This is a genomic window from Actinoplanes sp. NPDC051346 (assembly GCF_040682215.1).
In the GTDB taxonomy this organism is placed as follows: Bacteria; Actinomycetota; Actinomycetes; order Mycobacteriales; family Micromonosporaceae; genus Actinoplanes.
Genome location: NZ_JBFBAJ010000007.1, coordinates 323122 through 380570, shown reverse-complemented (window position 1 = coordinate 380570; position 57449 = coordinate 323122). Strand labels below are relative to the sequence as shown.

Here is a 57449-nt window from a genome sequence, read left to right as displayed (position 1 = left end):
GCGTCGCGCGCGCGGCCGGGCGGTCGCCGTCCTGCCCCGCGACGGCGAACTCCAGTTCCTCGACGACGGTGTGGCCGGAAGCATGAACCGGAAACGCTCGTGGTGGACCGAACCCGGAGCTTGGGCGGTGTACGCGGCCTGAGCCTCTGTGCGAGTCTGGGATAGCACGCAGGTACTAAACCGCACTACTGGAGGTCGCATCCGTGGAGGACGAGAACGCCGAACGCGTCTACGTCCCGGGCACGAACGGCTCGCCGCCCGACCGGGATGTCGAACCCTTCTGGCCGGCGGAAGAGCTGAGCGCCCCCGTGCACGGCGGCAGGCCGGTGCCGCACGACGCGCCCCCGGCTTTCCCGCTCCCCCAGGCCCCGACGCCGCCTCTCGTGTCGCAGCCGCCGCTGACCTCGGGCCCACCTCCTGCGTCGGTGCCGCCGCCTCTGGCCGCATCAGCGCCTCGGGCCTCCGAGCCACCTCTGAGCTCAACCGCGCCTCGGGCCTCCGAGCCACCTCCGAGCTCGACCGCGCCTCGGGCCTCCGAGCCACCTCTGACTTCTTCAGCGCCACCTGCTGCCTCGGTGCCACCTTTGGCGCGGACACACGCCGTGAACTCCCCCTGGGCTCAACCGCCACAGCGAACCTTTCCCCAGGCCACGGGAGACGACCCAGTTCCCACGCGGACGCCCTACCAGGCAACCTTTGGCACCGGACAGAGCGCACCCGCGACCGGGCTAAGCACACCCGCATCCGCACCGAGCACGCCCGTAACCGGACCAAGCACGCCCGTGTCCGCACCGAACGCATCCGCGACCGGGCCGACAACACCCGCGACCGGGCCGACCACACCCGCGACCGCGCCAGGCACACCTACGGCCGGGCCAAGCTCACCCATGGCCGGGCCGAGCACACCCCTATCCGCACCGAGCACACCCGCTGCCGGCCCGAGCACGCCCGTGTCCGGACCGAGCGCACCCGTGTCCGGACCGAGCGCACCCGTGTCCGCGGCGGGCACACCCGTGCCTGAGGCACGCATCTTCTATCCGACAGCCGCGCCACGGCAGAACGCCGAGGACGACGACGGCGCTGAGCCGAAGAGCATCGGAGTGGTCTACCGCCCTGGACCGGTGACCGCGGAACCCGGACGAAGCGACGCAGACCGACCGCGGGTCCCTCATCAGCCAGTTCCGCACGCTCCCGGCCCCCTGGCATCCCACCCAACCCAGGTGAGTCCGGCATTTCCGACTTCGCCTGGTCTTGCCTCGTCGGGCCCGGCGCCCGTGACCCCGCCTAGCCTCCCGTCGCCGGACTCCGGATCACACTTGGCCACCCCGCCGGCCTTCGGACCGCATCAGGGACCCCCGCCCGCGCCTTACCCAGGCACCCCGTCGCCCCACGCCCACCCCGGTCAGCCCCACACGCACCCGGCTCAGGCAAGCACGAACCCAGGTCAAGCCGGCGCGCACCCAGGTCCAGCGAGCACGCACCCCGGTCAACCCAACGCGCGCCCGGGTCAACCCAGCGCGCACCCAGGTCCAGCAAGCGCGCGCCCGGGTCAAGCAAGTACCCACCCTGGTCAAGCGAGCACGCACCCGGGTGAAGCCAGCACGCAACCCAGCAACCAGCCCGGCGCCCTCCACGGCCAGCCCACCGCACACCCAGGCCAGCCCACGGCACACCCCGGACAGCCCGGACACCCCGCACAGCCCGGACAGCCCGGACAGCCCGGACAGCCCGGACAGCCCGGACACCATCCCAACACCCCGACCTCATCGCACCCCGGATCACCCGCGCCCTGGCCCGCCGACGGCCAGCCGCCGATGGGTCCGTACCCGCCTGCCCTCGTACCCCCGCAGCGAAGCGCGCCGCCCCCACAAAGCCCGCCCCCGGTCGACCCGTACCAGCAGCTGCCGTGGGTTTCCGACGGCACACCGACCGCCGAGGAGTTCGCGCGGCGACGGTTGGCGAAGCCGGCCGAGCCGGTGGCGACCATGGGCGCGCGGGCGATGGTGCAGAAGGGCACGATGGGCCTGGTGCGGCTTGCGCCCGGCAAGCGTGAGCAGGAGTACAAGCAGGACGTCGAGATGGTCCGGCGCAACTTCGGCGGCCTGCGGCAGGTGACCGTCGTCAATCCGAAGGGCGGTGCCGGCAAGACCGTCGCCGTGCTGCTGCTGGCCATGACCTTCGGGCAGAAGCGCGGCGGCTACGTGCTGGCCTGGGACAACAACGAGACCCAGGGCACCCTCGGCATGCGGGCACAGCAGGACTTCCACGCCCGTACGGTGCGCGACATGATGCGGGATCTGCACATGTTCCGCGGGTCGCACGGCCGGGTCGGTGACCTGTCGCAGTATGTGCGGGCGCAGGGCGAGGGCATGTTCGACGTGCTGGCGTCCGACGAGTCCGCGACGGCGGGCGAGATGCTCACCGCCAGTGCGTTCGCGGAGATCCGGGAGATCGTCAGCCGGTTCTACAAGCTGATCTTCGTGGATACCGGTAACAACGTGCGCGCGCAGAACTGGCAGGCGGCGATGGACGCCACCGACCAGCTGGTGATCACGATGTCGGCCCGTAACGACTCGGCGGAGACCGCCGCGCGGATGCTCGATCATCTGGAGCAGAGTGGGCGGCAGCGGCTGGTCCGGCAGGCGGTGAGCGTGGTGACCATGCCGCCCACCCGCAAGGACATCGACCTGCCCGCGATTCAGCGCCACTTCGCGGCCCGGACGCGGGCGGTGCTGTTGGCGCCTTACGAGAAGCTGATCGACTCGGGTGAGCCGCTGCGTTACGGCCACCTGTCCAACGGCACCCGCGACTCGTGGCTGAAGATCGCCGCCGCGGTCGCGGAAGGGCTGTAAGCCCCGACAACCTAGGCGCGGACGTTAGGCCGAAACATTCGGCCTAACGTCCACACGGGAAATCAGGAGAGGGCGTCGGCGGCGGCCGGGTCGCTGTCGCGCAGGAACTCGGCGCACCGGGCAGCCTCATCCGCCTCGCCGATCTCCGCCGCCGCCAGCGACAGGCTGTGCAGACAGCGCAGAAACCCTTGGTTGGGCCCATGCGACCACGGCACCGGACCGTGCCCCTTCCAGCCGCTGCGACGCAGCGAGTCGAGACCTCGGTGATAACCGGTACGGGCATACGCATACGCGGTCACCGGCTGCTTGTCCGCCAGGGCGTTCTGGGCCAGCGCCGCCCATCCCCCGCTATACGCCGGGAACCGCGCCGCCACCTCCTTGTATGCCTCGTCGGTGCCGGTCTTCGCCGCGTTGGCCAGCGCCGCGTCGGCGGCTTCGTCGGCGGGCAGGCGCGTGGCCGGGGGCTCGGGAAGGAGATTCTGCATGGCCCTATTCAACACTCAGTCCCAGGCGTCGCCGAGCGCGCGTAGCCGGTCCGCGTATTCGATCCGGTGTTGCCATTCGTCCGGCCATGCCGCCATCCCGAGTGCCGCGCCCGCGAAGGCTCCCGCGAGGCAGGCGATCGAGTCCGAGTCGCCGGAGGAGGCGGCGCCCCGGCCGAGCACCGACACCGGTTCCTCCGGGGAGATCAGATAGCAGTACAAAGCCGTGGCCAGCGCTTCCTCGGCCACCCAGCCCTCGCCGGTCGCGAGGCACGGGTCTCCGCCGGTGTCGTCGCGCCGCAGGGCGGATTCCACCCGTTCGAGGGCGGCGTCCGTTTCGTCCCAGCCGCGAGCGATGAATTGCACCGGGTTGTCCACGGCCGGCCGCTGCCAGAGATCGCCGAGCCAATCCTCGCGATAGATCCCGCGCTGGGCGGTGCATCGGTCTCGCAGGGCGGAGACCAGCTCTCGTGGATCAAGACCGTCGGCAAGCCACCGTACGGTGAAAGCGGTCAGCTCACTCGCCGCCAGCCCGGTCGCATGCCCATGGGTGAGCCCGGCCTGCAGCTGCGCGGCGCCGGCCCGCTGGTCCTCGGTCAGCCCCGGCGCCAGGCCCAGCGGCGTGACCCGCATGTTCGCGCCGCATCCCTTCGAGTGAAGTTGGGAGGCGCGCTGCCACGGCCGGCCGTCGGACAGGTCGGCGCAGGCACGCAGGCAGGTCATTCCGGGCGCTCGGTTGTTGTCGGGGCTCGCCGCCCAGTCGAGGAAGGCGCGGCGCAGCACGGGTTCGTAGGCCTCGGGGGTGAGCGTGCCCGCCACGACCAGCGCTTCTCCCACCGCAAGCGCCATCTGCGTGTCGTCGGTCACCAGGGCCGGATCGCCCTCGAGGTCGCGGGGGCCGCCGGGGCCGTGGCGCGCGACGATCGACTCGTACCCCTGGAATTCGGTCGGTTTTCCCAGCGCGTCCCCGTAGGCCAGGCCGAACAATGATCCTGAGGCGTTTCGCACGGTGGCTACCCTACTGAAATGTTCGGGGATCTCTCTCACCCATTTGACGCCACCGAGTTCGAGGTGGAGTCGCGCGCCGAGTTCGACGTTCATGTCGCCAAGCGATCGCTGGCGGGGTTGATCGTTCTCGGGGTGCGGCTCGATCTCGACGTTCCGGACCTGACCGACGTCGACGTGTCCGGCACGCTGTTCGTGGGCTGCAAGCTGGCGTCCGCCGAGGTGGAGGTAGATCTGATCCGGCGGGGCGCGCATCTGATCCCGCCGTTCGATGCCCGGCCGTACCCGACGCATCCGGCGCTGCTCTACACGCCCGAGGATCTCTCCTTCGGGTTCGCCGAGGACGGGTTCGCCGGGATGTTCGATACCCGCGTCTACCAACACTTTCTCGATCACGGTGGCGCGGCGCCGGACCTGCGGGAGGCGATCTCGCAGCGGCTGCACGACGCCGGTGTCGACAACGCGCTCGGTAAGGCGCTCGCCGCGTGGATCGACGCGCATGGCGCCCGGGGCGCGGTCGGCATCATGGGCGGGCATGCGGAACCGCGCGGCTCCGCGGCGTACCGGATGGCCGCGACGCTGTCCCACCGCCTGGCCGCGGCGGGCCGCCTGATCGTGACCGGTGGCGGGCCGGGTGTGATGGAGGCGGCCAACCTGGGCGCGTACTTCGCGACCCGAACCGATGCCGACCTGTCCGTGGCGATCGACCGGCTCGCGCCCACCCCGGATTTCCGGGATCACGACCCGTTCACGGCGGCCGCCCTCGCCGTCCGGGCGGAGTTTCCCGCGCCGGCCGCCGTCGCGGGCGATGTGGTCGGGCGGCTCACCCACGGCGGTCTGGCGCTGCCCACCTGGCTGTACGGTCACGAGCCGGCGAACCTCTTCGCGGGCCAGATCGGCAAGTACTTCTCCAACGCCGTCCGCGAGGACTCCATCCTGCGGCTGTCCCGGGGTGGGATCGTGTTCGCGCCGGGCTGGGCGGGCACCGTGCAGGAGGTGTTCCAGGCCGCGACGAAGACCTTCTACCGTACGGATGGCCCGTCCGGCGCCTTCGTCTTCCTGGGCGTGGCGCACTGGGCGCAGCTGCCGGTGGAAGCCCTGCTGAGGCCGCTGCTGGCGAGGTCACCGCACGGCGATCAATCGCATCTGCTCGTGGTGACGGACTCGCTGGACGAGGCGATGGCCGCCCTCGAGGCGTAGCCGCAAGGCGCGGTGGCGCCGGTAACTCACACTGCGGCCATGGAGATTGTGTTCTTGCTTCTGGTGGGGCTGCTCCTGATGGGGAGCCTGGCTCTCATCTCGTCCCGGCGCGAGCGCAGGTCGAGGCGGTCCGTGCGCTCTGACGGCTGGAGCGGCAGCAGCCATGGCGGCGTCTGGCCCTATCCACCCAATGACGTCAGCTCGTCGGGCGACAGCGGCGGTTTTTGGGGCGGCAGCGACAGCGGGAGCTCCTGGGGCGACAGCGGAGGCGGAGGCGGAGGGGACGGCGGCGGAGGCGGAGGCGGCGGGAGCTGACGGTCAGGCGACGCGGACCCGACGCCAGCTGTGGACCGGCAGTTCCATCTCGGGTACGCCGGTCAGGCCGTTCTCGTCCATCGCGTTGTAGACCGCGAGCCGCGCGCCCTCGAAGAGGAACTCGACCGCGTGCAGAACGCGGGGCCGCCACTGCGCGACGGTGGTGCGCTCCACGATGTTGACCTCGCGGAGGATCCGACCCCTGGCGTGACGCAGGGCCGCGTGCGGGTCGGCCCGCCAGTCGAGCTGGATGCCGGTCGCGTACCAGTCGATGGGTGCGCTCATGTCCACCTGGTTCCAGGTGATGGCGCACTCGTCGAACTTGCGGTGGGTGATCTCCACATTGGTGCCGCCGAAGGCCAGGATCACCGGCCCGTCGGCGAACCAGCCCCGCTCCGAGAGGTCCCACATCAGCCACCCGTGCAGCAGTTTGCGGCCGATGAGCTGCGAAAACCGTCCTCGGTGGACGGCGGCGAGGGCACCGGCGTCGTAATGCCACTCCGGTTCGTACCCCTCGATGCCGAGCAAGATCACCGCCTCCGTGAGCCGAGGACGACGATCGTACCCACGCCCGCGCGGGACCCCGCAACACGACAGTGGCCGGCCCCACGTACGGGGACCGGCCACGGTGAGTCGTTACTTCGCGAGGGTGGTGCCCGTCGAACGCAGGTGCTCGCACGCCTCGACGACGCGCTTGGCGAGGCCGTTCTCGGCCAGCTTGCCCCAGGCGCGCGGGTCGTACTGCTTCTTGTTGCCGACCTCGCCGTCGACCTTGAGGACGCCCTCGTAGTTGCGCATCATGTGGTCGGCTACCGGACGGGTGAACGCGTACTGCGTGTCGGTGTCGATGTTCATCTTCACCACGCCGTAGTCGAGGGCGCCGTGGATCTCCGAGAGCAGCGAGCCGGAGCCGCCGTGGAAGACCAGGTCGAACGGCTTCTCCTTGCCGTACTTGGCGCCGACGGCCTCCTGGATCTCCTTGAGGATCTCCGGGCGGAGCTTGACGTTGCCCGGCTTGTAGACGCCGTGCACGTTGCCGAAGGTCAGGGCCGTCATGTAGCGGCCCTTCTCGCCGAGGCCGAGGGCGGCGGCGGTGGCCAGGCCGTCCTCGACGGTCGAGTAGAGCTTGTCGTCGATCGCGGCGGAGACGCCGTCCTCCTCGCCGCCGACCACGCCGACCTCGATCTCGAGGATGATGTGCGCGGCCGCCGACAGTGCCAGCAACTCCTCGGCGATCTGCAGGTTCTCGTCGAGCGGCACGGCCGAGCCGTCCCACATGTGCGACTGGAAGAGCGGGGCCTTGCCGTTGTCGACGCGCTCCTTGCTGATGGCCAGCAGCGGGCGTACGTATTTGTCGAGCTTGTCCTTGGGGCAGTGGTCGGTGTGCAGCGCGATGTTGACCGGGTAGTGCTTGGCCACCTCGGTCGCGAACTCGGCGAGGGCGACCGCACCCGTGACCATGTTCTTCACCGTGGGGCCCGAGACGTACTCGGCGCCACCGGTGGAGATCTGGATGATGCCGTCGCTGCCCGCCTCCGCGAAGCCCTGCAGGGCGGCGTTGAGGGTCTGCGAGGAAGTCACGTTGATCGCGGGGTACGCGAATGCGCCGGTCTTGGCGCGGTCGAGCATCTCGGCGTAGACCTCAGGGGAAGCGATGGGCATCGGGTGCGCTCCTTGATCTGCTGACGGGAGTGGGCCTCCAGCAGGCAGTATCGCGCAGCGGGGCAGGCGGAGGAAATCGCGTCCGGAGTTTACGTACCGTGGTCGCGGGGGACGCGGCACCATTGACAGTGCCGGGAACGCCGAATTGGGAGGCAAGGCGATGACGTACCCGAACGACGCGAGCCTGGAGACGCCGGAGGCGGATGCGGTGGAGCAGGCCACCGAGGCGGTGCCGGGCCGCTTCGACAGCGAGGACACCGAAGTGGCCGCCGGCGGCGAGTGGAACGGCAGTGAGCAGGACCGAATCGTCGAACTGGAGGACGACTACCGCTGAACCGGGCCATTCGGTACGAGTCGGGGCTCTAGTCTCCGATCATGCGCTTGTGCCGTCTTTCGTCCCTGGTGGTGGCGATGGTCCTCATCGTGCTCTCGACGGCGGCGTCTCCCGCCTCGGCGGCGGTGGCACACCGGCTCAACACGGTCCTCGACCCGATCACCATCGCTCCCGGCACCCCGGAAGACAGCTACTTGGCGAGCCTGTCCGGCGTGCTCGCCCAGCGCGACGTGCCGGCGCGGCCGCACCGGATCGCGTACACCATCGACCTGACCGAGGTCGCGGACCTGGTGGAGCTGGGATTCGAAGGCATCCAGGACGTCATCGTCGCTGCGGCCGCCGAGGAAGATCCCTGCCAGCTGCGGGGAACGATCTTCCATTGCCTGCGCACGGGCGTGCGTCCGGCAGCGGGCTGGGTCATCATGCTGGGCTCCTTCTCCGTGACGCCGACCTCGAACGCCCGGAGCGGTGACGGGGGACAGATCACGGTGACCGCCCGGGTCGACGAGGGCCCCATCACCACCAGCACCTCGCAGGTCCGCATCGGCGAGAGCGTCGACCTCGCCACCCTGAACAAGGAGAAGGTGTCCGCGGCCCCGGGTCGGGCCGTCCGGGTCTCGCCCCGGGTGCGCAACGTCGGAACCGCCCCGGTCAGGGGCGCGGTACTCGGGATCTGGGCCGACCGCAAGCTCATCGACACCGATGCCAGCAACTGCTTCTACAGCTACCAGATCTTCTGCGTCTTCGACACCGCGTTGGCGCCGGGACGCACCTACGCCCTCGCCACCCCGCTCGTGCTCCGCACTCCTGCCGACGCGGCCGCCGGGAGCCGAGCCGACGTGGGGCTGAGTTGGCTGACTCCCGCGTTGTGGGAGGACCAGAAGAAGATTCTCCACGGCCTCCAGGGCAAGCCGGGGCGCGGGACAGCGCTCAGGCTGGTGCCCGCGGCCGGCGCCGCCGAGGTCCCCCAGGTGGACGTCGACGGCGACAACGATCAAGGCTTGGTGCAGCTGACCGTCGCGGGCTCGCGTCGACCCGCACTCGCCATCTCCGCACCCGCGGTGACCCTCGCGCCCGGCCGAACGGCGACGGTCCGGTTCGGCATCACCAACCGGGGACCGGGGACTCTTTACCCCACGCTGTTCGGCAACACCGCCTTGTCCACCTGGCTGACCCTGCCGAAGGGCGTCACCGTGGCCAAGGCCGACAAACGCTGCTACCCGGAGTTCGCCCGAAGTGAGTGGTCCTGTCATCAGGGTGACGCCGCGCTGCCCGCGGGCCACGCTACGACGTTCGTGTTCCGGCTGACAGCGGCGAAAGGCTTCACCGGTGCCTCGGCGCGGGTAGAGGTGCGGGACGCTTGGCTCGACGGAGCCCGGGTGCTCCGGATCGGCGTATCCGCCGGGGGTGCGGGCGGCGGCCTGCCGGTGAGCGGGCCGACGGCGTGGCCCGGCCTGCTGCTCGTCGTGCTCGGTGCCGTCCTCCTGCGGGTCGGTCGCCGGGCCCGCTGAACCGCAATTCGTTCGCCCGCAGCGAACCGGCGCTGCGATCATCGAGCGGTGCTGCTCACCGTGACAACCACGCACCGGCCGGCGACCGACCTCGGTTACCTGCTGGTCAAGCACCCTGACAAGGTGCATTCCTTCGACGTGCCCACCGGCACGGCCCACGTCCTGTTCCCGGACGCGGCCGAGGACCGGTGCACGGCGGCCCTGCTGCTCGATGTCGACCCGCAGCGGCTCGGTGCCGCGCGCGGCGGTCGCCGACAGCAGGCCGCTCCCGAGTCGTTCACGCTCGGTCAGTACGTCAACGACCGCCCCTACGCCGCCTCCAGCCTGCTGGCGAGCGCGCTCGCCAAGGTGTTCCGCAGCGCCCTGCGCGGCGAGTCGAGGGACCGCCCGGAACTGGCCGGCACGCCGCTCCCGCTCGAGATCCACGTCCCCGTGCTGAGGGGCACGGTCGAGCTGGCCACCTGCCTGTTCGAGCCGCTCGGCTGGGCCGTCACGGCGGAGCCGATCCCGCTGGAACCCGAGCTCGGTGGCGACAGCCGCTACGTCGACCTGCGGCTGGTCGGCGAGCTCACGGTCGCGGCCGCGCTCAACCATCTGTACGTCCTGCTGCCCGTCCTCGACGACGCCAAGCACTACTGGGTCGCGCCCGACGAGATCGACAAGCTGCTCCGCGCGGGCGAGGGCTGGCTGGCCGGGCATCCGGAGAGGGTATTGATCACCCGGCGCTATCTGGCGCACCGCCGGTCGCTGGCCGCGAGCGCGCTGGAGCAGCTCGATCGCGACGAACCGGACACCGTCGACGCCCCGGTGGACACGGCCGCCGACGAGGACGCCGAGCTGCCGGTGGCACGCCGGCAGTCGCTCGCGGAGCAGCGCCGGGAAGCCGTCCTGGCCGCGCTGGCCGAGTCCGGCGCCGCCCGCGTGCTCGACCTCGGCTGCGGTGGCGGCGCTCTGCTCGGCGCCCTGATGAAGGACAAGCGCTACACCGAGATCGTCGGTACGGACGTCTCCTCGCGCGCCCTGGATCTGGCCCACCGCCGGCTGCACCTGGATCGCGTTCCGGAACGGCAGCGCGACCGCGTCAGGCTCTGGCAGTCGGCGCTCACCTATCGCGACGACCGGCTGAAGGGGTACGACGCGGCGGTGCTGATGGAGGTGATCGAGCATCTCGACGCCTCCAGGCTGCCCGCGCTCCAGGCGTCGGTCTTCGGCCACGCGCGGCCGGCGACCGTGGTCGTGACGACGCCGAACGCCGAGTACAACGTCCTCTACGAGGGGCTGACCGGCATGCGGCACAGCGACCACCGCTTCGAGTGGACGCGAGCGGAGTTCGCCGCCTGGACCGCCGAGACGGCGGATGCGCACGGCTACGACGTGACGATCCGAGGCGTCGGAGAAGCCGACGAACGACACGGAAGCCCCACCCAAATGGCGATCCTCACCCGGAAGGAGGCGACATGACCGAGATCGACATCCCCGAACTGGCCCTCGTGGCGCTCGTCGGCATCTCCGGATCCGGCAAGTCCACCTTCGCCCGGCAGCACTTCGCGCCGACGCAGGTGCTCTCCTCCGACTACTTCCGCGGCCTGGTCGCCGACGACGAGAACGACCAGTCGGCCTCCGGCGACGCCTTCGACGTGCTGCACTACGTGGCCGGTAAGCGGCTCAAGGCGGGCCGGCTCACCGTCGTAGACGCCACGAACCTCCAGTCGCACGCGCGGGCCGGGCTGGTCAAGGTCGCCCGCGAGCACGACGTGCTGCCGGTCGCCGTGGTACTCGACGTGCCGGAAGGGCTGGCGTGGGAGCGCACGCAGGCCCGCGAGGACCGCACCTTCGGCCGTCAGGTCCTCACCCGGATGCACCGCGACCTGCGGCGTTCCCTCGGCCAGCTGGCCCGCGAGGGCTTCCGTAAGGTCCACGTGCTGCGCGGCGCCGACGAGATCGCCGGTGCGACGGTCCGCTACGAGAAGCTGTTCAACGACCGGCGTGAGCTCACCGGCCCGTTCGACATCATCGGTGACGTGCACGGCTGCCGCACCGAGCTGGACGCACTGCTGACCGAGCTCGGATACGCCGTCACCCGCGACAACGCGGTGCATCCGCAGGGGCGTACGGCGGTGTTCGTCGGCGACCTCGTGGACCGCGGCCCGGACTCGCCAGGGGTGCTGCGCCTGGTGATGGGCATGGTCAAGGCCGGCACGGCGATCTGCGTGCCGGGCAACCACGAGCAGAAGCTCGCGCGCAAGCTCAACGGCCGCAACGTCCAGCTCACCCACGGCCTCCCCGAGACGCTGGCACAGCTCGAGGCCGAAACCCCCGAGTTCGTCGCGGAGGTACGGGAATTCATCGACGGGCTGGTCAGCCACTACGTCCTCGACGGCGGCCGGCTGGTGGTCGCACACGCCGGGCTCAAGGAGGCCTACCACGGTCGCGCGTCCGGCCGCGTGCGCTCCTTCGCCCTGTACGGCGAGACGACCGGCGAGACCGACGAGTACGGCCTGCCGGTCCGCTACCCCTGGGCCCGCGACTACCGAGGCTCGGCGGCGGTCGTCTACGGCCACACCCCGACGCCCGAGGCCGAGTGGATCAACAACACGATCTGCCTCGACACCGGTTGCGTCTTCGGCGGCAAGCTCACCGCCCTGCGCTGGCCGTCCCGCGAGCTCGTCTCCGTGCCGGCGGCGCGGGAGTACTACGCCCCGGCCCGCCCCCTCGCCGGGGCCACCCGCCCGGACGAAGGCCTGGACCTCGCGGACGTGACGGGACGCCGGCACCTCGATTATGGGTACGGCCGCATCACGGTCGCCGCCGAGAACGCCGCCGCGGCGCTGGAGGTGATGAGCCGCTTCGCGCTGGCGCCCGAGACGCTGGTGTGGCTCCCGCCGACGATGGCGCCCTGCTCCACCGCGACGGTCGAGGGCTACCTCGAGCACCCGTCGACGGCGTTCGCCGATCTGCGGTCGGCCGGCGTCGGCAAGGTCGTGTGCGAGGAGAAGCACATGGGCTCGCGCGCGGTCGTACGGATCTCGAAGGACGGGGTGGGAGACGCGATCTGGACCCGCACCGGGCGGCCGTTCTTCGACCCGGAGCGCAACGAGGCGCTGCTGGCCAGGGTGCGTGCCGCGGCGATCGGCGCGGGACTGCTCGACGACGGCTGGCTGCTGCTCGACACGGAGTTGCTGCCGTGGTCGGCGAAGGCGGATGGCCTCATCCGCGAGCGTTACGCGGGCGTGGGTGCGGCGGGCCGCGCCGCGCTGCCGGCGGCGCTGACGGTGCTCGACCGCGTCGCGTCCCGAGGACTCGACGTGAGCGTCCTGCGCGGTCGGATCGAGCTGCGCGCGGCGGAGATCGCCGGCTACTCGGCCGCCTACCGGGCGTACGTGCGCCCCACGGACGGCCTGACCGGCGTGACCCTCGCGCCGTTCGCGGTCCTCGCCGGTTCCGGGGTCAGCCACAAGGACAAGGACCACGGCTGGCACCTGGCCATCGCGGACCGGCTCGTCGCGGCGGACCCGGTGCTGTTCACGCCCACCCGCCGGATGGTGGTGGACCTCGACGATCCCGAGGCGGAGAAGGCGGCCACCGACTGGTGGCTCGCGCTGACCGCGTCGGGCGGCGAGGGCATGGTCGTCAAGCCGTACGCCGGATTGGGCGCGACGGACGCCAAGGGACGCCTGGCGCAGCCTGGGGTGAAATGCCGTGGAAGGGAGTATTTGCGGATCATCTATGGCCCCGAGTACACCCGTCCCGAGCAGCTCGAGCGGCTCCGCCAGCGCCAGCTCGGCCGTAAGCGAGGCCTAGCGCTGCGTGAGCATGGCCTGGGCCTGGCCGCGCTGGACCGCCTCGCCGAGGGTGCGCCGCTGTGGCGGGTTCACGAGTTGGTGTTCGCCATCCTGGCAGCGGAGTCGGAGCCGGTCGATCCCCGGCTGTAATCCACAGCCCGCGTACAGGTACCGGCGTGGCAGCGGCCGGTACCCTTCCTTCTCGTGACTTACAGTGTGCTCGCCGAGCAGCTTGCTCTGAACCCGATGGACCCGAAGGCCCTGCTGCAAACCTTCGGGTTGATCGGGGTATGGGCGATCCTCTTCGCGGAGACCGGCCTCCTGGTCGGCTTCTTCTTTCCGGGGGACTCGCTGCTGTTCCTGGCGGGTATCGCCGCGTCGCCGGTGGCCGATTCGATCTTCGGCAGTGGCACCCGGATGTCCATCACGGGCCTGCTCATCGGCGCGCCCCTGGCCGCGATCATCGGCGCCCAGTTGGGCCACCTGCTCGGCGCCAGGTACGGCCGTCGCATGTTCGACCGCCCGGACAGCAAGCTGTTCAAGCGGGAGTATGTGGAGAAGGCGGAGTACTACTTCGAGAAGTTCGGCCCGGCCAAGGCCGTCGTTCTGGCCCGCTTCATCCCGATCGTCCGTACGTTCCTCAACCCGGTCGCCGGCACCCTCGGCATGCCGGCGCGGCAGTTCTTCCTCTGGAACGTGGTCGGCGCGATCCTGTGGTGCGACGGCATCATCCTGATCGGCTACCTGCTGGCCGACCGCATCTGGAAGGCCATCGGCGACAAGATCGACCGCTACATCCTGCCGGTCGTGGCGCTGATCATCCTGATCTCGATCCTGCCGATCATCATCGAGGTGATCCGCGAGCGGAAGGCGAAGAAGCGCGCCGCCGCGGCGGGCGTGGCCGAGGAGGTCGGCCCGGCGACCGCGATCGGCGTGGTGGCCGCGGCCACCGTCGCCGGGATCGCCGAGGAAGTGGCCCACCACGACGACCACGGCCCGGACAACCGCTACGGCTACCGGCACGGCAGCGACGACGAGGACGATCAGCGGCACCGCCGGCCGCGGCACTCGTCTTGAGGTCCCGTCCGGGCCGGATTCAACCGGCCCGGATCGCGTTTCCTAGACGGAGACCGGCGAGGTGCCGGCGAGCCGATCTAGAAACTCCTCCGGCACCTCGCGGAGGCTGTCCAGACGACCGAGGGTGAGCGCCCGGTAGGTGAGCTGGGCGGCTTCCTCGAGATTGCGCGCCCGCTTGTGGGCGAGCTCCACGCTGTCCGCCATGACGACACAGCCGTGCTGACTCAGGACCAGGCAGTTCGTGCCGTCGGCAGCCATCGCCGCGGTCAACGCCGCCACTTCCACACTCCCCGGCAGCCGGAACGGCACCGTCGACACCCGCGCCAGGTAGTACGCGTGGTCGGTGGTCACGATCCGGATGTGCTCGCCCAGGGCGTCCAGCAGCAAAGCCGTCTGTGGATGCAGATGAATGATCGCGTTGACGTCCGGGCGCGCCCGGAAGAGCGCCAGATGCAACGACAGCTCGCTGGTCGGCGTGAGCCGCGGCGCCGGCAGGCCGCCGTTGCCCAGCGTCGCGGGAGAACCGTCGGCGATGCGCACCGGCGCGAACGACGAACGGCTCAACCGGTCGAGCCAGGAGCCGCTCGCGGTCACCCAGCAGGCGTCCTCGTCGGGAATGCGGGCGGACAGATTGCCGCCCGAACCGCAGACCAGTCCGGCTTGGACCACGTCGTAGCCCACGTGCGCGAGCTGGTCGCGCAGATCACCGGGCACGTAGTTCACCCGTCAACTCCTCGGGTCCTCGGGGGTGGATCCTGATGGAGGTGTCCCGCCTGGCGTCACGCTCGTCGATCGGTGACGCCAGGCACCTTTGACGCCGGTGTCCGGCGGCCTAGCTTTCTGACGTTGTACCAGGGCTTGCCCGCCCTCTTTCGCGGACCGGCGTGCCTTTCCACCGGCCTGAACCGGCTTGGCACTCTTCCTGCCGGTTGCCGCGTGTTTTCTGCCGGTCGGCCCGCTCCCAGTGTGGGCTGTCTGGAAGTCGGTTGGTCGCACCCCGACGGGGGTGTGCGCCACCCGCCCTCCCTGAGCGAGCCATGGCTCGTCAGGTCGGAGCGGGCCTCTCCCGCGATGGCCCGGCGTCAGTACGGTCGCTTACCTGGTCCGGCCTGAAGAAACGGACCCTCTCGCCACCCTGCCGACGTCGGTAAGAAGTCCCTTCGCGATCCGCCGAACGGGCCTATGTGGGCAGCCCGCCCGGCTCCAAGCGTTTACTACCGACCCGGTGTCAGCGGGCCTTCTTCGTGGCCCGCTTACGCGGCGGGGTGAGCAGATCCGCGATCGTGGCGATCGCGGTCGGCACCAGGCGGTAGTAGGCCCACACGCCGCGCTTCTCGCGCTCGAGCAGCCCCGCCTCGGTCAGGATCCGCAGGTGGTGGCTCACGGTCGGCTGCGACAACCCCAGCGGGGCGGTGAGGTCGCAGACGCACGCTTCGCCATCCGAAGCGGACTGAATGAGGCTGAGCAGCCGGAGCCGGGCGGGGTCCGCGAGTGCCTTGAGCACCCCGGCCAACCGCTCCGCATCGGCACGTTCAATAGGCTCGCCGGCCAGCGGCGAGATCTGAGGCATTGTCATTTCCGCCAACGCAGTTCCCACGATCTCCATCCTTCCACCAACTGCATCGATTCTCCTGCATGTGTGCAGGAACGAACCGGCTGACTTTCAGGCCGTAAGGCCGAAGTCGATCGAACGGTAGGGCGATCGGTGCGCCTGTCCGGCACCCAGCACGGCGGCACCCGCACCCCGATCCACCATTTCCGCGACACCGACTTCGGTCTCTGCCTCCTGCAACGCCTCAGCCGCCGTCTGGTCGCTGTCCATCGCCGTCGAGCTCCTCGATCCCCACCCCGGGAGTGAGGGACCCCACATTTCGATTTCGCGATCAGTACGCCGACCGACCAGCGGCCGCCCGCTCACTGAACCCACCGTGTATGGCACGGTTACACGGCGGGGTTGTGCGCCACAGTCGCCTTCACGACCCGATGAAAGCACGGCACAACGCTGCGCGACGGGCAATTCAGTGATGAATTTACGCAGGTCGTGGTGGGCTTCCATGACATCGAGGGTACTGGCTGGACGAAAACCGGAACGATCTGCCCTGCCAGGGCGGAAAGGAACGATTGACGCACGTAGTTAACTTGCCGGTAACAGGAAATAATGTTAACAGAATCCTCTCCAGCGGCACCACGGCTATCGGCATAGATGCAGCTCAAAGCCCTTTTGGACGGCTCGGCTCCCGAGGACCGAGACAACGACGGTCATCAACCGAGTACGCACTGACACCGATGTCATCCACGTACATCTGTCCGTCCTCGGCGAAAGCCCGGCCGGACAGCGTCGGCAAAGAGACCCTTGTCGCATAACGCTACCCGTTCGGGTGACGCACAACCGTCAATATCATGTCCCTCTTCAGCTGGACCGGTGCTCCGGAGAGGACTCGTCTGGGTTATGCACAGTAGATCCGGGCTCAACGGCGCCGGTGGATTGATCCGATGGCGGTGAAACCTGCCCCTGCGCGTAACCGGACGGGGCGTCCGAGGGCACGGGCGCGATGGGCGTCGTAGGCCGCGGCGGCGCCCACGGGTTCGGAGTGTCCGGATCCTCCGCCGTCCCCAGCACCACCGAGGCCGGACCCGCCGGATACGGCGCCCCGTACACCGGGGGTGCCGGGTATCCGCCCAGCATGGCCCCGTAGCCCGCCGGGGGCATACCCGCGGGTGCGGCGAACGGGTCCGGCGGCAACGGCTTCGGCGCCCGCCCGAAGAACTCACCGTTCGCGATCAGCAGCAGCACGCCCACCAGCACGTAGCCGATCATCTGCGCGATACCCAGCCCGACGTTGAGCGCGATCCAGGCGTCCGGGTAGGACTCGGTCAGCGCCTCCCCGACGGATCCCGGCGTCGAGCGGCCGGCGCGCTGGAGTCCCACCGTCATCGTCGAGCCACAGCCTGCGACCAAGCCCAGCGCGCACACCACCAGGGTGGCGATCCGCATGCCGTTGCTGCCGCGGCGCAGTCCCAGCGCGAGCACGATGTAGAGCGCGAACAGGATGACCGCCAGGGCCGCGCCCACGGCGGCACCGATCCAGATCACGGCGACGAAACCGTCGACGTCCGCACTGTCGCCGGCGGCGTGACGGAACCGGTCGACCGTGCCGGGGGCGACCGCGAGCGTGGCGACCGCGTAGCCGAGTCCCACCACCGCCATCACGATCAGCAGGACGGACGCGATGCTGATCGAGGCAGGTCTGCGCCGCGTCGCGACGGGCCCGGGGGTAGGGGCGGCCGCGGCCGGAGGTTGCACTGCGTACGTCATGAAGGTCTCCCGGGTGATCCGTTGCGGACGAACCTACCCGGACACGACACGCGCCGCCGGGCTTGACCGGCGGCGCGTGAGCGATATGTCGAACCGGGACGATAAGCCGTTCCGGCGGCGTGGTCAGTCGTTGCGAGAGGACGAGTCCGAGGAACCGGAGGAGGAGTCCGAGGAACCGGAGGACGAGTCCGAGGTTCCCGAGGACGACTCCGAGGGGCCGGACTCCGCGGGGGGCGAAGGCGCACTCCACGGATCCGTCGCCGGGACGCTGCCCGTGTGCGGCGCGGAGTCCCCCGACTCGCTCGGCGGCGGCGTCGACGGATCGGTGCTGCCGGGGTAGGCCGGGAAGGCTCCCGAGGTCGGGAACGCCGACTGCTGCGGATAGCCGGTCTGCGGGTAACCGGGCTGCGGATACGCGGCGGTCTGCGGGTAACCGGCCGGCGGATACCCGGGGGCCTGCGGATGACCCGGCTGCGGATAACCCGGCTGGGGGTAGCCCGGCGGGGCGTAGCCCTGTTGCGGATATCCCGGCTGTCCCTGGTACGGATAGGGGTAGGGCATCGAGGGGTCCCAGGTCGCCAGCGGCTTGCGGAAGTAGGCGTGCGCCGGGGGCAGCATCAGCAGGATCAACGCCGCCAGCAGCGCCAGCACCAGCACCACGGACAGCGTCGTCGAAACCGGCCCATACCAGCCGGGCAACGCCTGTTCGATCTTCTGATCGATCTCCCGCTGGCTCGGCCCGCTGGTGCCGGCCCCATCGAGGTTCATCCCGCCGCTGACGGCGTTGCCGAGCAGGCCGAAGCCGCTGCAGCAGAGGAAGATCCCGCCGATCACCCAGGTGGTGATGCGGGAGCCCCGCCGCCCGCGGTTGTTGAAGACGCCGAGGATCACCAGGCCGGCGGCGATCAAGATGTTGATCACCACCGCGCCGATCATCGCGCCGACGACGATGCCTTCCATGCCCTCTTCGGCGCTGCCCGAGTACAGCTCCTTGTAGACCTGCGAGACCGTCGAGATGGTGGCCAGTCCCACGACCGAGCCGAGGATGGCCACGGCGGCACTGAAGTAGAGCAGGTATGACGACACGGTGACGACCGTGGGGCGTGCGATCGGTGCCGGTGCTCCGGGATACATCGGCGCTCCCTCCTAGATCCACTCACGGTATCGGGTTGACGCCAGATCCGCGGACCCGAGGACGCGAGGCGGTATGTGTGGCAACATCGCCCAACGTAGGACGAAATCGGATGAAATAGGTCGCTCGTTTGAGGGGCGACAGGAGTCGATCCCGCCCCATACACTTCCATCTCGTGGCGCGCCGTAGGCAACAAAGTCCCTCGGCGCCGTCCCGTGCCCGACCGAGTCGCCGCCCCCGCTCACCCATCGCCGGGGCCGAGACAGACCGGATCAGGGCACCCTAGATCGCGCGCACCGTGTGTCCATGCCGCGGTCGCCCCAAGACACTTAAGGACCGGTGAGTCCCATGCCCCACGCAGACAGCCTGACCGTCGTGCACCATGACGACACGAGAACCCGCTACACAGACGTCCGGTATCAGCTCCACCGCGACGGCATCAGGATCTGGTCCGAGGAAGGCGAGCACGCCTTCACGGACATTCTCATGACTCACGCCTACCGCCAGCGGGAGGCAAAGGCCAGCTAGGGACACGGAAAGGGCCCCGAGAGACCTCGGGGCCCTTTCTCGTGCTCAGGCACGCGTGACGCGCAGCCCGTCCTTCTGGTCGTTCAGCTCGACCAGGACCGTGTCCCCGTCGACGATCTCCCCGGCGAGCAGCGCCTTGGCCAGGGAGTCACCGATCGCCGACTGCACCAACCGGCGCAACGGCCGGGCGCCGTAGATCGGGTCGTACCCGTGCTCGCCCAGCCACAGCACGGCCGCCTCGGTGACGTCCAGGCTGAGCCGGCGGTCGGCGAGCCGGTTGCGCAGCCGGCCGAGCTGGATGTCGACGATGGCCGCCAAATCCTGCGCGGTCAGCGCGTGGAACACCACGATGTCGTCGAGCCGGTTGAGGAACTCCGGCTTGAAGTGCCCGCGGACGGTGGCCATGACCTCCTCGCGCCGCTCCTCCTCGCCCAGGGTGAAGTCGGAGATGACCGACGAGCCCAGGTTGGAGGTGAGCACCAGGATCGCGTTGCGGAAGTCGACCGTCCGGCCCTGGCCGTCGGTGAGCCGGCCGTCGTCGAGCACCTGCAACAGCACGTCGAAGACGTCCGGATGGGCCTTCTCCACCTCGTCCAGCAACACCACGCTGTAGGGCCGCCGCCGCACCGCCTCGGTGAGCTGGCCGCCCTCCTCGTAGCCGACGTACCCGGGCGGGGCGCCGACGAGGCGGGCGACGGAGTGCTTCTCGCCGTACTCGCTCATGTCGATGCGGACCATGGCCCGCTCGTCGTCGAAGAGGAAGCCCGCCAGGGCCTTGGCCAGCTCGGTCTTGCCGACGCCGGTGGGGCCGAGGAACAGGAAGCTGCCGGTCGGGCGGTCCGGGTCGGCGACGCCCGCGCGGGCCCGGCGCACGGCGCCGGAGACGGCCGCGACCGCCTCCGCCTGCCCGACCACCTTGGCCTGCAGCGACTCCTCCATGCGCAGCAGCTTGGCGGTCTCGCCCTCCATCATCCGGCCGGCCGGGATGCCGGTCCACGAGGCGATGACCTCGGCGATGTCGTCGGCGCCGACCTCTTCCTTGACCATCGGCGGCTCGGTCTTCTCGTCCTCCGCCGCGGACGCGCTCTCGATCTCCCGCTCCAGCGCGGGGATCTCCTGGTATTGCAGGCGTGACGCCCGCTCCCAGTCGGCCTGCCGCTGGGCGCGCTCCAGCTCGGCGCGGGTCTCGTCGAGCTTCTTCTTGAGCTCGCCGACCCGGTTGAGGCCGCCGCGCTCCCGCTCCCAGCGGGCGTTGAGGGCGGTCAGCTCCTCCTCGCGGTCGGCAAGGTCGCGCTCGAGCCGCTCGAGGCGGGCGATCGACGCCGGGTCGGTCTCCTTCTCCAGCGCCAGCTTCTCGATCCGCATCCGGTCGACCTGCCGTTGGAGCTGGTCGAGCTCGACCGGGCGGGAGTCGATCTCCATGCGCAGCCGGGAGGCGGCCTCGTCGATGAGGTCGATGGCCTTGTCCGGCAGGAACCGGTCGCTGATGTACCGGTCGGAGAGCGCCGCGGCGGCGACCAGGGCGGCGTCGGTGATCTGCACCCGGTGGTGTGCCTCGTAGCGGCCCTTGAGCCCGCGCAGGATGCCGATGGTGTCCTCGACCGTGGGTTCGCCGACGACGACCGGCTGGAAGCGGCGCTCCAGGGCCGGGTCCTTCTCGATGTGCTCGCGATACTCGTCGAGCGTGGTGGCGCCGACCATCCGCAGCTCACCGCGGGCCAGCATGGGCTTGAGCATGTTGCCGGCGTCCATCGAGCCCTCGCCCTTGCCGGCGCCGACGACGGTGTGCAGCTCGTCGAGGAACGTGACGACCTGGCCGTTGGAGCCGCGGATCTCCTCCAGCACGCTCTTGAGGCGCTCCTCGAACTGGCCGCGATACTGCGCGCCGGCGACCATCGCACCGAGGTCGAGCGAGACCAGCTTCTTGTCGCGCAGCGTCTCGGGCACGTCGCCGGCCACGATGCGCTGGGCCAGGCCCTCGACGATCGCGGTCTTGCCGACGCCGGGCTCACCGATCAGGACCGGATTGTTCTTCGTACGCCGGGACAGCACCTGCACCACCCGCCGGATCTCCGCGTCCCGCCCGATGACCGGGTCGATCTTGCCCTCGCGGGCCAGCGCGGTCAGATCGACGCTGTATTTCTCCAGCGCCTTGTAGGTCTGCTCGGGGTCCTGGTTGGTGACCCGGCGCTCGCCGCCGCGCACCGACGGGAAGGCGGTGACCAGGGCCTCCTCGGTCGCGCCCACGTCGTGCAGGGCCGTGCCGACCGCGCCGCCGACCCGGGCCAGGCCGGCGAGCAGGTGCTCGGTCGAGACGTATTCGTCGCCCAGCGGCTTGGCGATCAGCTCGGCCTCGCCGATGGCGTTGACGAACTCCCGCGAGAGGCTGGGCTCGGCGGTGCTCGATCCCCGGGCGGACGGTTGCTGCTCGACCGCGCGGGCGGCGGCTCGCCGCACGTCGGCGGGATTGGCACCGACCGCGCGCAGCAGCGCCGGAGCGGTGGATCCCCCGGTGTCGAGCAGCGAGAGGAGCAGGTGCCACGGCTCGACGGTGGCGTGCCCACGCTGGTTGGCGTCGGCGACCGCACCCGTGATGACGTCGCGGCTCTTGGTGGTTAGACGTTCGGCGTTCATGAGCTCCCCTGATCGGATCTTCCAAGAGATGCAGCATCCGCGTGGTACAGCGATCTGAGACTTGAGCCTATTCCACTCAACTCTAGGTCGGCGAGCCAATGGGACGGAAGGGCCGTAACCTGCGCCACATGTCCCTTCTCCCGGCGCAGCGCGCGCCCCGGTTGATGCGCGCGCTCCTCCCGTTGGGCCTCGTGTTCCTGGCAGTCGGCGTCTCGACCGCGCTCGTCATGCCGTTCCTGTCACTCTTCCTGAGCACCGAGGTCGAGGCCGGCCCGGTCCAGGTCACCGTCTTCCTGGTCCTCGCGCCGCTCTCCGGCGTGCTCGGCTCGACCCTGATCGGACGGCTGTCGGATCTACGGCCGATCCGACGCGTGCTGCTCATCGGCGGCGCCCTCGCCGGCATGATCGGCTGCGCGCTCACCGCGGTGGTCCGCGACTACTGGATCCTGCTCGGCCTGACCGTCACCGCCCTGGCCGTCGCCAACTCCCTCTTCCCACAGTCCTTCGCGTACGCCCGGCAGGTCCTCGAACGCAAGGCGCCGGACCGGGCGGCGATGGGCATCAGCGGGCTGCGTACGGTCTTCTCCCTGGCGTGGGTGGCCGGACCGCCGCTGGCCGCGTTTTTGCTCGACGCCGGCGGATTCGCACTCGTCTACGGCGGCGCGGCCGTCATGTACGCGCTGGCCGCACTGGTCGGCATCTGCTGGCTCGACGACTCCGGAGCGACCGCGGCCTCGCCGGTCACCGACGAGGCGCTGTCGGACGGTCCCGACGTGGCGAGGTGGACGCTGCTGCTCACGGCCGGTGCCTTCACTCTCCTGCAGACCCCGCTGACCCTGGCCGTGCAAGCGCTGCCCCTATTCATCCACACCGACCTGGGCGGTGATGTCGCCGACGCCGGACTGGTGCTCGGGCTCTGCGCCGCGCTGGAGATCCCGCTCATGCTGGGCCTGGGCCTGCTCTCCACCCGGCTACCGCTGCGTGCGCTGCTCTTCGCGGGAGCATTGTGCGGGGTGGCGTATTACGGGCTGGCCGCGATCGCGACGGGCGTGTGGCTGTTGTTCGTCGCGCAGGTGCTCAACGCGCTGTTCATCGCCGCGGTGTCCGGGCTCGGCATCTCCTACATGCAGAACATGCTGCCGCGACACCCCGGGCGGGCGACGACGTTGTTCACCAACTCGTTCCCCCTCGGCGCGATGCTCGCGGGGCCGCTGTTCGGCGTGTCCCAGCAGTTCGGCTACCGGCTCGCGTACGTGATCTGCGCCGGACTCTGCGGGGCCGGCCTGGTGGTGCTGACCGTGGTCCGGGCCGACACCCGTTACCGTTGACCGTGTGCGTGTACGGGTAGAGCAGACTCCCCTTCCTGGCATCGGCGTCCGCCACGATCTGGTGACGTCGTCGGGGCGTACGGTCGGCGTGGTCTCGCACCGCAACGGCCGCCGCGACCTGGTGCTGTACGACGTGGACGATCCCGACGCGTGCCTCGCGTCGATACCGCTGACCGACGACGAGGCGGAGGCGCTGGCCGACGTCCTCGGCGCGTCGCTCATGCTGGGCCAGCTCTCCGGCCTGCGGGAGCAGGCAGCGGGCCTGCTCACCGAGCAGATCGCGCTGCCCGCCGGTTCCCCGTTCGTGAGCCGCCGGCTGGGCGACACCCGCGCCCGCACCCGCACCGGCGCGTCGATCGTGGCGGTGCTGCGCGACCGCGAGGTCATCGCCTCGCCGGGGCCGTCGTTCGTCTTCGAGGCGAACGACGTGGTGGTCGCCGTCGGCACCCGCGACGGCCTGGGTGGTCTCACCGCCATCCTCGCCGGCGACCACGGCGACTGAGGCACCGGTGCACAGCACGACGATCCTTCTGATCGAGGTCGGCGCGCTCCTCTTCGCGCTCGGCATGCTCGGCCGGCTCGGCCGCCGCATCGGGCTCTCGCCCATCCCGCTCTATCTGCTCGCCGGGCTCGCTTTCGGCCACGGCGGGCTTGTGCCGCTCTCCGCCAGCGAGCAGTTCATCGAGGTCGGCGCCGAGATCGGCGTCATCCTGCTGCTGGTGATGCTCGGTCTGGAGTATTCGGCGAGCGAGCTCGTCGGCAACCTGCGTGCGGCGGCGCCGGCCGGAATCATCGACGCGCTGCTCAACGCCCTGCCCGGTGCGGGCTTCGCGCTGCTGCTCGGCTGGGGCTGGGAGGCGGCGCTGGTGCTGGCCGGCATCACCTGGGTCTCGTCGTCCGGCGTGATCGCCAAGGTGCTCGCCGACCTCGGCCGGCTCGGTAACCGCGAGACCCCGGTCATCCTCTCGGTGCTGGTCATCGAGGACCTGGCGATGGCGTTCTACCTGCCGCTGGTCACCGCGGTCCTGGCCGGGGCGGGGCTGATGGGCGGCGCCAAGGCCCTGGCCGTCGCGGTGCTCACGGTGGTCGCGGTCCTCGTCGTGGCCATCCGCTACGGCGGCGCCATCTCGAACTTCGTGTCGGTGAAGGACCCCGAGGCCCTTCTGCTCAGCGTGTTGGGGCTGACGCTGTTCGTGGCCGGGGTGGCCGCGGAGTTGCACGTGTCCGCCGCCGTGGGTGCGTTCCTGGTCGGCATCGCGCTCTCGGGCCAGGTCGCGCACAGCGCGGTGCAGATGTTGTCGCCGCTGCGCGACCTCTTCGCCGCGGTGTTCTTTGTGTTCTTCGGCCTCTCGACCGACCCCGCCGCCATGCCGCCGGTGCTACTGCCCGCGCTGGGCCTCGCCGCGCTGACGATGCTGACCAAGGTGCTGACCGGTGTCTTCGGCGCGCGCCGCCGGGGCATCGCCCTGCCGGGTCAGGTCCGCGCCGGACTGGCCCTCATGCCCCGGGGAGAGTTCTCCATCGTCATTGCCGGCCTCGCGGTGGCGTCGGGCGTCGAACCCGAATTGGCACCGCTCGCGACGGCGTACGTATTGATCACGGTGGTGAGCGGGCCACTGCTGGCCCGATTGCCGGATTACGCCTGGTTCAAGACCCAGATTCGTCGCCGAATGACCGATCGGCGTCCGCCCGAACCGGTGCCCGCAGCCGACTGACCAGGCAAATTCCTGCCTGCGCAATGCTACTGACCGGTATCCGAAAGTGATATCTCATCACTTCCGCAGGGGCGATCTCACGCGCTACCGTGTCGCCGCGACAACAACGAGTTATCAGGGTGACCTGCGACACGCCGGACGCGCGGCGGCTCCCGGCGCAGGCGCGCGGGCCCTGACCTTTGGAGGGACGGGCGAATGATCGAACGTGAAGGGGCGGCGTCGTGACTGTGCGTGAGTCGACGTTCTTCGGTTTCGCCAATCCGGTCGACCCGCGGCCGGAGGAGTTGCAGGCGTGGGCCTACCACCCGGAGGCCGTGCCGCTCGACGCCATGCCGTCGGACTGGGACCTGCTGATCTCGGGTGACGTGCTCGCGCCGACCCTGTTCGAGCTGGCGATGGACCGGCAGTGCCCGGCCCGGCGCTTCGCCCTGCACTGCATGTACATCTACGCCGCGGACGGCGTGCGTCCCAACGCGTCCACACAGCGCAAACGGCGCCTGAAGAAGTACGTGGAGCGGGCGGAAGAGGTCGGCGACGAGCCGATGAGCATCTGGGCGCACAACTGCCGGGTGCTGATCACGCGCCCCGAGCTCTTCGACTACCAGGACTGGATCGAGGGCGGCCTGGTGCGCCACCCCCGCCGCCTGGCCCTCTTCGGCCGCCGCTGAGCTCCCTAGCGGCTCCCTAGCGCTCCCCTGAACGGCGCGGGCGCCAGACGACCAGTGCCGTCGAGGGGCGCTCCTGCCGGACCAGGTCGCGGCTCGGATACGACGCCATGGCCTCGAGCTGGGCGATCCGCTGGTACGCCGCGTCGAGCTGCGACTCCAGCTGGGCGACCCGCTCCTGCAGCTCACCGGCGAGCTGCTCGAGACCGATGATCCGCTTGATGCCCGCCAGGTTGACCCCGTCCTCCTGGCTCAGCCGCTGCACCTCGCGCAGCAGGGCGACATCGCGCTCGCTGTAGCGGCGGCCGCCGCCACCGGCCCGGCCCGGCTGCACCAGGCCGAGCCGGTCGTACTGGCGCAGGGTCTGCGGGTGCATCCCGGCCAGTCGCGCGGCGACGGAGATGATCAGGACCTTCGCGTCGGAGGCGTGCTCCATCGAGATGCTGATCTCTTCGTACATGTGCCACCTCCGCAAAGGTTTCCCCGCTGCGTCGATTATCCCCGGCGCAGTCGGGCGTCGATACGTCCGCGCTCAGCGTTCGGCGTGAGTTTGGCGAATTTCTCCAGCGCGTCCCGGGCCTCGTCCGAGACGGCGGCGGGCACCTGCACCTCGACGGTGACCAGCAGATCGCCGGCCTGGCCGTCACGGCGCTGCACACCCTTGCCCCGCGCCCGCAGCTTTCGTCCGCTCGGTGTGCCCGGGGGCACCCGAAGCGTCACCGAGCCGTCCATCGTGGGGACCCGCAGGTCGGTGCCGAGCACCGCCTCGGCGAACGTGATCGGCATGGTCAGCGTGATGTCGTCGCCGACGCGACCGAACAGGTCGTCGGGGCGCACCCGGACCTGCACGTACAGGTCGCCGGCCGGACCGCCGCGCTCGCCGGGCTCACCCCGGCCGCTGAGCCGGATCCGCTGCCCGTCGGCGACGCCGGCCGGGAAGCGAACATTGATCGTCCGGTTCTTGGTGACCCCGCCGGTGCCGCGGCATTCCGAGCACTTTTGCTCGACGATCGAGCCCGCGCCCTGACACTCACGGCACGGCTCGGAGAAGCTGAACGAGCCCTGGTTCCGGGAGAGCAGCCCCGAGCCGTGGCACTGCGGACAGGCGCGTGGCACGGTGCCCGGCTTGGCGCCGTTGCCGTGGCAGATGTCGCAGACGCCGGGCGAGCGCAGGGTGAGAGGCAGCGTCGTGCCCTGCACCGCGTGCGGGAAGTCCAGCGTCACCTCGGCCTCGACGTCCCGGCCGCGCTGCGGGCCACGCCGGGGGCCTCCGCCCGCACCGCCGCCGGAGAATATCGAGCTGAAGATGTCGGAGAAGCCCGCGCCGCCGAACCGCCGGTCGCCGGCACCGCCGCCCGCCGCGCCCGCCCCGCTGAACCCGCCGAACAGGTCGGACGGGTCGAACTGCGAACTGCCGCCGGCGCGCGCGCCCCGGCGGAACGCGCCGGAGCCGAACAGGGAGCGCATCTCGTCGTACTCTTTGCGCTTCTTGTCGTCGGACAGCACGTCGTACGCCTCGGAGGCGGCCTTGAACCGTTCCTCGGCGTCGGTGTTGCCGGGGTTGTGGTCGGGGTGGTTCTCCCGGGCCAGCTTCCGGTACGCCTTCTTGATCTCATCGGCGGAGGCGGACTTGCCCACCCCGAGAACGGCGTAGAAGTCCTTCTCCAGCCAGTCCTTCGAGCTCATCCTGCCCACCCCCTCCTGCGGATGCAACGCGTCTCAAGTCCTGTTTTGGGCGGCGGGTGGGGCGGTCGGAAGGGGGTCCCGCCCACCAGCCGGTGGGCGGGACGGGACATCGTCACGCGGGGTCGGCGACCGCGACCATCGCGGGCCGCAGCAACCGTTCGCCCAGGATGTAGCCGCGGCGCATGACCTCGACACAGGTCGGCTCGGTGACGTCGGCCGACGTCAGGTGCGCGACCGCCTCGTGGCGGGTCGGGTCGAACGGGTCGCCCTTCTCGCCGAAGGCGACCAGCCCGAGCTTGCCGACGACCGCGCCCAGCGCCTCGGCCACCGTGGCGAACGGACCGACCAGGTCGCCGTGCTCGCGGGCCCGGTCGACGTCGTCGAGCATCGGCAGCAGCGCGGTGAGCACCGTGCCGGTGGTCTGCTCTGCGGCGGCGCTGCGGTCCCGGTCGACGCGCTTGCGGTAGTTCGCGTACTCGGCGGTGACCCGCTGGAGGTCGCGGGTGCGTTCCTCCAGCTCGGTCCGCAGCGCCGCGAGCTCCGCGCCGAGGCCCGGCGTGGCGGTCACCTCGTCCGCGGGTTCCTCGGCGGCGCGGTGCGCACCACCCTTGGCCTCCGCGGACTCCTCGGCTTCCCTGGTCACCGTGGTGTCCTTACCCTTCACATCGATCTTGCGACGATCGCGGATGACGACTCGCTCGGTCGTCTGACCGTCGTTCTCGTCGTCCGCCCGGCTCACTTCTTGTCGTCCTCGACGATCTCGGCGTCCACGACGTCGTCAGCGCCACCCTGCGGACCGGCACTCGCACCCGCCGCGCCACCGGCGGCACCGCCGGGCGCGCCCGGAGCACCGTCGGGGCCGGGGGCACCCTCGGCGCCTTCCTGCTGCTGCTGGGCGTACAGCAGGGAACCGGCCTTCTGGGAGACCGTGGCCAGCTTCTCGTGCGCGGCCTTGATCTTCTCGATGTCGCTGCCGCCGAGCGCGCCGCGCAGGTCGCCCAGCGCCTCGCCGATCTCGGTCTTGGCGTCCTCGGGCAGCTTGTCGCCGCTCTCGGCCAGGAACTTCTCGGTCTGCCACTGAAGCTGCTCGGCGAGGTTGCGGGCCTCGGCGTCGTCCTTGCGCTTCTTGTCCTCATCGGCGTGGTCCTGGGCGTCGCGCATCATGCGCTCGATGTCGTCCTTCGGCAGCGCGGAGCCGCCGGTGATCGTCATCTTCTGCTCCTTGCCGGTGCCCAGGTCCTTCGCGTGGACGTTCACGATGCCGTTGGCGTCGATGTCGAAGGTGACCTCGATCTGCGGCACGTTGCGCGGCGCCGGCGGCAGGCCGGTCAGCTCGAAGGTGCCGAGCTTCTTGTTGTAGGCCGCGATCTCACGCTCGCCCTGGAAGACCTGGATCAACACGGACGGCTGGTTGTCATCGGCCGTGGTGAAGACCTCGGAACGCTTGGTCGGGATCGTGGTGTTGCGCTCGATGAGCTTGGTGAAGATGCCGCCCTTGGTCTCGATGCCCAGCGAGAGCGGGGTCACGTCGAGCAGGAGGACGTCCTTGACCTCACCCTTGAGCACGCCGGCCTGCAGGGCGGCGCCGACGGCGACGACCTCGTCCGGGTTGACGCCCTTGTTGGCCTCCCGGCCGATGAGCTGCTGCACCAGCTCGGACACGGCGGGCATGCGGGTCGAGCCGCCGACCAGGATGACGTGGTCGACGTCGGAGACCTTGACGCCGGCGTCCTTGATCGCCTGCTCGAACGGCGCCTTGCACCGGTCCAGCAGGTCCTGCGTCATGCGCTGGAACTCGGCCCGGGACAGGGTCATGTCCATGTGCAGCGGGCCCGACGGCCCGGCGGTGATGTAGGGCAGGTTGATGCTCGTGGTGGTCGCGGCCGACAGCTCGATCTTGGCCTTCTCCGCGGCCTCGCGAAGCCGCTGCAGCGCCATCTTGTCCTGCGACAGGTCGATGCCGTTCTCGCCGCGGAACGTCTTGACCAGGTGATCGATGATCCGCTGGTCCCAGTCGTCGCCGCCGAGGTGGTTGTCGCCGGAGGTCGACTTGACCTCGATGACGCCCTCGCCGAGCTCGAGCAGGGAGACGTCGAAGGTGCCGCCGCCGAGGTCGAAGACCAGGACGGTCTGCTCCTTGGAGCCCTTGTCGAGGCCGTAGGCCAGCGCGGCCGCGGTGGGCTCGTTGACGATGCGCAGGACGTTGAAGCCCGCGATCTCGCCGGCCTCCTTGGTGGCCTGCCGCTGCGCGTCGTTGAAGTAGGCCGGGACGGTGATGACCGCGTCGGTGACGGTCTCGCCGAGGTAGGCCTCGGAGTCACGCTTGAGCTTCATGAGCACCCGCGCGGAGATCTCCTGCGGGGTGTACTTCTTGCCGTCGATGTCGATGGACCAGTTGGTGCCGACCTCGCGCTTGACCGAACGGATGGTCCGGTCGGGGTTGGTCACCGCCTGACGCTTGGCGACCTCGCCCACGAGCACCTCGCCGTTGCGCGCGAAGGCGACGATGGACGGGGTCGTCCGGGCACCCTCCGCGTTGGCGACGACGGTGGGCTCGCCTCCTTCCAGAACGCTGACGCAGGAGTTCGTGGTGCCGAGGTCGATGCCGACCGCTCGTGCCATGTTCGCTTCCTCGCTTCTCACCGGGCGTCTAACTGCTGTCTTACACGATGCAGAGCCCACAAGTTGAGTGGACCGGACTCAATGATGCCACGGGATGACCAGACCGCAAGCGGAAGTTGAGTCAACCCGGCGCAACCTTGGTCATGAAGGTTCCTGTCCGGTCACGACGTGGTGTACCTGTTGTCTGCGATGCATAGATCGGGCACGCTTTACCCGTGACGACACACGGTGACGCGGTCGGTCCGTCGGCCACGCCCGCCGTAACCGACGGGCCACCGACAAAAACCCAGACCAGCGGTGGTCCGGCCAGGTCTGCCGATGCCGCGGGATCCTTCAGTACGCCCACAGCCTCCCCAACCGCACCAGCCCGCGAGCCGCATTCCATGGCGAAAACCGGCGAACCCGAGGAACGGGGCACTACCGCGCCCTCCGATCCCCCAGAAGCGGTGACAGAGCCCACCGAAACCGACAACGACGCGGAGGCCCCGGGCAAAGAGTCGCCAGCCACCCCGGAGTGGCCGCCTCCCAAGGCCTCCACCTCGGGCAACGTCGTCACCACCCAGACCCGCCAGGCCACGCCCCCGGAAGACACCGCGCAGAGCACTCCGGCCGATGCCCTGCCCGAGGAGCCGCCACCGGCCCTCGGACGGCTCGCCGACGCGTTGTCCCACCTGCGGGCGGCGATCGGCGGCGCCACGTACCCGCTGGTCATGCCCTCCGCCGAGGAAGCCCGCCGGATCGGCACCGCGCTGGTGTCGCAGCTCGACGACTACCTCCTGCCCCGCCTGGCGCGCCTCGACGCACCGCTGCTCGTGGTCGTCGGAGGTTCCACCGGCGCCGGCAAGTCCACTCTGGTCAACAGCCTGGTCCGGGCTCCGGTCAGCGCCGCCGGGGTGCTGCGCCCGACGACCCGGTCCCCGGTGCTGGTCAGCCACCCCTCCGACTCGTCGTGGTTCCGCACGGGCAAGCTGCTGCCGGGCCTGACCCGCACCACGGAGTCCAGCGCCAGCCCGGAGGCCCTGCAACTCGTCTCGGCGCCGGCGCTCGGCCCGGGCCTGGCCTTCCTCGACGCCCCCGACATCGACTCGGTCGTGGACCGCAACCGGCAGCTGGCGGCACAACTGCTGGCCGCGGCGGATCTGTGGCTCTTCGTCACAACCGCCGCGCGCTATGCCGACGCCGTGCCCTGGGAGCTGCTGAAAACGGCCCGGCTGCGCGGCACCGTGATCGCGCTCGTGCTGGACCGGGTGCCGGAGGAGGCCGCGGGTGAGGTCTCCGCGCACCTCGCCGAGATGCTCACCGAGCACGCCATGGGCGCCGCGCCCCTGTTTGTCCTGCAAGAGACCACTCTGGACGGTCAGGGTCTGCTCCCCGAGGACGAGACCCGGCCGCTGCACGACTGGTTCGCCCAGCTCGCGGCGGACGCCGACGCCCGGGCGGCCGTCGTGCGCCAGACGCTCGACGGTGCGCTCGCCGCGCTCGGCCCGACCGTCGAGGGCCTGGCCGCCGCCGCCGACGAGCAGGCAGTCGCGGCGAAGGCCCTGGACGAACGGGTGATCGCGGCCTACCGGACGGCCCGCCGCACGCTGAAGGACGGGCTTCAGGACGGCCGGCTGCTGCGCGGTGAGGTGCTTGCCCGCTGGCAGGAGTTCATCGGCACCGGCGAGTTCCTGAAAACGCTGGAGTCGCGGGTCGGTCAGCTCCGGGACAAGTTGGTCGCGGCGGTCACCGGACGCCCCGCGCCCGGGCGCAACCTTCGGGTGGCGCTGGAGTCTCAGCTGGTCACATTGGTGCGCGGGGTGGCGGCGGACGCCGCCGAGCAGGCGTATTCGGCCTGGCAGGCCCATCCCGCCGGCGCCCACCTGCTGGAGCCCGGCCTGCAGAGACCCGCACCGGACCTGCCGCAACGGGCCGAGCGCGTCGTCCGCGACTGGCAGCACTGGGTGCTCGACCTGGTCCGCACGGAGGCGGGTGACAAGCGCTTCGTCGCTCGCGGCGCCGCGTACGCGGTCAACGGTGTCGGCCTGGCAGTGATGATCGCGGTGTTCACCTCGACGGCGATGATCCCCACCGGCCTCGAGGTGGCGGCGGGAGCCGGCACGGTCGTGGCCGCCCAGAAGGTGCTCGAGGCGATCTTCGGCGACCAGGCCATCCGCACCCTGGCGGCCCGGGCGCGCGAGGAGCTGTTGATCCGGGTCAACGAGCTGCTCGACGCCGAGGCGGCCCGCTACACGGACCGCACCGCCGCCGTGGGGCTCGAGCTCGAACCGGGCACCGCCCTGCGGCGGGCCGCGGCCGACGTGAAGCACACCAGGGAGGAACTCGCGTTGACCGGGACGCCGTCATGAGCCTCGCCGAGAAGCTCCAGCGCGCACTGGCCGGCGACGACCGGGTCGACGCCCAGCAGCTCACCGAGCGGCTGGAGGCGTTGCAGCGGTTCCTGCGGGTCACCGACCCCTACCTGCCGGACAACGATCTCGTCACCGCGCACACGCTGGTCGAGCGCGCGGGCAGCCGGCTCGCCCTGTCGCAGGACCACACGGTGGTAGCACTGGCGGGCAGCACGGGCAGTGGAAAGTCCAGCCTGTTCAACGCGCTCGCCCGGCTCAAACTGTCGCCCGTGGGCGTCCGCAGGCCGACCACCGGCGTCGCCCATGCCTGCGTGTGGGGCCCGCTCGAGCCCGCCACCCGGCTGCTCGACTGGGTCGGCGTCCTGCCCCGGCAGCGGTTCATCAGGGAGAGCGCCCTGGACGGCGACGACGAGGCCGCGCTGCGCGGGCTCGTGCTGCTCGACCTGCCCGACTTCGACTCCGTCGAACGCGGCCACCGGCTCGAGGTGGACCGCCTGCTCGGCCTCGTCGACCAGGTGGTGTGGGTGGTGGACCCGCAGAAGTACGGCGACCGCATCCTGCACAACGCCTACCTGCGCCAGTTCCGGTCGCACGGCGACGTCACGATCGTGGTGCTAAACCAGGCCGACCGGCTCTCACCCACCGACACCGAGATCGTCCTGACCGACCTCAAGCGACTGCTCGACGAGGACGGCATGCCCGGCGTGCCCGCCATGGCCACGTCGGCGAAGCAGCCCGGCATGCTCAACGAGCTGCGGGCGGCGCTGGAGAAGACGGTCGCCGAACGCCAGGCCGCCCTGCGCCGGCTCGCCGGCGACCTCGACACGGTCGCCGAGCAGCTCAGTGCCGCCATCGGGCCGCCCGCGGCCGAGGATGAGGTCGACCGCGCGACGGTGCGGCAGCTCAGCGACGCCCTCGCCGCCTCGGCGGGAGTCCCGGCGGTCGCCGCGGCGACCGCGGGCGCATACCGCCATCGGGCGCTCGCCAACACCGGCTGGCCGCTGCTGCGCGGCGTCCGCAAGCTTCGGCCGGACCCGCTGAAACGGCTGCACATCTCGTCGGAGAAGCCCGCTTCGGAGAACCCGGCCGGGGACGCCCCTTCGCAGGAGCTCGTGCCCGTCCCGCGCACCTCCCTGCCGGAGGCCGACGCCGCGCAGAAGTCGGCGGTCGGTCTCTCCGTGCGTGCGGTGGCCGCGCGGGCGGCAGCGCCGATCCCCGACGTCTGGGCGCCGGCACTGACCGCCGCCGCCCGGTCCCGGCTCGGCGACCTGCCCGACGCGCTCGACCGGGCGGTCGCCAAGACCGACCTGGGCATGAGCCGCAAGCCCTTCTGGTGGACGGCGGTCAGCCTGCTCCAATGGCTGTTCACCCTCGCCGCCGTGGTCGGCCTCGGCTGGCTCCTGGCCGGATACGGGGTCCGCGTCCTCGGCCTGCCCACCTTCGACAATCCCAAGGTCGGCGAGGTGCCGCTGCCGACCCTGTTGCTGCTCGGCGGCCTGATCCTCGGCTTGCTGCTGGCCGCGCTGCTGAGACCGATCGTCAGCGCGGGCGCCAAACGCGCGGGACGCCGGGCCGAGCAGCGGCTCCGCGCCTCGGTCACCGAGGTCGGCCGTGAGTACGTCGTCGCGCCGGTCCGCGAGGTGCTCAACGCCTATGCCCAGGCCCGCGAGGCGCTCACCATCGTCCGATCGGAATAAGGCCCCAGGCCTGCACTACCGGTAGGCTCGGCGGCATGGCCGCACCTCAGAATCCGTACGACGCGGTCCTGCACGCGGCGCGCGACGTAGCGAAGCTCGACTGTGCCCTGGACGCCGAAATGCTGGGCGCCGCCCTGCTGGGCAGCGTCTACTCGGTCGCCGAGACGGACCGGGCGGGGGCGGTCCGCAGCTTCGTGGGCCAGTTCCTCGCCGCCACCACCCGACGGCGCACCGCCGCGGCGACGACGATCCGCGAGGTCTTCGCGATCCTCGTGCCAGACGCCGAGGGCGCGGCGGAGGTCCGTCGCGGCGCCCAGGCACCACCCTGGGCCGAGCAGCTCGGCCGGGTCCGCGCCACCGGCTGCTATGCATACGGCGACATCTACGGTGACCAGACGTCCTACCTGGTCACGTTCGCCTACGACGACCTCGAGGAGGGCGGGCCGGAACACGCGGTCGTCGCCCTCGTGGACCACAACATCGGCATCACCAAGGACGTCTTCGTGGGTGGCCCGGCGGACCGCATCCTCGGCCAGGTCCGGGAGATGTGCGCGAGCGACGAGCTGACCTGGTTCCGCGAGGAGGATCCGGGCCGGCTGCGCACCGAGGTCTGTCGCCACCTCGAATTGACCGACGAGCTCAGCGACCTTCCCCAGGAAGGCAACCTGGCGACCGACCGCGCGCTCGCCACCGCGCGCCTGGCCCTGCTGCCCAGGTCGACGGTTCCCCCGCTGACCGAGCCCCCGGAGCTGTCCGGTCCGGACCGCGAGCGACTGCTCCGCGATTTCCTGGCATCCCCGGAATCCGCCCGCTTCGGCCTCGACGCCGTCGCGGCCGACGACGAACTGGCGTCACTGCACTTCTGCCTGAGCCTGCTCCTGGACCACGCGGCGAGCCTGCCGGACACCGACCCGCTGCGCTGGAGCCCGGCGGTGGCGGGACTCTTCCTGCTGGACTGGGTCCACCGCCGCGCGGTCCTGGACATGGACGACGCGGCGATGCTGCCGCGGGTGACCCGGGCCTGGTCGGCCTACGCGATGCGCAAGAAGGGGCTGCCGGAGGCCGCCACCGAGCAGACGGACACGGTGGTCGAGGAGATGATCCCGGAGTTCGCCCGGCTCTACGCCACGGGCGAGAAGCGCAGCCCTGCGACGGCCGCCGTGGCGCAGCTGATCTCGGAGGGCGTCGACCCGAACGACGCCGAGGCCATCGACGCCTGGATCGAAACCAACCGGCACCGCCTCACCGACGACTCCTGAGTCGGACCTACCAGTCGGGTCGGCGTGGTGCCGGCCTACGCCGAGCCGGCGTCACCAGCGGTTGGTGTGATCGGGGTCGGCGTGGTGCCGGCCTACGCCGAGCCGGCGTCACCAGCGGTTGGTGTGATCGGGGTCGGCGTGGTGCCGGCCTACGCGGGAGATGCGGTTCAGTGACGCGGTGCGGTTGTCCTCCGCGCGATGCATGCGGTCCGCCCGGTGGCTGCCCCGATAGGAACGGGCGGCGAACTGGGTGCCGTCCGCATGGTCCGCCACGGACTGGTGACGGTGGCCGTTGTGGGTCCGGCCGGGCACCCGGTCGGTCCTGAGATTCTGCGGGCGTTCGGTCATTGCCGACCTCCTGTCGGCCCGGGTGGACCGGGAATGGCTGACGATCTTCCTGCTGCCGTCGGCCCGGGCGGTATGCGCCCAGCTGACGATCTTCTTGAGGCCTTCCGGCCGCTGTTCGTGTCGGTGTTCGGTGACAGTCGCCCAACGGCCGTGGCGTCCGGTCGGTTCGATGTGGACGGTGACCGTGCGATGGCTGCCCGTCCGGTGGTGGGACCAGTGGGCGCGGTGGCTGGCGTCCTCGCACTGCTTGTGAGGCGAGCGGTCGGGCCGGTGGTGGTGCGACGGCCGCGACGAGCACTGGGTCCGGTCCGCGCACCACGGCGGGCGGACCGGCTTCGCGGGTGGCCGATGCGGCGAATCGGAACCGCCGTCCCCGGACGAACTGCCGTGATCATTGGAATCGTCCCGACCGTCCGGCTCGGCGTCGTCGTGGTCCGCGTCGTCCGGCTTCGCCGCACCCGGCTCTTCTGGCTGGTCCGGCTCTTCTGGCTGGTCCGGCTGGTCCGGCTCGCCGGGCCGGCTCGGGATCGTCGGCCAGGGGAACTCCTGCGGCCAGCCCGGTTCCTGCGACTTGCCCGGTTCATGGGGCTTATCCGGCTCATATGACTTGCCCGGCTCGTGTGACTTGCCCGGCTCGTGTGACTTGCCGGGCTCCTGCGACTTGCCCGGCCTGTCCGGTCGGGTCGATCCCTCCGGCTGAATCGGCTGTCCCGACTGCCCCGGCTTTTGGGCATCCCCCGACCCCGATGCTGCCGGCGACCATGGCCTCCTCACCCCGTTGGGATTGCCTGATTCGTCTCCGCCCGCGCTGCGGTTGGGGGCGCTGTGGGCGTACCCGCGAGGTTTGGTCTTCTTCTTTTGGGCTTGGCCCTGGATGGGCGCAGGGCCAAGCGGGGCGGGCGAGCCGGTGCCGGCCGAGGCCGGCGGCGAGGTGCGGATGGGGCCGGCCGAGGCCGGCGGGATGAACGGCACGTCGGTGACGGTGGTCCGGCCGTCGGCCAGCTCGCTGGAGCCGGCGGTGATCGCCGCCAGGGTCGGCAGCGAGGCGAGGCCCACCAGCATCACGACGAGAAGCACGTAACGTCGGGTGGGTCCGGTCAGGCCTTCCGCGCTGTAGACGCCGTTGAGGCGCCTGCGCAACACCTTGATCGGCGGCACGAGCCCGTCGTCGTTCGGCTGCTCCGGCACGGCCGGCACCCTCCCCAGAGTTGAAGATCCAGCTGGATCTCGCGGCTGCTGGGGAGAACGACGGATGTGCCGTTCGGCAGCGGCGAAAATCGTCCATTCGTACGGAAGTGACGGCACGAAAACCGCTTATCTGGACAAAGTTGGGCACCAATTCCTCGGCAAGGTTTCGGATCTGTGATCGACCTGACCTGTGGCGCCACTCACGTTCTCTGCGAGGATGGGGGCGACGGCGCCGCCGTCGCCTCCCGCCGACCGGCGGGGTGCGGTGGGGGTCGTCACTCCCCGGTTGGGTTCAGACCCGCCGACCAGACCGCGCGGCAACCTCACCCGGGCCAGGCGCGGCGCACCAGCAGTCAGCCGCGCGGACGGGCAACACCCGCCGTGGGCGCAGAGATGAAACAGGGAGACACGGATGGCGAACGGCGAAAGCGAAGTCGGGGTAGACGCCCCGGCCGGCGGTTTCGTTCAACTGCTCACCCCCGACGGCGAGCGGATCGACAGCGTCACCACGGCTGACGGCTCGACGTACTCGGTCGACTTCACCGATGACGAATACCGCGAGCTCTACAAGGACCTCGTCACGGTGCGGCGCCTCGACGCCGAGGCGACCGCCCTGCAGCGTCAGGGTGAGCTGGGCATCTGGGCCAGCCTGCTGGGCCAGGAAGCCGCGCAGGTGGGCTCCGGGCGCGCGCTGCGCCCGCAGGACATGGCCTTCCCGACCTACCGGGAACACGGCGTCCTCTACACGCGGGGTATCGACCCGATCATGCCGTTCGGCCTGTTCCGCGGCGTCGACCAGGGCGGCTGGGACGCGAACAAGTACAAGTTCAACGGCTACACGATCGTCATCGGCTCGCAGACGCTGCACGCGACCGGCTACGCCATGGGCGTGACCATGGACGGCAAGACCGGCACCCCCGACGGCGAGGCGGTCATCGCCTACTTCGGCGACGGCGCCACCAGCCAGGGCGAGGTCAACGAGTCGTTCGTCTGGGCCGGCGTGTTCAACGCGCCGATGGTCTTCTTCTGCCAGAACAACCAGTACGCGATCTCCGAGCCGCTCGAGCGGCAGACGCGCATCCCGCTCTACCGGCGCGCCGACGGCTTCGGCTTCCCCGGCATCCGGATCGACGGCAACGACGTCCTCGCCTCGTACGCGGTGACGCGGGCGGCGCTGGACAACGCGCGCAACGGGCAGGGTCCGACCCTGATCGAGGCCTACACCTACCGGATGGGCGCGCACACCAGCTCCGACGACCCGACGCGCTACCGCATCGCCAGCGAGGTCGAGTCCTGGAAGGCGAAGGACCCGATCAGCCGCATGAAGGCGTTCCTGACCAAGCAGCAGCTGGGCGACGACGCGTTCTTCGGCGAGGTCGACGACGCCGCCCGTACGCTGGCTCTCGACCTGCGCGAGCGGGTGCTCGCCATGCCGGACCCGCAGCCGGTCACCATGTTCGACCACGTCTACCCGAACGGCTCGCCCGAGGTCGACGCGCAGCGCAAGCAGTTCGCCGACTACCAGGCCTCGTTCGACGGGAGTGCCCACTGATGGCTGAGACAATCACTTTGGGCAAGGCCCTCAACCACGGCCTGCGCCGCGCCCTCGAGAACGACTCCAAGGTCGTCATCATGGGCGAGGACGTCGGCAAGCTCGGCGGCGTCTTCCGGATCACCGACGGTCTGCAGAAGGACTTCGGCGAGGACCGGGTCATCGACAGCCCGCTCGCCGAGGCCGGCATCATCGGCACGGCGGTCGGCCTGGCCATCCGCGGCTACCGCCCGGTGTGCGAGATCCAGTTCGACGGGTTCGTCTTCCCGGCGTACAACCAGATCGTCGCCCAGGTCGCGAAGATGTACTACCGCTCCATGGGCAAGGTGCGCATCCCGATCGTCATCCGCATTCCGTACGGCGGCGGCATCGGCGCGGTCGAGCACCACTCCGAGTCGCCCGAGGCGTACTTCGCGCACACCGCCGGCCTCAAGGTCGTGACCTGCGCGAACCCGGCCGATGCGTACGTGATGATCCAGCAGGCGATCGCCTCCGACGACCCGATCGTGTTCTTCGAGCCGAAGCGCCGCTACTGGGAGAAGGGCGAGGTCGACCTCGACGCCGACCTGGCCGGCGCGTACCCGCTGCACGCCTCCCGGGTCGCCCGCGAGGGCACCGACGCCACGGTGATCGCCTACGGCCCGATGGTCCGGGTGGCGCTCGACGCCGCTACGGCCGCCGCGGAGGACGGCCGCAACCTCGAGGTCATCGACCTGCGCACGCTGTCCCCGCTGGACCTCGACCCGGTCTACGCCTCGGTCCGCAAGACGGGCCGCGCCGTGGTGGTGCACGAGGCCCCGGGCAACCTCGGCATGGGCTCCGAGATCGCCGCGCGCATCACCGAGGAGTGCTTCTACTCCCTCGAGGCGCCGGTCCTGCGGGTGACGGGCTACGACACGCCGTACCCGGCCGCCCGCGTCGAGGAGGAGTACCTCCCGGACCTGGACCGGGTCCTGGACGCCGTCGACCGTTCGTTCGGCTGGTGACGCGGATGTCCCGAATCAAGGAATTCACCCTGCCCGACCTCGGCGAGGGCCTGACCGAGGGCGAGATCCTCGCCTGGCTGGTCAAGGTCGGCGACACGATCGAGCTGAACCAGCCGATCGTCGAGGTCGAGACGGCCAAGGCCGCGGTGGAGATCCCGGCCAAGTGGGGCGGGGTCGTGACCCGCATCTTCCACGAGGCGGGAACGACGGTGGAGGTCGGTTCGCCGATCGTCGCCATCGACACCGACCCCTCGGCCGGCCCGCTGCCCGACGACGCGTCCGGCCCGGTCGCCGGCCCGACCATGCCCGCGCCGTCGGCCGAGTCGCTGGCCGCGGTCGAGGTCGCGCCCGCGGAGGGTGCGGTCGAGCCCGGCCTGATCGGTGGCCCGGCTCCGGGCGGTCGCACGGCCATCCTGGTCGGGTACGGCCCGAAGACGGTGGCGGCCAAGCGCCGGACCCGCACGGGTACGGCGGCAGTACAGCCCGCTCCCGTCGCACCGGCTCCCGTCGCGGCGGCCCCCGCTCCTGTCACGCCGGCCCCCGCTCCCGTCGCACCGGCTCCCGTTGCGGCGGTTGCGCCGGCGGCCGTCGGGCGGGCCGGTGGTCCGGTGCTGGCCAAGCCGCCCGTGCGCAAGCTCGCCAAGGATCTCGGCGTGGACCTGTTCACCCTCGTGGGCAGCGGTCCGATGGGATCCGTGACGCGCGACGACGTGCACGCCGCGGCTGCTGGCGCTTCGGCGACCACCGCCGAGCCCATCGCGGCCCTCAACGGCGCGGCGGCGACGCCGGCGGTGTTCGACGCCTCGCGCGAGCAGCGGATCCCGATCAAGGGGGTCCGGAAGCTCACGGCCGAGAACATGGTCGCGTCGGCCTTCACCGCGCCCCATGTCACGGAGTTCCTGACCGTCGACGTGACGCGGTCGATGAAGTCGCTGGAGCGGCTCAAGGGCCGGCCAGAGTTCCGCGAGGTGCGGATCTCACCGCTGCTCTTCGTGGCCAAGGCGGTGCTTCTGGCCGTCAAGCGTCACCCGATGGTGAACTCGACCTGGTCCGGCCAGACGAACGAGATCGTCGTGAAGGACTACGTCAATCTCGGGATCGCGGCCGCGACGCCGCGCGGGCTGATCGTGCCGAACGTCAAGGACGCCGGCCGCCTCACCCTGCGGGAACTCGCCGAGGCGCTGAACGGCCTGGTGCAGGTGGCCAAGTCGGGCAAGACGCCCCCGGCCGACATGTCCGGCGGCACCTTCTCGATCACCAACGTCGGCGTCTTCGGCGTCGACACGGGTACGCCCATCCTGCCGCCCGGCGAGTCGGCGATCCTGTGCTTCGGCGCGATCCGCCCGATGCCGTGGGTGCACAAGGGGAAGATCAAGATTCGCCAGGTCACCACCCTGGGTCTCTCGTTCGACCACCGGATCGTGGACGGCGAGCTCGGCTCGAAGTTCCTCCGCGACATCGGCGGCTTCCTCGAGGACCCGGAGGGCGCCCTGCTCTCCTGGACGTAGTTATTCGGCAGGGAGACCACCCAACCTTAGATTCTTAGGTGGGTAAGCGGGATCACCCCATGATTCGTTGGCAGCCTGTGTTCCGGCGCGGTTTAATTAACTCAGCGCCGGAACACCGGCCACCACCAACGAGGCCCACAAGGCCAGGGGAGATGAGTACCGCCATGAGCACCCTCGACCGCATTCGTAGCCGCCGGCTCGCCAAGCGCGAGGCCCGTGCCATCGATCGGGCTTGGAAGACGGCCCCGACGCAGTCCATGCGTAACGAGATCGCCATCTTCGCCCAGCAGCGCGTCTTCTGATTCTTGACAGGCGTCGACGCCTGGCCACCGATCGTTCGCGGTCGGGCCGGCCGTCCGCCCGGCTCCGGGCTTCCCGCTGTCGCTCGCTCGACGGCGGGAAGCCCGCCGCTTGACTTCCGGGCTGCCGCTGTCGTTCATACGACTCCGAGACAGCCCGCCGCTTGACCCCTGGGCTCCCGCTGCCGTTCACCCGACACCGAGACAGCCCGCCGCTCGACTCCCGGGCTTCCCGCCGTCGCTCGCTCGACTTCGGGGCAGCCCACCGCTCGACTTCGGGGTCGCCTGCTCGCCCGCCAGCGAAAGGCGCGCCCCTTGTGGGACATCCTCCGTCCCCAACCCCTCGCGTCTGTGATCACCACTCGACCGACGCGGCGCACGAAGCCCCGGCCGATTCCGGCCGGGGCTTTGTCGCATCTGCCACGTGTCCACATGCTGCCCAGGCCGGCTCCTCGCACGGGGCGGTCCGTAACGGACAGACGCGCCGACCGGCAACGATCTTCCCTCCTGATAGGAGAGTCGTGACCGGCCGCGTTTCCCCAGCACAAATCCGGCTATTAGCACAATCCGCCGACCCTCCCGCTCCGGCGCTCGCGAGCGTGTGCATGATCACGTTCGACGGTTCACCGGCACGTAAAGCGCTCCGGACGGCGTACACCGGGATTCCGACTATCGTCCTCGACCGGTACGGTTGGGCACGGTCACCCGCCCCGGCTCGGCCGGCCTGGGCAGTGACCGGGGTCACGCCCAGCTCTACAAGTCGGCCGCGTCCGTGCGTAAGGTGGCACGGCCGACAGTCATGGAGGAGGCGGATATGACGTCCGAGGGCCAGCAAGCCGGCCGCCGGCCGGGGGCCGCGTCGGGCGGCGGCGCCGAGCCGTACGGCGCCGACGGCTTCCCCGCGGGCACATTCCCGCCGGACGCCGGGCCGGGTTCCTCCCGACCCGGAGACGCCCCGTCATACCCGCACGCGCAGGACTCGATCCCGAGCGCGTACGCCCCGCCCCCGCACACGACGCCGAACGGCGGCTCGCCGTTCGTGGTTCCCGCGGTGCCACCGACCGGCCAGCCCCCAGCGGCACCCGGCCCGGCCTTCGGCCCCGGAGCCTCACAGTTCGCCTCGTCGGGATCCGCGAGAGTCCCCGCCGCCGACATGCCCGCTATGTCGTACGACTCCACGCCCCAGGGCCTTCCTCAGCGATCCTCGAAGCCGCCAGGCGAGAACCCGTCGCACGGCACGCCCCTGCCCTCCCGCAACGCTCAGTCCCGTGGGTCCGACAACGGCCCCTCGCGCCCGCAGACCCTCGGCGGCCAGGACGAGTCGCGGTCGGCCTGGGCGCCGCCGCCCGCGCAGCCGTCGAGCGAGGCCAATCCGTTCGAGCCGCACCCGTACCGTCAGGCGCAGGGCGGTCAGCTCCCCCAGCGCTCCCCCGGCATCGCGGGTGGTCCGCTCTCCGGGCCGGTCGGCGAATTCAACGGCTTCACCCCGATCCGGTCGGCGTCGAACCCGCCCCAGACCGAAACGCCCAGGCGCGGCCCCGCTGCCGACGATCAGCAGTCGGCCGGCCAGCAGCCGAACGTCTCGGCCTTCGGCGACCAGCGCACCCGCGTCCCCGGCGCCACCCTGACCGATCTGCCAGAGGGACCGCCTCCGAGCCGCAGCGGGTCACCCGACATCAGCGGCTTCCCCGTACGCGGCCAAGCGCCCGAGGGCGCGAGCTTCCCGCTCCGAGGCAGCTCCTCGGGCGACACGGGAAGCTTCGGCGACCGCGAGGGCCGTCGTCCGCCGCTCTCCACGCCGCCGCCGCTCTCCACGCCGCCGCCGTTCTCCGCGCCGTCGTCGTTCTCCGCGCCGCCGTCGTCTTCCACGCTGCCGTCCTCGACGCCGCCGTCTTCTACGCCTCCGTTCTCCGTGGCGTCGGAAGCCGCGCGCCAGCCGTTCGACGCCCGGCAGCAGGGCGCCGACAACCCGGCATCCTTCGACTCGGGGCGAAGCGCCTCTTTCGGATCGAGCGACGCATCTCTCCCTCGGACTGACCGACCGGAGACTCTCACCGGATACCCGCAACGCATCCCCGGCGCCTCCTTCGAGTCATCGGACGCGAGCCGTCCCGACTCACCCGCCTACCCCCAACGCGTTCCCGGCGCCTCCCTCAACGCCGGCGCCGCACCCGTCGCGACCGAGCCCCGCGACTCGGCATTCACGCGTCAGTCCCGCGACTCGGCGTCACCGCCCGAACCCCGCGACTCGACATTCACGCCCCACCCCCGCGACTCCGCGTCGACGCCCGATTCCCGCGACTCGTCATTCGGGCTCCCACCCCGCGACGCCGCGTCGGCGCCAGATTCCCGCGACTCGTCATTCGGGCTCCCACCCCGCGACGCCGCGTCGGTGCCTCAGCCCCGCGACTCCGCGGAACGGTCTGATGCCGGTGCGGGACACGGCGCCCCGGCCAAGGGTTCGGCGCGTCCGGTGTCCGCGAGTGCTTCCGTACCGGTGGCCAGCCGCGTCGGGGCGGATCCGGAAGAGATCCCGCCGCCCGCTCCGGCAGCGCAGCCCCGCGTCTACGGACGGCCCGCATCGGCACCCGAGCAGGACGACCCGCGCTCCCGCCCAACCGACGACGAATCTCCCGCTAGCGCCACTTTCGGCGCCGCACCCGCGTCGGACGGTTTTGGCTCAACCCCCACCTCGGGCGAGTTCGGCTCAACTCCCGCCTCGGGCGACTTCGGCTCAACTCCCGCCTCGGGCGGTTTCGGCTCGACCCCCACTTCGGGTGGACCCGACTCGGGCTCCCGTTCGGCGCGGTCCGGCTCGGGGCTCGCCTCGGGCGGTTTCGGCACCGCGCCGGCGTCGGGTGGCTTCGGCACCGCGCCGACCCCGGATGGTTTCGGCACCGCGCCCGCCTCCGGTGGCTTCGGCAGCGCGCCGGAACGTCCCTATGCCTCCGATCGCCCGTTCGGGGCCGGGGCAGACGGCGACTCCGCGGACGCCCGCCCACTCGGCGCGCGCCCCAGCTCCGACAACGCGGACGGCCAGCGCATCTACGGCACCCGGCCGACATCCGACGCCGCCGAGAGCGCGACGCCCTCAAGCACGTTCGGCTCGACACCCTCGGACAATCCGTTCGGGGCGCGGCCCGCGAGCTCATCCGCCGGGAACGATCCGTTCGGCGCGCGGCCCGCCAGCGGCGCACCGGCCGCTGACAGCCCGTTCGGGGCACGGCCCACGTCAGGCTCACCGACCGCGGACGATCCGTTTGGCCAGCGGTCCACCCGCACACCGGGCACCGAGCATCCGTTCGGCGCAAGCTCCACCCCCGGCGCCGAAGGGCCCTTCGGCGCTCACACGACACCCGGCACCGACGAACCGCTCGGCGCGAGCCCAAGCTCCAGGGAGAACCCCTTCGGCGCGCGCCCCAGCTCCGGCTCGCCGGCTGGATCTGAATACGGCACGTCCGGGTCCGGTTTTGGTTCGGCCGGCGACGGCGCTCGTCCGGTCGGCGGTGGCTTCGGCGAGACGTCAGACGGTCGCGGATTCGGCGAGACGTCAGACGGTCGCGGATTCGGCGAGACGTCAGACGGTCGCGGATTCGGCGAGACGTCGGACAGTCGCGGATTCGGCCAGTCCTCGGACAACCGCGGGTTCGGCACCAGCGACACCGCCTCCGCCTCGTCCTCCGCGGGAGCGTTCGACGAGCAGGCGCCAGACCGCTTCAGCCGGCCGCCAAGCCGGTCCGGAACCTACGGTTCCCCCTCCTCCGGCACGCCGGAGAACACGCCGAGCGCCCCCTTCGGCACGGAGGATCCGTCCGGCCGGGTGGCAGGACGTGCTACGGCGAGTGCCCGGGTTTCGCCCCCGGGCCAGCCGTTCGCTCCGGCTCCGGGCTCACCCGCTCCAGGCTCAGTGGCACCGGCACCAGGCTCAGTGGCACCGGGCTCACCGGCGTCCGGTTCATCGGCCCAGGCCTCATTTGCTCAGGGCTCGTCTGCCCAGGGCTCATTTGCTCAGGGCTCATTTGCTCCTGGCTCACCGGCACCGGGCTCGCCCGCACCGGGCTTTGCAGGATCGGGCTTTCCAGGATCGGCAGCTCCGGGCTCGTTGACGCCAGGATCGCCGGCTCCGGGATCACCCGCCGGCGGCAGTCACGGCGGGCCTGGCGCGGCGGCGTTCAGCGAATTCACGACGGACATCGCGGGACGCGGACGGCCGGGACAGACCGACGGGCCCGCAACCGTGTCGGGCAGTCCCGTGGCCCGCACCACGCCGCAGGACTACAGCGAGCACACGACCGACGTCTCGGGCCGCGGACACGGACCGGAGCAGCCCTACGCGTCCGATTCGATGCGCTCTGCGCCGGCGCGCGAGAACGCGTTCCCAGCGGACTCCACGCAGCCGTTCGGCGAACGGCCACGGACAAGCCCCACCCAGCCGTTCGGCGAACGGCCGCAGACGAGCCCCACCCAACCCTTCGGCGAGCGGCCACAGACAAGCCCGAACCAACCCTTCGGCGAGCGGCCGCGAACAGCCAACTCCTTCGCTCCGGCAGCGGACGCCACCCAGTCGTTCGGCGAGTGGTCTGCGGCGGGCAACGCCGCGCCGGGTGCGGCCAGTCGGGCGACGGTCACGCCGCCGCCGGACCCCGAGTCGACCGCGAGCTGGCCGGGTACCGCGGATCAGGAGACCGATCAGGATCGGTTCAACTCGTTCCAGCCGGATCAGCCGGCCACCGAGGTGGCCAAGCCCGAGACGCCGCACGTACGGATGTTGCCGGTGCTGATCGGTGTCATCCTCGGCGCCGGTCTGCTGGTCGGGTTGACGTTCGGCATCACCTGGCTGATCGCCCGCGGTTCGGACAGCGGCAACTTCTCCGTGAGCACCGGCGACTGCGTCAAGCGCTCCGGCACGCAAGCCGTGACCGCCAAGTGCGGCGACGCGGACGCCTACGAGGTGACGTCCATTGTCAACACGAAAGAGGAGTGCACGGATCCGGGCCAGCCGTATGTGCTGAACCCGACCGAGGACAACAAGACCCAGGTCCTCTGCCTGAAGCGCCGAGGCTGATCACCGCCGCACCTGAGCAGACCCGGTGCGCCGATCCCACCGGGTCTGAGGCCACCAGGGCGACACCCGCCAAGCACGACGGGCGCATGCCGGTGCCGACCCCGCTGGGACCGGACACCGGCAGGACAAGGGCCACCAAGCACAACGGGCACCTGCCGCCCCGCTGGGACCGGACACCGGCCAGACAAGGCCACCCAGCACGACAGCCGCATGCCGGTGTGCCGATCCCCACTGGGGCCGGGCACCGGCGGGACGAGGCCCGTCAGGCACGATGGGATCATGACTGCGCGCGTGCGGGCCCCCGAGTTTCGGGGCCGAGGCTGGCTGAACACCGGCGGCAAGGAGTTGACGCTCGCCGACCTTCGAGGTCGACTTGTCGTGCTCGACTTCTGGACCTTCTGCTGCATCAACTGCCTGCACGTCCTCGACGAGCTGCGCCCCCTGGAGGAGAAGTACGGCGACGCCCTCGTCGTCATCGGGGTGCACTCGCCCAAGTTCGAACACGAGCGTGACCCGGCCGCCCTCGCCGCCGCCGTCGAAAGGTACGGCGTGCATCACCCCGTTCTCGACGACGCCGACATGGTGATGTGGCAGCAGTACGCCGCGAAGGCCTGGCCCACCCTGAGCGTCATCGATCCCGAGGGATATGTCGTCGCCTCGATGGCGGGCGAGGGGCATGCGGAGGGGCTGAGCCGGCTGCTCGACGAGCTCATCGCCACGCATGAGGCCAAGGGCACCCTGCGCCGTGGCGACGGGCCGTATGTCGCTCCGCCGGCGGATGACACGCTGCTGCGGTTCCCTGGCAAGGTCATCGAGCTGCCCAGCGGCAATCTGCTGGTCTCCGACTCGGCCCGGCACTCGCTGGCCGAGCTGACCCCGGACGGTGAAACCCTGGTGCGCCGGATCGGCACCGGGGAACGTGGCCGCGCCGACGGCCCGGCCGACCGGGCGAGCTTCTCCGAACCGCAGGGCCTCTGCCTGCTGCCCGACGGCCGCACCGTCGTCGTCGCCGACACGGTCAACCACCTGCTGCGCGGCTTCGACCTGGAGTCCGGCGAGGTACGTACGCTCCTCGGCACCGGCCGTCAGTGGCGCTCGGCCGACGACGACGGGGTCGCGTTGTCGTCGCCGTGGGACGTCGCCTGGCACGAGGGGCGGGTCATCATCGCGATGGCCGGTATCCACCAGCTCTGGTGGTTCGACCCGGAGCAGGGCACCGCGGGGGTCTACGCCGGCACGACGGTCGAGTCGCTGCGGGACGGGCCCATCCCGGACGTCTGGATGGCGCAACCGTCCGGCTTGTCCGCGTACGGGGAAAAGCTCTGGATCGCCGACAGCGAGACCTCCGCGCTGCGCTGGATCGAAGCCGGCGAACTGCACACCGCCGTCGGTCAGGGGCTTTTCGATTTCGGTCATGTCGACGGCGCCGGCAAGGAGGCGCTGTTGCAGCATCCGTTGGGGGTAGGCGCGCTGCCGGACGGGTCGGTGCTGGTCGCGGACACCTACAACGGCGCCGTACGCCGTTACGACCCGGCGACCGACGAGGTGTCGACGGTCGATTCCGGCCTGGCCGAGCCGAGCGACGTCCTGGTCACCCGGTCCGGGGACGTGTTCGTGGTCGAGTCGGGCGCGCACCGTCTCGTCCGGCTCGCGCCCGGCACGGTCAAGACCGTCGAGGGCGAACGCCACCGCACCGAGCGGCCGCCGTCGCCACTGGCGCCGGGAGAGGTCACGCTGGAGGTGGTCTTCACCCCCGCCCCGGGTCAGAAACTCGACAATACGTACGGCCCATCGACCCGCCTGGTCGTCTCGGCGGCGCCGCCTGAGCTGCTGCTGGAGGGCGAGGGCACCGGCACCGACCTCTGGCGGCGGTTGGTGCTCAATCCGGCCGTACCCAAAGGGATCTTGCAGGTTGTCGCGCAGGCCGCCACGTGCGACGCCGACGTCGAGCACGCGGCCTGCCATCTCACCCGGCAGGATTGGGGCGTCCCGATCGTGGTCGATCCGAGTGGTCCGGACCGCCTGCCACTGATCCTCCGCGGCCTGGACGCCTGACCTACGACCAGGTTCGCCACCCGTGCCGCTGCGGCTAGCGCGCCCGCTAAATCAGTGCGCCCGGCTTGGCGGGCAGGGCGTCCGGCTTGGCGGGCAGGGCGTCCGGCCTGGCGGGCAGGGCGTCCGGCCTGGCGGGCAGGGCGTCCGTGACCTGAAACATGCCCGCCGCCTACCAAAGCCGCCCGAACGCCTCGCCTTCCCGCTACGGCCGTCCGGGAACTACTTGCTAGTAACCTACGGTGCCGTAACCTGGAGAGCGTGACGACTTCGACTCCGTTCCGGATGAAGCCGGCCGATCTCGGCAAGCCGCGGATGCGTGGCCGGTTGCACCAGTACGCGTTCTTTGTCGCGCTCGTCTGCGGCATCGTGCTGTGCTCGATCGCCGCCTCGCGGCCGGGGATCGCACCCTTTCTGAGCTGCCTGATCTACAGCCTGACCGTGTGCGGACTGTTCGGCATCAGCGCGCTGTACCACCGCCGGGTCTGGAGCGAGCGCGGCTACCAGATCATGCGACGGCTGGACCACTCGATGATCTTCATCTTCATCGCGGGCACCTACACGCCGTTCTGCATCCTGCTGTTGAACGGCGGGAAGGACACGGTGATGCTGAGCCTGATCTGGACCGGCGCCATCGGTGGCGTCGCTCTCAAGAGCATCTGGCCGCACCTGCCCCGTTGGGTGGGTGCGCCGCTCTATCTGGCGCTCGGCTGGGGCGCGGTCGCGATCCTGCCCGACATTCTGCGCAACGGCGGGGTCGCCGATCTGGTCCTGCTCGCCGCCGGCGGCCTGATCTACAGCGTCGGCGCCGTGTTCTACGCCCTGCGCCGACCCAACCCGTGGCCGACCGTCTTCGGGCATCACGAGTTCTTCCACGCGTGCACGCTGGTGGCGGCGATCTGCCACCACATCGCGATCTACTTCGCCCTCTACGCCTAACAAGCGAGCAACCCGGCGCCTAACAAGCGAGCAACCCGACACGTGACAAGCGAACAAGATGGGCCCCGGCGCGAGCGCCTAGGCCCATCTTGCTTTCACGCGCCGTACGAGGGCGGCGGCGGGGGCTGCTGCCGCGTCGTCTGGCGGTATTCCTCCACGACCTGACCGTCGCGGTAGACGGTGTCGTTGCGCACCGCCGGACGCTGCTCGACCACGGTCGTCGGACGGCGGCGGCTGTTCCAGTACCAGACCGTGATGACGAGGCCGATCAGACCGGCCAGCATCAGCACATAACCGACCACGTTGATGTCGAGACCGCTGATGTCGGCGTTGACGGCGAACGCGAGGATCGCCCCCAGCGCCAAGAGAAAGATGCTTCCGCCGATGCCCATCGTGGACCTCCCTGGCTCGTGCTGCCGCTCCGAGCCGCGGCAATTCGTCGATGCGTGTGTCTACCCATCCGGAGCGGGGCTCAATCAGTCATGCTCTTGGCATGACCACACGCACCCTCGTTCTGATGCGCCATGCCAAGGCGGAGACTCCCGGTCAGCTGACCGACTTCGAACGCGCGCTGACCGATCGCGGCCGCGTGGACGCGGGCGCGGCGGGTGGGTGGCTGGCAGCTCAGGGGCTGCACCCCGGGCTGGTGTTGTGCTCGACGGCGACGCGTACCCGGCAGACCTGGCACGCGGTGGCGGCGGCGCTGGTCCAGGGCGGTGCCGCGTCGGAGGTCCGCTTCGAGGACGGCCTCTACGACGGCGGCCGCACCGAGGTGATCGACCTGCTGCGGGCCGTGCCGGATTCGATCGGGACCGTACTGGTGGTGGGACACAACCCCATCGTGTCCGATGTGTCCCTTTTGCTCTCGTCCGGCGGCGAGGCGTCGATCGGTGAGGGCCTACGGACGTCCGGACTCGCCGTACACCGGGCGGAAGGTTGGTGGTCGACCACCGAGCCGGGGTCGATGCCGCTCGTGATGACTCACACCGCCCGCGGCTGAGCATACGAAAAACCGGCGGACATCCTTGTCCGCCGGTTTTTCGTCTTCAGGAGAGAGCGAAGCTCAGAAGGCCTCTTCAGGGAGGTCCATCAGGTCGAGCGTGGTGTTCTCGATGATCCGGCGGTCCGAGCCGATGCGGGGCAGAACCTCGCGGGTGAAGAACCGGGCCGCGGCCACCTTGCCCTCGTAGAAGGCCTTGTTCGCCGGGGTCTGCTCGGTGCCGAGCTGCTTGAGAGCAACTTCGGCGCCGCGCAGCAGCAGCCAGGAGACGACCACGTCGCCGAGCGCCAGCAGCACCCGACGCGAGGTCAGGCCGACCCGGTAGAGCTCGCGGGTGTCGCCGCCCTGGACCGCCTGGAGCCAGCCCATCTGCACGCCGAGGATGGTCTGGAGCTCGCCGAGCGCCTTGCCGAGCGCGAGCCGCTCCTCCTTGAGCTGGCCGTTGCCGGCCTCGCTCTCGATGAACTCCTGCATCTCGCCGGCGACCGCGGCCAGCGCCCGACCGTTGTCCTTCACGATCTTGCGGAAGATCAGGTCGAGGCTCTGGATCGCGGTGGTGCCCTCGTACAGGGTGTCGATCTTGGCGTCGCGGACGTACTGCTCGAGCGGGTAGTCCTGCAGGAAGCCGGAGCCGCCGAAGGTCTGCAACGACTCGTGGCCGAGCAGTTCGTACGCCCGCTCCGAGCCCACGCCCTTGACCAGCGGGAGCAGGAAGTCGTTGACACGAGCAGCCGCCTTGGCGGCCTTGTCGTCGCCCGCCGCCTGCGCGATGGCGACCTTGTCCTGCCAGGTCGCCGTGTAGATGACCAGCGAGCGCAGACCCTCCGCGTACGACTTCTGCAGCATCAGCGAGCGGCGTACGTCGGGGTGGTGGGTGATCGTGACGCGCGGAGCGGCCTTGTTCGAGCTCTCGGTCAGGTCGGCACCCTGGACGCGGTTCTTCGCGTACTCCAGAGCGTTGAGATAACCCGTCGAGAGGGTGGCGATCGCCTTCGTGCCGACCATCATGCGGGCGTACTCGATGATCATGAACATCTGGCGGATGCCGTCGTGCACCTCGCCGAGCAGCCAGCCCTTAGCCGGGGTGCCGTGCTCGCCGAGGGTGATCTCGCAGGTGTTCGAGACCTTGAGGCCCATCTTGTGCTCGACGTTGGTGGCGTAGACGCCGTTGCGCTCGCCCAGCTCGCCGGTCTCCCGGTCGAAGTGGAACTTCGGCACGATGAACAGCGACAGGCCCTTGGTGCCCGGGCCGCCAACGCCCTCGACACCCACCGGACGCGCGAGCACGTAGTGGATGATGTTGTCGCTGAGGTCGTGCTCACCCGAGGTGATGAAGCGCTTGACGCCCTCGATGTGCCAGCTGCCGTCCGCCTGCGGGATGGCCCGGGCCCGGCCGGCGCCGACGTCGGAGCCCGCGTCGGGCTCGGTCAGCACCATCGTCGAGCCCCACTGCTTGTCGACGAAGATCTTCGCCCACTTCTTCTGCTCCTCGGTGCCCTCGACCTCCACGACGTGCGCGAAGGAGGGGCCCGACGAGTACATCCAGATGGGGGCGTTGGCACCCAGGATCTGCTCGGCGATGGCCCACCAGAGGGTACGCGGCGCGAACGTGCCGCCGAGGTGCTCGGGAAGGTCGAGGCGCCAGAACTCGGACGCCATGAACGCGGCGTACGACTTCTTGAACGACTCGGGCAGCGGCGCGGTGTGAGTCGCCGGGTCGAACTTCGGGGGGTTGCGGTCCGCGTCGGTGTAGCTGGCCGCGAGATCCTCGCGAGCGAGCCGGTTCACCTCCGCGAGGATGTCTCGTGCGGTCTCGGCGTCGATGCCGTCGAACGGCGCCTGACCGAACGAACGATCCGCCCCGAAGACCTCGAAGAGGTTGAACTCCAGGTCGCGCAGATTGCTCTTGTAGTGAGTCATGTGTTCTTGGCCCCGCTCTCCGGACGCGAGTTACCCGTCAGTAACCACCACTGTATTACCCATCGGTAGCTCCGACAAGTCACTGCCGATCAATCGGTTGGCGGAGGCCCGGAATGAGCCGAGCGGCCCGTTGTCCGTCGCCTTGGGGGTCAAACGTCTCCGATCGGGTGGGATGGCTGACAGCCGTTCGGACATTTGGCGGCCGTGGCGCCGCGGGCACGTATCGACGCCTGCGCCGCGTCGTTGCTCCGGGTGTACGCGCAGGACGTACACAGACCCGGGGAGGTCTTAGATGTTCGCCACGATCAAGAGCCTGATTCCCGAGCCGCGCCAGGCCGACCAGCCCCGCCACTACGTCGGACGGCACCGGCAGCCCGAGCCGATCGCCGCACGCGCCGCCGTCGCGGTGATCCCCGGCCCGGCGCCCGAGGCCGACGCGGACACGGCTGACGCGTCGCCGCCGACTCGCGCCGAGGAACCCTCCGGGAATTAGGTGCCGCGGGCCGGCTAACTGCCGGCCGCGCCAACCTCCCAGCTGGGCATCGGTACGGCCGGACCACCCTCGGACCCGGCGTACTCGAGCAGCACCAGGGCAATGTCGTCGTCCAACTTCCCGTGCACCCAGTCGACGAGGGCGGTCTCCAGCGAGGCCAGGCCGTCGCCGACCGTGCCGTGACCCAGCAACCGCCAGGCCCGGTCGGCCGTCGGGAAGAACTCGCCGTCGCGGCGGGCCTCGCCCAGGCCGTCGGTGAAGAGCAGCAACCGATCGCCCGGCTCCAACCGCTCCACCCGAGGCTGGGCGACGGGCATGAAGCCCAGCGGGGGCGCGGGCGCCGGTGGCTCCAGAGGGATGACCTGCCCACGACGCAACAGCAGTGGAGCCGGATGTCCACAGTTGACGATCGTCAGGGTGCCACCGCGCTCCTCCACCAGGGCCGCGGTCACGAAGTCCTCGTCGCCCACGCTGCGGGCGACGGCCCGGTCCAGGTCGGCGACAATGGCACGCAGGTCGGCCCGCTCATAAGCGACATGCCGGTACGACCCCAGCACGATGCTGGCGAGTCGCACCGCGTCGAGGCCCTTGCCCCGAACGTCGCCGATGATGACGCGGACCCCGTACGGTGTGTCGAGAGCCTCGTAGAGATCTCCACCGATGTCCGCGGCGGCCGACGCCGAGATGTAGCGTCCGGCGACCGACAGGGCGCCGACCTGCGGTCCCAGCGGGCGCAACACCGCCTGCTGGGCCACCGCGGCGAGCCGCAGCAACTCGGCGATCCGGGTGGCCTGACGCTGACGGATCGTCGCCACCGTGGCGGCGATGCCGGTGGCGAGCACCAGGCCCAGGACATTGATCATGCCGACGTGCCCGAACGAGCCGTTCGCGGTCGCGAAGATCAGGCCCGCGACGGTGGCGAGCCCGCCGACGGCCAGCACCGCCCGCCAGTACGCGAAGACCGCCGCGAGGAACGGCACGGCGGCGAAGAGTCCGACGTAATTGGCCGCTTTGCCGTCCGTCAGCTCCAACCCGGACACGGCGCCGAGCAGCACAAGGGCCGCGCCGAGACCGGCGCGGGATCCGGGACTGAGCGGGCGACGGCCCGACGGCAACTTAGGCATGGGTACGCCGAACAGCATGCCTGATCGAGACCGGCGCCTGCATCAAGTTGACCCCTAGTCTGACCGCGTTCTGTCCACTCGGTGGTACGACCCACCTACCGCGGTGACACCATGTCCGGGTGGCATCCGACCTGCGTGATCTTCTGCGTGCCGAGTTCCGCTGGACGGAGCCCGATCCGGCCAGCGGCCTGCTCGTCAGCGACCGCTCCGGATGGTGGCGAAACGCGCAAATTCTGGACGGTCTAGGCCCGGGCCTGGCGGCGCTGTTCCCGCACGCCCGGCCGACCGTCGTGGTCTCGCCGGAGGTCACCGGATTCCTCCTCGGCCCGCTCGTGGCACGCGCGCTCGGGGTGGGTTTCGTGGAGGCGTACCGCGCCGGAGTCCGCCGGCCCATCGCCGAGCCCATGACCTGGGCTCAGGTGCCGGCCGACCACCGCGGCGACGTTCAGCACCTCGGGGTGCGTACCCAGCTGATCGGCCCGGACGACCGCGTGCTCGTGGTCGACGACTGGGCGGTGACCGGAGCGCAGGCCCGGGGACTGCACGCCCTGATGTCCGCCCTGGACGCGACCGTGGTGGGCACAGCGGTGATCGTGGACGAGTGCCCGCCGTCGGTCACCGCCGAGCTCGGCATCCGCGGTCTGCTCACCGGCGTCGATTTGAGCAGCACACCCGGGTAGGACTAGGTAGCGCTACTCAGGAGCGGCCATCCGCGCGTCACAAGGATGGTCCTCATGACCAGATTCTTCTTCGGCAACTGGTTCACCCGGGCCTATCTGTTCGCCGTCGCGACCGCCGCGGTCATCCTGCTGGGCGCGAACCTCGCCACCGGCGATCACGAACCGTCGTTCGCGGCGGTGTACCTGATCGCGTTGACCTCTCCGGTTTCGGTCATCTTCGCTCCGGTCGCCCTGCTCGGCGACGGCTGGACGGCCATCGCGATGCTGTGGCTGAGCGTGGCGGCCGGCGTCCTGCTCAACACGCTATTGATCAACACGATCGTCGGCGAGGTCGGCAAGTTCTCCTCGCGCCGCGCGGTTCAGTAGGTGCCGTTCGACCCGCCGTCGTAATGCCCGAAGCCCACAGTCCGGCTGTCCGGGCTCGGGCCTGCCGCGATCTGCGACGGAGCGGAGCTGCGGCGCCGCACCACCGCCACCAGCACGCCAGCGAAAACGGCCACTCCGACAAACCCCGCGATCATCATCAGACCAGCGTAGAGGGCCCGCGCTAGGCCAGCCCTCGACCGATAGGACCGGAGATCAGACGGGTCGGCGCCAGTCGGCCAGGACACCGCGAGCGGGGTTCCACCCCATCGCGGCATACTCCGCCAGGCCACCAACCACGTACGGGTCGTCGGCCATCAGCTCGCGGGCAGCCGCCTCGGTGTCGACACCGAGCAGCACGATGCCGCCGACCGCCGGGTCCCGCCGGCCGGCCGAGACCATCAGACCCCGCTCCTCCAGGCCCGCGAGGAACGCCAGATGATCGTCGCGGGCCCGGTCCACCTCGTCGAGCGGGACCAGGTACGTCGAGATCATCAGGTACATCGCGGTGTTCCTCTCAAGCTGCCCCGGGGAGCGGTCGTCAGCTGGTCGGCCAGGTGCGGAAGTTGTGCGAGCTGCGGCTCGGCGTCGGTCCACGCTGGCCCTGGTAGCGCGAGCCGTAAACCGCGGAGCCGTAGGGGTGCTCGGCCGGGCTGGACAGGCGGAAGATGCAGAGCTGGCCGATCTTCATGCCCGGCCACAGCTTGATCGGCAGGTTGGCCACGTTGGACAGCTCCAGCGTGACGTGCCCCGAGAACCCCGGGTCGATGAAACCGGCCGTCGAGTGGGTCAGCAGGCCGAGCCGGCCGAGGCTGCTCTTGCCTTCCAACCGTCCCGCGAGCTGGTCGCCGAGGGTGATCACCTCGAGCGTCGACGCCAGCACGAACTCGCCGGGGTGCAACACGAACGGCTGGCCGTCGGCGACCTCGACCTCGGCGGTGAGGTCGTCCTGTTGCTCGGCCGGGTCGATGTGCGTGTACAGGTGGTTGTTGAACACCCGGAAGAAGCGGTCCAACCGCACGTCGATGCTGGACGGCTGCATCAGCTCCGGCTCGAAGGGCTCGAGCGCGAGATTGCCCAACTTGATCTCGGACACCAGGTCACGGTCGGAGAGCAGCATCGGCACACAATACCGACCTGCACTTTCCGGCGCGTCGAGTGGTCGTCTCGTACATATGTTCTATATGATGTTGCCATGGCTTCCTGGTCCGAATTCGCCGCCGCCGAGCCCGACCTCGCCGCGGCCATCCGTGCGCTGCTCCAGCAGTACGGCCCGGGCATGGGCTACCTCGCCACCGTGCGCCCCGACGGCGGCCCCCGCGTGCACCCGGTCTCGCCGGTCATCACCGACGAGGGCCTCTACTGCTTCATCGTCGACTCGCCGAAGCGCCACGACCTGGAACGCGACGGCCGATACGCCCTGCACTCCTACCCTCCGGAGGACAGCGACGACGAGGCGTATGTCACCGGCCACGCCAACCCCGTCACCGACCTCGCCATCGTCACCCGCCTCGCCGACGCCCTGCGCGCCTCACCCCTCGTCGACTGGCGCCTGTTCGAGCTCTCCATCGACACGGCGATGCTCCGCCGCCACGGCCCAGCCGGCGCCCTACCCCTGGCGATGACCCTCCGATATCCGCCAATCACCCTCAAGTGGCTCGCCCCGACACCCTCCCCCACCCCGAAAGCCCGCCCCGCCTCGACGGCGACCGCCACCGCGAACGACGCCGACCCTGCGACAGCTCACCCCGCGGCAGCCGCGGCCAAGCCACGCCCCTCCGGCCGACCCCTGAGGACAGCCGGCGTCATCTTCCGAGACCTTTCCCGAGCCACCACCAGTGCGTAGACGCCGGCCGGACACCGCGATCTGCGTTCGCGGGACGCTGACAGGCCCGGAGGGAGCTGGTCCGCGCCACGTCCGGCCGGCGTCTACACAGGGCGGCTACGCCACAACGCCCACGAATCGGGTACAGTGAGGCCGCTCGCGGGTGTAGTTCAATGGCAGAACATCAGCTTCCCAAGCTGACAGTGCGGGTTCGATTCCCGTCACCCGCTCAAAGGTGGGAAGGCCCTGTCCGCGGAGTGCGCGGGACGGGCCTTTTCGCATATCTGCCTGGGGGCCGAGCCCCCAGACCCCACGGTGCGGTGGGCGCTCTGGGTGGGGCACGGCGCTCTGGGTGGGGCACGGCACTCTGGGTGGGGCACGGCACTCTGGGTGGGGCACGGCACTCTGGGTGGGGCACGGCACTCTGGGTGGGGCACGGCACTCTGGGTGGGGCACGGCGCTCTGGGTGGGGCAGCGTCGGGCGCTTGCGCAGCTCCGGCACCGCAGAACGGCCCAAGCCGCGGCGGGTCGCGTTCCTCCGCCCAGGACGTGTGGCGAGTAGGTGCTGGTGACCAGGGATTGGTCCTCGCGCTCTGCGGAGCGTCGTCAACCCATCACGAGCTGTAGTCCATCGAGGAGTGGTTTCTATCCGTCGACCGGATAGCATCCGTTTCGTTGCTATCCGGCACGCGGATAAGTAGCCGCCCCGGCAGGGAGGGAGCCCACGTGGGCCCTCGGACCTCGACCGCTTTCAGCGTTCCCGCCCAGCTCTGGGGAACCAACGCCGTCGCCGGGCTGTCCCTCAACCTCATCTGCCAGCAGTACGCGGACACCCAGCTGGCCCAACTCGTTCACAACGGCGCCCGGCTCCGGTTGCTCTTCCTAGACCCCGCAGGCAGCGCCATCCGCCAACGCGAGGAAGAAGAGGGCCATATCGCCGCCACCTCGGCGCGC

At 70.4% G+C, this 57449-nt stretch carries 50 protein-coding genes, 1 tRNA gene and 1 pseudogene (2 of these 52 only partly in view); 30 read left to right on the top strand and 22 right to left on the bottom strand.

Going from position 1 to position 57449, the window contains the following annotated elements; translation table 11 throughout:
* Together AB0M36_RS20100 and AB0M36_RS20095 are read left to right on the top strand one after the other, a co-directional pair.
* Positions 1 to 142, top strand: the 3' end of a protein-coding gene (locus AB0M36_RS20100) for a hypothetical protein (RefSeq protein WP_364159669.1). Its footprint begins 764 nt before the window's first position; only the last 142 of its 906 coding nucleotides appear in the window; the start codon falls outside the window, past its left edge; it ends in the stop codon at positions 140 to 142.
* A gap of 745 nt (positions 143 to 887) precedes the next feature.
* A complete protein-coding gene (locus tag AB0M36_RS20095; RefSeq protein ID WP_364159538.1) occupies positions 888 to 2852 on the top strand; it encodes a chromosome partitioning protein in 1965 nt (654 codons plus the stop codon).
* A 62-nt stretch (positions 2853 to 2914) separates the two neighbouring features.
* Here the strand turns inward: AB0M36_RS20095 and AB0M36_RS20090 are convergent, their stop codons facing one another.
* Positions 2915 to 3337: a DUF3151 domain-containing protein gene (locus AB0M36_RS20090; protein WP_364159536.1), complete on the bottom strand. Its 423-nt coding sequence runs from the start codon at positions 3335 to 3337 to the stop codon at positions 2915 to 2917.
* 15 nt (positions 3338 to 3352) lie between these two features.
* Positions 3353 to 4342: an ADP-ribosylglycohydrolase family protein gene (locus AB0M36_RS20085; protein WP_364159534.1), complete on the bottom strand. Its 990-nt coding sequence runs from the start codon at positions 4340 to 4342 to the stop codon at positions 3353 to 3355.
* A gap of 18 nt (positions 4343 to 4360) precedes the next feature.
* Here AB0M36_RS20085 and AB0M36_RS20080 point away from each other — a divergent pair, with 18 nt between their 5' ends.
* Positions 4361 to 5539, top strand: a complete 1179-nt coding sequence (locus AB0M36_RS20080) for a hypothetical protein (protein WP_364159532.1) — start codon at positions 4361 to 4363, stop codon at positions 5537 to 5539.
* Positions 5540 to 5857: 318 nt separating this feature from the next.
* On the opposite strand, the gene AB0M36_RS20075 is transcribed toward AB0M36_RS20080, so the two are convergent.
* Together AB0M36_RS20075 and fbaA are read right to left on the bottom strand one after the other, a co-directional pair.
* Complete coding sequence (locus AB0M36_RS20075) at positions 5858 to 6388, bottom strand: hypothetical protein (RefSeq protein ID WP_364159530.1); 531 nt, start codon at positions 6386 to 6388, stop codon at positions 5858 to 5860.
* A gap of 102 nt (positions 6389 to 6490) precedes the next feature.
* Complete coding sequence (gene fbaA / locus AB0M36_RS20070; RefSeq protein ID WP_364159528.1) at positions 6491 to 7516, bottom strand: class II fructose-bisphosphate aldolase; 1026 nt, start codon at positions 7514 to 7516, stop codon at positions 6491 to 6493.
* A gap of 160 nt (positions 7517 to 7676) precedes the next feature.
* On the opposite strand from fbaA, the gene AB0M36_RS20065 reads away from it, so the two are divergent.
* The 5 genes from AB0M36_RS20065 (at position 7677) to AB0M36_RS20045 (ending at position 14220) form a co-directional block, all read left to right on the top strand.
* Positions 7677 to 7850, top strand: coding sequence for a hypothetical protein (locus AB0M36_RS20065; protein WP_364159526.1), 174 nt, complete (start codon positions 7677 to 7679; stop codon positions 7848 to 7850).
* 41 nt (positions 7851 to 7891) lie between these two features.
* Positions 7892 to 9361: a hypothetical protein gene (locus AB0M36_RS20060; RefSeq protein ID WP_364159524.1), complete on the top strand. Its 1470-nt coding sequence runs from the start codon at positions 7892 to 7894 to the stop codon at positions 9359 to 9361.
* Positions 9362 to 9409: 48 nt separating this feature from the next.
* Positions 9410 to 10822 carry a 3' terminal RNA ribose 2'-O-methyltransferase Hen1 gene (locus tag AB0M36_RS20055; protein ID WP_364159522.1) on the top strand — a complete coding sequence of 471 codons (1413 nt, stop codon included), beginning with the start codon at positions 9410 to 9412 and terminating at the stop codon, positions 10820 to 10822.
* Complete coding sequence (locus AB0M36_RS20050; protein ID WP_364159520.1) at positions 10819 to 13293, top strand: polynucleotide kinase-phosphatase; 2475 nt, start codon at positions 10819 to 10821, stop codon at positions 13291 to 13293. The genes AB0M36_RS20055 and AB0M36_RS20050 overlap by 4 nt, the downstream gene beginning before the upstream one ends.
* 96 nt (positions 13294 to 13389) lie before the next feature.
* A complete protein-coding gene (locus tag AB0M36_RS20045; RefSeq protein ID WP_364159667.1) occupies positions 13390 to 14220 on the top strand; it encodes a DedA family protein in 831 nt (276 codons plus the stop codon).
* Positions 14221 to 14262: 42 nt separating this feature from the next.
* On the opposite strand, the gene AB0M36_RS20040 is transcribed toward AB0M36_RS20045, so the two are convergent.
* The 5 genes from AB0M36_RS20040 to AB0M36_RS20020 all read right to left on the bottom strand — a co-directional run bounded on the left by AB0M36_RS20040 (position 14263) and on the right by AB0M36_RS20020 (position 18670).
* The gene (locus AB0M36_RS20040) at positions 14263 to 14943 is read right to left on the bottom strand and encodes a class II aldolase/adducin family protein (protein WP_364159518.1); all 681 of its coding nucleotides are present in this window, start codon (positions 14941 to 14943) and stop codon (positions 14263 to 14265) included.
* Positions 14944 to 15448: 505 nt separating this feature from the next.
* Complete coding sequence (locus AB0M36_RS20035; protein WP_189200331.1) at positions 15449 to 15826, bottom strand: metalloregulator ArsR/SmtB family transcription factor; 378 nt, start codon at positions 15824 to 15826, stop codon at positions 15449 to 15451.
* Positions 15827 to 15883: 57 nt separating this feature from the next.
* Entirely contained in the window at positions 15884 to 16042 is a 159-nt protein-coding gene (locus tag AB0M36_RS20030) for a hypothetical protein (protein ID WP_364159516.1), read from the bottom strand.
* Positions 16043 to 16630: 588 nt separating this feature from the next.
* Positions 16631 to 17536, bottom strand: coding sequence for a hypothetical protein (locus tag AB0M36_RS20025; protein ID WP_364159511.1), 906 nt, complete (start codon positions 17534 to 17536; stop codon positions 16631 to 16633).
* Between the two features lie 123 nt (positions 17537 to 17659).
* Positions 17660 to 18670, bottom strand: coding sequence for a hypothetical protein (locus AB0M36_RS20020; protein WP_364159510.1), 1011 nt, complete (start codon positions 18668 to 18670; stop codon positions 17660 to 17662).
* A gap of 346 nt (positions 18671 to 19016) precedes the next feature.
* Here AB0M36_RS20020 and AB0M36_RS20015 point away from each other — a divergent pair, with 346 nt between their 5' ends.
* Positions 19017 to 19196 carry a hypothetical protein gene (locus tag AB0M36_RS20015; RefSeq protein ID WP_364159508.1) on the top strand — a complete coding sequence of 60 codons (180 nt, stop codon included), beginning with the start codon at positions 19017 to 19019 and terminating at the stop codon, positions 19194 to 19196.
* Positions 19197 to 19241: 45 nt separating this feature from the next.
* Here AB0M36_RS20015 and clpB read toward each other — a convergent pair whose 3' ends face one another.
* Positions 19242 to 21830 carry an ATP-dependent chaperone ClpB gene (clpB, locus tag AB0M36_RS20010; protein WP_364159506.1) on the bottom strand — a complete coding sequence of 863 codons (2589 nt, stop codon included), beginning with the start codon at positions 21828 to 21830 and terminating at the stop codon, positions 19242 to 19244.
* A gap of 128 nt (positions 21831 to 21958) precedes the next feature.
* Here clpB and AB0M36_RS20005 point away from each other — a divergent pair, with 128 nt between their 5' ends.
* From AB0M36_RS20005 to AB0M36_RS19990, 4 genes are all read left to right on the top strand, one after another.
* Positions 21959 to 23158 (top strand): sugar efflux transporter, encoded by a 1200-nt coding sequence (locus AB0M36_RS20005; protein WP_364159504.1) that lies wholly within the window; start codon positions 21959 to 21961, stop codon positions 23156 to 23158.
* A gap of 4 nt (positions 23159 to 23162) precedes the next feature.
* The gene (locus AB0M36_RS20000; RefSeq protein WP_364159502.1) at positions 23163 to 23660 is read left to right on the top strand and encodes a cation:proton antiporter regulatory subunit; all 498 of its coding nucleotides are present in this window, start codon (positions 23163 to 23165) and stop codon (positions 23658 to 23660) included.
* Between the two features lie 7 nt (positions 23661 to 23667).
* Complete coding sequence (locus tag AB0M36_RS19995) at positions 23668 to 24873, top strand: cation:proton antiporter (protein WP_364159500.1); 1206 nt, start codon at positions 23668 to 23670, stop codon at positions 24871 to 24873.
* A 221-nt stretch (positions 24874 to 25094) separates the two neighbouring features.
* On the top strand, positions 25095 to 25541 hold the full coding sequence (locus AB0M36_RS19990; RefSeq protein WP_364159498.1) for a hypothetical protein: 447 nt from the start codon (positions 25095 to 25097) through the stop codon (positions 25539 to 25541).
* Between the two features lie 16 nt (positions 25542 to 25557).
* On the opposite strand, the gene AB0M36_RS19985 is transcribed toward AB0M36_RS19990, so the two are convergent.
* From AB0M36_RS19985 to dnaK, 4 genes are all read right to left on the bottom strand, one after another.
* Positions 25558 to 25998, bottom strand: coding sequence for a MerR family transcriptional regulator (locus tag AB0M36_RS19985; RefSeq protein WP_364159497.1), 441 nt, complete (start codon positions 25996 to 25998; stop codon positions 25558 to 25560).
* 35 nt (positions 25999 to 26033) lie between these two features.
* Entirely contained in the window at positions 26034 to 27224 is a 1191-nt protein-coding gene (gene dnaJ, locus AB0M36_RS19980) for a molecular chaperone DnaJ (protein ID WP_364159495.1), read from the bottom strand.
* Positions 27225 to 27336: 112 nt separating this feature from the next.
* Positions 27337 to 27963 (bottom strand): nucleotide exchange factor GrpE, encoded by a 627-nt coding sequence (gene grpE, locus AB0M36_RS19975; RefSeq protein WP_364159493.1) that lies wholly within the window; start codon positions 27961 to 27963, stop codon positions 27337 to 27339.
* Complete coding sequence (gene dnaK / locus AB0M36_RS19970; protein ID WP_364159491.1) at positions 27960 to 29846, bottom strand: molecular chaperone DnaK; 1887 nt, start codon at positions 29844 to 29846, stop codon at positions 27960 to 27962. The genes grpE and dnaK overlap by 4 nt, the downstream gene beginning before the upstream one ends.
* Before the next feature lie 710 nt (positions 29847 to 30556).
* Between dnaK and AB0M36_RS19965 the strand changes: the two genes are divergently transcribed.
* The 3 genes from AB0M36_RS19965 to AB0M36_RS19955 are packed head-to-tail and all read left to right on the top strand — an operon-like array spanning position 30557 to position 35153.
* Positions 30557 to 32194, top strand: coding sequence for an ABC transporter (locus AB0M36_RS19965; protein ID WP_364159665.1), 1638 nt, complete (start codon positions 30557 to 30559; stop codon positions 32192 to 32194).
* A complete protein-coding gene (locus AB0M36_RS19960; protein ID WP_364159489.1) occupies positions 32191 to 33894 on the top strand; it encodes a GTPase in 1704 nt (567 codons plus the stop codon). Before AB0M36_RS19965 ends, AB0M36_RS19960 begins: the two co-directional genes overlap by 4 nt.
* A 35-nt stretch (positions 33895 to 33929) precedes the next feature.
* Positions 33930 to 35153, top strand: coding sequence for a hypothetical protein (locus tag AB0M36_RS19955; RefSeq protein WP_364159487.1), 1224 nt, complete (start codon positions 33930 to 33932; stop codon positions 35151 to 35153).
* A 108-nt stretch (positions 35154 to 35261) separates the two neighbouring features.
* On the opposite strand, the gene AB0M36_RS19950 is transcribed toward AB0M36_RS19955, so the two are convergent.
* On the bottom strand, positions 35262 to 36689 hold the full coding sequence (locus tag AB0M36_RS19950; RefSeq protein WP_364159485.1) for a hypothetical protein: 1428 nt from the start codon (positions 36687 to 36689) through the stop codon (positions 35262 to 35264).
* Positions 36690 to 37101: 412 nt separating this feature from the next.
* On the opposite strand from AB0M36_RS19950, the gene pdhA reads away from it, so the two are divergent.
* From pdhA to AB0M36_RS19930, 4 genes are all read left to right on the top strand, one after another.
* Positions 37102 to 38241 carry a pyruvate dehydrogenase (acetyl-transferring) E1 component subunit alpha gene (gene pdhA / locus AB0M36_RS19945; RefSeq protein ID WP_364159483.1) on the top strand — a complete coding sequence of 380 codons (1140 nt, stop codon included), beginning with the start codon at positions 37102 to 37104 and terminating at the stop codon, positions 38239 to 38241.
* Positions 38238 to 39227, top strand: a complete 990-nt coding sequence (locus tag AB0M36_RS19940) for an alpha-ketoacid dehydrogenase subunit beta (protein WP_364159663.1) — start codon at positions 38238 to 38240, stop codon at positions 39225 to 39227. The genes pdhA and AB0M36_RS19940 overlap by 4 nt, the downstream gene beginning before the upstream one ends.
* Entirely contained in the window at positions 39224 to 40735 is a 1512-nt protein-coding gene (locus tag AB0M36_RS19935; protein WP_364159481.1) for a dihydrolipoamide acetyltransferase family protein, read from the top strand. Before AB0M36_RS19940 ends, AB0M36_RS19935 begins: the two co-directional genes overlap by 4 nt.
* Positions 40736 to 40899: 164 nt before the next feature.
* Positions 40900 to 41037 (top strand): hypothetical protein, encoded by a 138-nt coding sequence (locus tag AB0M36_RS19930; protein ID WP_170047543.1) that lies wholly within the window; start codon positions 40900 to 40902, stop codon positions 41035 to 41037.
* A 1548-nt stretch (positions 41038 to 42585) separates the two neighbouring features.
* Here AB0M36_RS19930 and AB0M36_RS19925 read toward each other — a convergent pair.
* A complete protein-coding gene (locus tag AB0M36_RS19925; protein ID WP_364159479.1) occupies positions 42586 to 43002 on the bottom strand; it encodes a hypothetical protein in 417 nt (138 codons plus the stop codon).
* A gap of 2269 nt (positions 43003 to 45271) precedes the next feature.
* Here AB0M36_RS19925 and AB0M36_RS19920 point away from each other — a divergent pair.
* From AB0M36_RS19920 to AB0M36_RS19910, 3 genes are all read left to right on the top strand, one after another.
* Positions 45272 to 46099 carry a hypothetical protein gene (locus AB0M36_RS19920; RefSeq protein ID WP_364159477.1) on the top strand — a complete coding sequence of 276 codons (828 nt, stop codon included), beginning with the start codon at positions 45272 to 45274 and terminating at the stop codon, positions 46097 to 46099.
* A 276-nt stretch (positions 46100 to 46375) separates the two neighbouring features.
* On the top strand, positions 46376 to 48154 hold the full coding sequence (locus AB0M36_RS19915; protein WP_364159661.1) for an NHL domain-containing thioredoxin family protein: 1779 nt from the start codon (positions 46376 to 46378) through the stop codon (positions 48152 to 48154).
* Between the two features lie 258 nt (positions 48155 to 48412).
* Entirely contained in the window at positions 48413 to 49090 is a 678-nt protein-coding gene (locus tag AB0M36_RS19910) for a hemolysin III family protein (protein ID WP_364159475.1), read from the top strand.
* Between the two features lie 95 nt (positions 49091 to 49185).
* On the opposite strand, the gene AB0M36_RS19905 is transcribed toward AB0M36_RS19910, so the two are convergent.
* Positions 49186 to 49482: a DUF6458 family protein gene (locus tag AB0M36_RS19905; RefSeq protein ID WP_364159473.1), complete on the bottom strand. Its 297-nt coding sequence runs from the start codon at positions 49480 to 49482 to the stop codon at positions 49186 to 49188.
* 101 nt (positions 49483 to 49583) lie between these two features.
* Between AB0M36_RS19905 and AB0M36_RS19900 the strand changes: the two genes are divergently transcribed.
* Complete coding sequence (locus tag AB0M36_RS19900) at positions 49584 to 50090, top strand: histidine phosphatase family protein (protein WP_364159471.1); 507 nt, start codon at positions 49584 to 49586, stop codon at positions 50088 to 50090.
* Between the two features lie 63 nt (positions 50091 to 50153).
* Here AB0M36_RS19900 and AB0M36_RS19895 read toward each other — a convergent pair whose 3' ends face one another.
* Positions 50154 to 52010 carry an acyl-CoA dehydrogenase gene (locus AB0M36_RS19895; protein ID WP_364159469.1) on the bottom strand — a complete coding sequence of 619 codons (1857 nt, stop codon included), beginning with the start codon at positions 52008 to 52010 and terminating at the stop codon, positions 50154 to 50156.
* Between the two features lie 292 nt (positions 52011 to 52302).
* Between AB0M36_RS19895 and AB0M36_RS19890 the strand changes: the two genes are divergently transcribed.
* Complete coding sequence (locus tag AB0M36_RS19890; protein WP_364159467.1) at positions 52303 to 52503, top strand: hypothetical protein; 201 nt, start codon at positions 52303 to 52305, stop codon at positions 52501 to 52503.
* A gap of 14 nt (positions 52504 to 52517) precedes the next feature.
* Here AB0M36_RS19890 and AB0M36_RS19885 read toward each other — a convergent pair whose 3' ends face one another.
* Positions 52518 to 53645 (bottom strand): PP2C family protein-serine/threonine phosphatase, encoded by a 1128-nt coding sequence (locus tag AB0M36_RS19885; RefSeq protein WP_364159465.1) that lies wholly within the window; start codon positions 53643 to 53645, stop codon positions 52518 to 52520.
* A 101-nt stretch (positions 53646 to 53746) separates the two neighbouring features.
* On the opposite strand from AB0M36_RS19885, the gene AB0M36_RS19880 reads away from it, so the two are divergent.
* Positions 53747 to 54307 (top strand): phosphoribosyltransferase, encoded by a 561-nt coding sequence (locus AB0M36_RS19880; RefSeq protein WP_364159463.1) that lies wholly within the window; start codon positions 53747 to 53749, stop codon positions 54305 to 54307.
* Positions 54308 to 54361: 54 nt separating this feature from the next.
* Positions 54362 to 54673 (top strand): hypothetical protein, encoded by a 312-nt coding sequence (locus tag AB0M36_RS19875; RefSeq protein WP_364159461.1) that lies wholly within the window; start codon positions 54362 to 54364, stop codon positions 54671 to 54673.
* On the opposite strand, the gene AB0M36_RS19870 is transcribed toward AB0M36_RS19875, so the two are convergent.
* From AB0M36_RS19870 to dcd, 3 genes are read right to left on the bottom strand one after another with little or no spacing between them, the layout of a single operon-like run.
* Positions 54667 to 54831 carry a hypothetical protein gene (locus tag AB0M36_RS19870; protein WP_364159459.1) on the bottom strand — a complete coding sequence of 55 codons (165 nt, stop codon included), beginning with the start codon at positions 54829 to 54831 and terminating at the stop codon, positions 54667 to 54669. The two genes, AB0M36_RS19875 and AB0M36_RS19870, sit on opposite strands and share 7 nt — an antisense overlap.
* A gap of 55 nt (positions 54832 to 54886) precedes the next feature.
* Positions 54887 to 55174 carry a YciI family protein gene (locus tag AB0M36_RS19865; RefSeq protein WP_364159457.1) on the bottom strand — a complete coding sequence of 96 codons (288 nt, stop codon included), beginning with the start codon at positions 55172 to 55174 and terminating at the stop codon, positions 54887 to 54889.
* A 37-nt stretch (positions 55175 to 55211) separates the two neighbouring features.
* The gene (gene dcd / locus AB0M36_RS19860) at positions 55212 to 55790 is read right to left on the bottom strand and encodes a dCTP deaminase (protein ID WP_364159455.1); all 579 of its coding nucleotides are present in this window, start codon (positions 55788 to 55790) and stop codon (positions 55212 to 55214) included.
* Between the two features lie 75 nt (positions 55791 to 55865).
* On the opposite strand from dcd, the gene AB0M36_RS19855 reads away from it, so the two are divergent.
* From AB0M36_RS19855 to AB0M36_RS19845, 3 genes and pseudogenes are all read left to right on the top strand, one after another.
* A complete protein-coding gene (locus AB0M36_RS19855) occupies positions 55866 to 56516 on the top strand; it encodes a pyridoxamine 5'-phosphate oxidase family protein (RefSeq protein ID WP_364159453.1) in 651 nt (216 codons plus the stop codon).
* A 138-nt stretch (positions 56517 to 56654) separates the two neighbouring features.
* Positions 56655 to 56725, top strand: a tRNA-Gly gene (locus tag AB0M36_RS19850).
* A gap of 496 nt (positions 56726 to 57221) precedes the next feature.
* Positions 57222 to 57449: pseudogene (locus AB0M36_RS19845) on the top strand (DUF5919 domain-containing protein); it runs 275 nt beyond the window's last position.

Coding starts and splice junctions, on each gene's coding strand:
- AB0M36_RS20095 (WP_364159538.1), top strand. CDS start 888: ATGGCCGGGCCGAGCACACCCCTATCCGCACCGAGCACACCCGCTGCC.
- AB0M36_RS20090 (WP_364159536.1), bottom strand. CDS start 3,337: ATGCAGAATCTCCTTCCCGAGCCCCCGGCCACGCGCCTGCCCGCCGAC.
- AB0M36_RS20080 (WP_364159532.1), top strand. CDS start 4,361: ATGTTCGGGGATCTCTCTCACCCATTTGACGCCACCGAGTTCGAGGTG.
- fbaA (WP_364159528.1), bottom strand. CDS start 7,516: ATGCCCATCGCTTCCCCTGAGGTCTACGCCGAGATGCTCGACCGCGCC.
- AB0M36_RS20065 (WP_364159526.1), top strand. CDS start 7,677: ATGACGTACCCGAACGACGCGAGCCTGGAGACGCCGGAGGCGGATGCG.
- AB0M36_RS20060 (WP_364159524.1), top strand. CDS start 7,892: ATGCGCTTGTGCCGTCTTTCGTCCCTGGTGGTGGCGATGGTCCTCATC.
- AB0M36_RS20050 (WP_364159520.1), top strand. CDS start 10,819: ATGACCGAGATCGACATCCCCGAACTGGCCCTCGTGGCGCTCGTCGGC.
- AB0M36_RS20045 (WP_364159667.1), top strand. CDS start 13,390: ATGGACCCGAAGGCCCTGCTGCAAACCTTCGGGTTGATCGGGGTATGG.
- AB0M36_RS20035 (WP_189200331.1), bottom strand. CDS start 15,826: ATGGAGATCGTGGGAACTGCGTTGGCGGAAATGACAATGCCTCAGATC.
- AB0M36_RS20030 (WP_364159516.1), bottom strand. CDS start 16,042: ATGGACAGCGACCAGACGGCGGCTGAGGCGTTGCAGGAGGCAGAGACC.
- AB0M36_RS20025 (WP_364159511.1), bottom strand. CDS start 17,536: ATGACGTACGCAGTGCAACCTCCGGCCGCGGCCGCCCCTACCCCCGGG.
- AB0M36_RS20020 (WP_364159510.1), bottom strand. CDS start 18,670: ATGTATCCCGGAGCACCGGCACCGATCGCACGCCCCACGGTCGTCACC.
- AB0M36_RS20015 (WP_364159508.1), top strand. CDS start 19,017: ATGCCCCACGCAGACAGCCTGACCGTCGTGCACCATGACGACACGAGA.
- clpB (WP_364159506.1), bottom strand. CDS start 21,830: ATGAACGCCGAACGTCTAACCACCAAGAGCCGCGACGTCATCACGGGT.
- AB0M36_RS20005 (WP_364159504.1), top strand. CDS start 21,959: ATGTCCCTTCTCCCGGCGCAGCGCGCGCCCCGGTTGATGCGCGCGCTC.
- AB0M36_RS19985 (WP_364159497.1), bottom strand. CDS start 25,998: ATGTACGAAGAGATCAGCATCTCGATGGAGCACGCCTCCGACGCGAAG.
- dnaJ (WP_364159495.1), bottom strand. CDS start 27,224: ATGAGCTCGAAGGACTGGCTGGAGAAGGACTTCTACGCCGTTCTCGGG.
- dnaK (WP_364159491.1), bottom strand. CDS start 29,846: ATGGCACGAGCGGTCGGCATCGACCTCGGCACCACGAACTCCTGCGTC.
- AB0M36_RS19965 (WP_364159665.1), top strand. CDS start 30,557: ATGCCCTCCGCCGAGGAAGCCCGCCGGATCGGCACCGCGCTGGTGTCG.
- AB0M36_RS19960 (WP_364159489.1), top strand. CDS start 32,191: ATGAGCCTCGCCGAGAAGCTCCAGCGCGCACTGGCCGGCGACGACCGG.
- AB0M36_RS19955 (WP_364159487.1), top strand. CDS start 33,930: ATGGCCGCACCTCAGAATCCGTACGACGCGGTCCTGCACGCGGCGCGC.
- pdhA (WP_364159483.1), top strand. CDS start 37,102: ATGGCGAACGGCGAAAGCGAAGTCGGGGTAGACGCCCCGGCCGGCGGT.
- AB0M36_RS19930 (WP_170047543.1), top strand. CDS start 40,900: ATGAGCACCCTCGACCGCATTCGTAGCCGCCGGCTCGCCAAGCGCGAG.
- AB0M36_RS19905 (WP_364159473.1), bottom strand. CDS start 49,482: ATGGGCATCGGCGGAAGCATCTTTCTCTTGGCGCTGGGGGCGATCCTC.
- AB0M36_RS19900 (WP_364159471.1), top strand. CDS start 49,584: ATGACCACACGCACCCTCGTTCTGATGCGCCATGCCAAGGCGGAGACT.
- AB0M36_RS19895 (WP_364159469.1), bottom strand. CDS start 52,010: ATGACTCACTACAAGAGCAATCTGCGCGACCTGGAGTTCAACCTCTTC.
- AB0M36_RS19890 (WP_364159467.1), top strand. CDS start 52,303: ATGTTCGCCACGATCAAGAGCCTGATTCCCGAGCCGCGCCAGGCCGAC.
- AB0M36_RS19885 (WP_364159465.1), bottom strand. CDS start 53,645: ATGCTGTTCGGCGTACCCATGCCTAAGTTGCCGTCGGGCCGTCGCCCG.
- AB0M36_RS19875 (WP_364159461.1), top strand. CDS start 54,362: ATGACCAGATTCTTCTTCGGCAACTGGTTCACCCGGGCCTATCTGTTC.
- AB0M36_RS19870 (WP_364159459.1), bottom strand. CDS start 54,831: ATGATGATCGCGGGGTTTGTCGGAGTGGCCGTTTTCGCTGGCGTGCTG.
- AB0M36_RS19865 (WP_364159457.1), bottom strand. CDS start 55,174: ATGTACCTGATGATCTCGACGTACCTGGTCCCGCTCGACGAGGTGGAC.
- dcd (WP_364159455.1), bottom strand. CDS start 55,790: ATGCTGCTCTCCGACCGTGACCTGGTGTCCGAGATCAAGTTGGGCAAT.
- AB0M36_RS19855 (WP_364159453.1), top strand. CDS start 55,866: ATGGCTTCCTGGTCCGAATTCGCCGCCGCCGAGCCCGACCTCGCCGCG.